This is a genomic window from Billgrantia pellis (assembly GCF_008297955.1).
Classification (GTDB): Bacteria; Pseudomonadota; Gammaproteobacteria; order Pseudomonadales; family Halomonadaceae; genus Halomonas; species Halomonas pellis.
The window spans coordinates 169,391-224,473 of the sequence record NZ_VTPY01000007.1 but is presented as its reverse complement, the minus strand read 5'-3'; the positions used below and the strand labels follow the sequence as shown (position 1 = coordinate 224,473).

Genomic DNA, 55,083 nt, shown 5'->3' with positions numbered 1-55,083 from the left:
CTGGCGGAAGTCGCCAAGGCGATCTACGCCGAGCTCGGCCTCGAGCTCGGGGCGGTCGAAATCGGCGGCGGAACCGACGCCGCCTACGCCTACCAGCCCGATACCGAGCGCCCCGCCGTGCTCGAGTCGCTGGGCCTGGTGGGCGGCCGCTACCATAGCAGCGACGAATTCGTCGAACTCCATAGCGTGGTGCCACGGCTCTACCTGGCCACACGCCTGATCATGGAACTTTCCAAAGAAACGCCCTGACGGGCAGCGTCGCCAGGGCCCACCTCACGGTGGGCTTTTTCTTGCCGTGCCGATGCCGGCTACGCTTTCCCTAGGACATCGAAAACGCCATACAGGAGGACATATGCACAAGCATGTAGAATGGGACGACCCTGGCGCCGACAGCGTGATGCGCCATTATGAGCGCTCCCCCCAGGGCGACTCGGAGCCCGGCCCCGGCGACATCCTCTCGGCTCGCTATCGGGGCAAGGTGGTACGCATCAAGGTCGAGGCCTACGTGAATGGCACCAGCATCGGTCAGGTGGTGGCGATGATCTCCGATGGCGGCAAGCGGCTCGACGCGCTCGGCAAGCTCTCGATCGGCGACACCGTACGACTGCCGGACGCCATGCGCGCCTTCGAAACCCGTCGCGACGAGGATGAAAAGGCCCCGGGCAAGGACTGACTTCCACGTTCCCGAGCCCCGGTCATCCGCCGTCCCCAACGCAGCCTTAACGCTGGGCCACTAGCTACGCAGCGGGTTCTGTCGCAGAGTGTACCCGCCGCCAGACCGGCCTTACCGGCCAGCGACAGGCGGCGGACATCCGGTGGCCCACAAGGCCAAGCGCACTCCTTCGGAACCACCATGAGCACGCATAACGTCTGGACTCACAAGGGCACCTTCCTGCTCGCCGCCATCGGCTCGGCGGTGGGGCTCGGCAACCTATGGCGCTTTCCCTATCTGACCGGTGAGAACGGCGGCGGCGCTTTCATCCTGGTCTATGCCCTGACCATCTTCGCCGTGGGCATCCCGATCCTTATCGCCGAGACCATGCTCGGTCGCGCCAGCCGGCGCAGCCCGATCATGGGCATGCGCTTTCTGACCCGCACCCATGGCACCTACCGTGCCTGGGAATCGATCGGCTGGCTGGGCGCCGCCTCGGCTTTCCTGATTCTGAGTTTCTATTCGGTGATCGCCGGCTGGGCCATTCACTACACCTGGCAGATGCTCACCGGCACGCTGGTCGGTGCCGACGCCGAAGCCATCGGTGCCGGCTTCGACGCCCTGCTGGCCTCGCCGGGCCTGCTCACTTTTTATCACTCGCTGTTCATCATCGCTTCGGGGCTGATCGTCGGCATGGGCATTCACAAGGGTATCGAGAACGGCCTTCGCATCTTGATGCCGGCGCTGTTCGCGATCCTGCTGGTGGTGCTGTTCTACGGCATCGCCAACGGCGATTTCGCCGCCGCCGCCGGTTTCCTGTTCACCTTCAATCTGGGTGACCTGAGCCTCGAGGGATGGCTGCAGGCCATGGGACAGTCGTTCTTCACCCTGAGCCTCGGCATGGGCGCGATCATGGCCTACGGTGCCTACATGCCCAGCGACGCCTCGCTGAGCCGCACCGCCTTCGCCGTCGCCGTCATCGATACCGCCGTGGCCACAGTCGCGGGACTGGCGATCTTCTCGCTGGTGTTCGGCGCCGGGCTCGATGCCGCCGCAGGGCCGGGCCTGATGTTCGTCACCCTGCCGTTGGCCTTCGCCGAGATGCCCTTCGGCGGCCTGGTGGGCGGGGTGTTCTTCATTCTGGTGCTGGGCGCGGCGATCAGTTCCTCGATTTCGTTGATCGAGCCGGTGGCCGCCTTTCTGGTAGAACGCTTCGATCTGACGCGCCCCCAGGCCGTCTTCGCCATGGTGCTCGCCAGCTGGGCACTGGGCCTGCTCACCGTGGTCAGTTTCAATACCTGGGCCGAAGGCAGTCTCTTCCACACGCTGTTCGGCCGCAGCGCCTTCGACTTCATCGAACTGCTGACCAATATCTTCATGCCGCTGGGTGGCCTGCTGATCGCCCTGTTCGCCGGCTGGGCCCTGACCTATTCCGAGGTCATGAAGGAAATGCGTACCAGCGAGACCTGGTTCCAGGTATGGCGATTCCTGGTACGCTTCGTAGCACCGGCCGCGGTGGCCTTCGTCTTCCTGCGCAGCATTCCGCAGGTAGAGGGCTATCTGTTACCGACGGTCGGCGCGCTGATCATCGTCGGTGCCTTCGCCGTCGGCCGTACCTACCCGGGCAAGGGCCGTCAGGAGCGATAAGCGCATCGATTCGCCGTCGCCTACGGGGTGGCGGCGTGTTAACAAGACCATGTCCCGCCCACGCCGTCCATCGGCGGGACCAATAACAACACTCCGGAGCGACGAGAGTTTCGGAAACTGGGCAGGAACGCATATGGCATCCATCATCGACGTCCGGCACGTCAACAAGGCTTTCGGCGGGCTGAAGGTCATCAACGACTGCTCCATCCAGGTGGAGAAAGGCTCGATCACCGGACTCATCGGCCCCAACGGGGCAGGCAAATCCACCCTCTTCAATATCATCGCCGGTGCTCTGCCGCTCGACAGCGGCCAGATCCTGCTCGACGGCGAGAACATTACCAACCGACCCGCCAACGAGTTGTTCCACAAGGGCCTGCTGCGCACTTTCCAGATCGCCCATGAGTTCTCCCACATGACCGCGCTGGAGAACCTGATGATGGTGCCGCCGCATCAGGCGGGGGAGAGCCTGTTCGACGCCTGGCTCAGGCCGGGCAGCGTGGCGCGACAGGAGGCCGAGGTGCGCCGCCGGGCGCTCGAGGTGATCGATTTCATCGGCCTGTACCACGTGCGCAACGAGCTGGCCGGCCATCTTTCGGGCGGCCAGAAGAAGCTGCTGGAGCTGGGCCGCACCATGATGACCGATGCCCGTGTGGTCCTGCTCGACGAGATCGCCGCCGGGGTCAACCGCACCCTGCTCGGCGACCTGGTCAGCAACATCGAACGGCTCAATCGCGAGCTCGGTTACACCTTCCTGGTCATCGAGCACGACATGGACATGATCGCGCGGCTGTGCGATCCGGTCATCGTGCTGGCCCAGGGTAGCGTGATGGTCGAGGGCACCATCGAGGAGATCCGGAACGATCCCCAGGTGATCGAGGCCTACTTCGGCTCCAACGCCGCCTGAGGGCACCGTCCCCACCCAAGCCCGCCCGCCCAAGCGGGAGACAAGAAGAACCGTCACGACAGCGCAGAGAATCCAAGATGCCACTACTCGAAGCACGCGACGTGTATGGCGGCTACGGCGGCATGAACATCCTCAACGGGGTGAACATGACGATCGAGGCCGACGAGGTCGGCGTGATCGTCGGCCCCAACGGCGCCGGCAAGTCGACCATGCTCAAGGCCGTCTTCGGCCTGCTCACCGTCAGCCAGGGCGAGATCCTGCTGCGCGGCGAGCCGATCCACAACCTGCCGCCCAACAAGCTGGTGCAGAAGGGCATGGGCTTCGTTCCCCAGGAGAAGAACGTCTTCCCCAGTCTCACCGTGAAAGAGAACCTCGAGATGGGTGCCTTCCTCAAGCCGGGCAACGTCAAGCGCATGCTGAAGAAGGTCTACGAGTTCTTTCCGCCGCTCTACGACAAGCGCCACCAGCCGGCCGGCGAACTCTCCGGCGGCCAGCGTCAGATGGTCGCCATGGGCCGCGCGCTGATGGCCGAACCCGAGATTCTGTTGCTCGACGAGCCCACCGCCGGCCTCTCGCCGCTCTACATGAACGAGATATTCGAGCGGGTGAAGGAGATCAACGCCGCCGGCGTCGGCATCCTGATGGTGGAACAGAACGCTAAACAGGCACTGGCCATCGCCGACAAGGGTTTCGTCCTGGCCGCCGGCCAGAACCGCTTCACCGATACCGGTGCCGCCCTGCTCGCCGACCCCGAAGTCGCCAAGAGTTTCCTGGGCGGCTGAGCCCGGAGTCAGGATCTGGAGAGAACGTCGTGAACGAACTGGTCTTCTTCATCAATAACGTGCTGATCGCCGGCAGTGTGTCCGGCTCGATCTACGCCATCGGTGCCGTCGGCGTGACGCTGGTGTTCAGCATCATGCGTTTCGCGCACTTCGCCCACGCCGACATGATGACCTTCGGCGCCTTCATGGTACTGCTGCTGACGCTGGCCTTTCCCGGCGTGGGCGGTGTCGTGGGGCTGCCGACCCCGGTGGTCATGCTGCCGCTGGCCATCGCGCTCACCGCATTGCTCGCGGTGGGTATCGACCGGGCGTTCTACAAGCCGCTGCGTGCGCATGGCGTCAAGCCGATCGTGCTGGTGATCGGCTCGCTGGGCGTGACCCTAATGTTGCAGGGGTTGATCCGCCTGTTTGCCGGCACCGGCGCACAGAATCTTTATCTCGCCGGCGAGCGCAAGGAAATCTACCGCATCGCTCTGCCCATCGAGGGCGTCCGGGCGCCGATCGTGATTACCGAGCCGCAGATCATCCTCTTCGTGCTTACCGTCACCGCCGTGGTCGGTTTGCACCTGTTCCTCAACCGCTCGCGGCTGGGCAAGGCGATGCGCGCCATGTCCGACAACCCCGACCTGGCGCGTGCCTCGGGGATCAATACCAATACCATCGTGGCCGTCACTTGGGTGATCGCCGGGGGGCTGGCCGCCATCGCCGGCACGCTGTTGTCGCTCGACGTAACCTTCAAGCCCGACCTCAGTTTTTTCCTGCTGCTGCCGATCTTCGCCGCGGCCATCGTCGGCGGCGTAGGGCATCCCTACGGCGCCATCGCCGGCGGCTTCGTGGTGGGCTTCGCCGAGACCCTGGCGGTATTCAACTGGTCGGTGCTGCTGCGCCCCTTCCGCGACAGCCTGCCCGAGTGGCTGGCGCAGGCCGGCAACCTCGCCTTCGTCGGCACCGAGTACAAGATCGTGGTGCCCTTCTTCATCCTGGTCGCCATCCTGGTGTGGCGTCCCACCGGCATCTTCAAGGGTAAGGTGATCTGATGAGCACACAACAAGAACACGCTTCGCATCGCCCCGATGCGGTGGCCGCTCCCTCGCGCTTTCCACTGCGCGAGGTCGTTCTGTTCGGCGCCCTCCTGGTGGCGGTGCTCGGCGTCTATGCGATCATGGGCATCGCCTACAGCACGCGCATGCTCGTGGAGGCGGCCTGCTACGCCATCCTCGCGCTGGGCCTGACCATTCAATGGGGCTATGCCGGCCAGTTCAACGCCGGGGTGATGGGTTTCGTGGCGCTAGGCGGGTTCTGCGCCATGTTCTTCAGCGTGCCGGTCAACGACGCCTTCTGGGGCACCGAGCTGCCCGGTGAACTGGGCCGCGTGCTGCTCTACCTCGCCGCGGCGGTGATGCTGGTGTTCGGTGCCACCCGGCTCGATCGTCTCGGCGTGCCCAGGAAGCTGCGCACCCTGATCGCCATCGTGCTCGCCGTGGTACTCTACCTGGTGGTGATCAGCATGCTGCGTGAAGTGACCGGCGAGATCGAATCGCGCGCCGGCTTCATCGGAGGCCTGGGGCTGCCGGCCTGGACCGGCTGGATCGTCGGCGGCGCGCTGGCCGGCGGTGTTGGCTACCTCATCGGCCATATCTGCCTGGGCTTGCGCAGCGACTACCTGGCCATCGCCACCCTGGGCATTGCCGAGATCATCAAGGCATTCCTCAAGAACTCCGACTGGCTGACCCGCGGCACTGCCACCGTCTCGCCGCTGCCCTGGCCCACCCCCGGGCCCAGCACCCTCGGCTTCACGTTGTCCCGGGCGCTCTATCTCTCGCTGACAGCCGCGATGATCGCGGTGATCTTCTTCCTGCTGCACCGCGCCTATCATGCCCCCTGGGGGCGCATGATTCGCGCCATTCGCGACAACGAGGTCGCCGCCTCGGCCATGGGCAAAGACATCAACCGACGCCGGCTGGAGATTTTCGTGCTGGGCTGCATCCTGATGGGCATCGGCGGCGGCGCGCTGACGTCGTTCAACAGCCTGTTCGACCCCCAGGGTTATCTGCCCCTCAACCACACCTTCCTGGTGTTGGTGATGGTCATCCTCGGCGGCCCCGGCAATAACCTGGGCACGATCTTCGGCGCCGTGGCGGTTTATATCATCTGGATCATGTCCGAACCGCTGGCGCTCGCGCTGATGAACCTGGCGGTGTGGGTCGGCGAGGGTGCCTTCGGCTGGGAGGCGCCGAGCAACCTGGACAGCCGCGCGCTTCAGGCCCGGGTGTTCGTGATTGGCCTGCTGATCACCCTGGTACTGCGCTTCGCCCCGCAGGGGCTGTTGCCGGAAAAGGTCAAGCATCACGGATAGCCAATACGGTTTCCCAGACACGAAACAGCCCCGGCGAATTTCCCCGCCGGGGCTGTTTTTCCTGCTAGGTGCGGTAGTGCCGGCTTAGAGGTCGACCTGCCCCTTGCCGACGAACTCGCTGCCTTCCACCGTCATCTCGACCACGATGCCGGGCACGTCGCCATTCTCATCGAATTCATGGCGACCGGAGGCGCCTTCGTAGTTGATCTCCTCACCGGCCGCGATCAGCTCGAGCGCCTTCTCCCACTCGCCCGGCAGGATCTGTTCGCCCGGGGCGGAGGCCACGCTGCGCAGTGCCTCGGAGAGCCCCTCGCGCTCGGCGCTGCCGTTCTGCTCGATGGCCAGCGCCAGCAGGAAAGCGGCATCGTAGGCTTGGGCGGCGAATACCGCACTGGGATCGAAGCCGGCTTCCTCGGCAGCCTGGTTGAAGGTCTCGGTGCCCGGCAGTTCGGGGCTGCCCGGGCGCGTGGCGATCATGCCCTGCAGCGCATCCTCGCCCACCGCCTCGACCAGCGACGAACCGACCATGCCGTCGGCGCCGGCGTATTGGTTGAACATGCCGCTCTCGTAGGCCTGGCGCAGAATGGTCTGGCCCGAACCGTCGGCATAGGCCAGCACTACCAGGGTGTCGGCGCCACTCGCCGAGAGCGAGCCCAGCTCGGAACGGTAGTCGGCGCGGCCGTCCTCATGTGCCAGGTTCTCCGACACGGTGCCACCGCCGGACGCGAAGGCCGCGGTGAAGGCATCGGCCAGGCCGCGGCCGTAGTCGTTGTTGACGTAGGTAACCGCCACCATGTCGAAGCCCTTGTCGAGCATCAGCTTGGCCAGGATCTCGCCCTGGTAGGCATCCGACGGTACGGTGCGGAACACCAGATCGTTGTCGTCCAGCTCAGTGACGGCCGGCGCCGTGGAGGCCGGCGAGACCATGACCACATCGCCGGGGATGGCCGCGTTGTTGGCCGCCGCCAGGGTCGCCCCGGTGCACAGCGCTCCAACGATGGCGGTCACCTCTTCGGTGTTGACCATGCGATCCGCCGCGTTGGACGCCGCCGAGGCATCACTGCAGGTGGTATCGGCGTTGGGCATCTCCAAGGTCTGGCCGCCGAGAATCCCGCCCTGCTCGTTGATTTGCCTGACGGCCAGCTGCGCACCTTCATAGATCGGCGGCGTCAGACTCTCGATCGGTCCGGTGAAGCCGCCAAGGAAACCGATCTTGACCTGTGCCTGCGCAGCACCGACGAATGCCAGACTGGACGCTGCCACGGCCATCGCCAACATGCGTTTTTTCATTTTGTTCTGCTCACTCTGGTTGCTAATGAATAAGGGCACCTCCCTAAATCTGGAAGGGTCGCGAACAAAACACAAGCCTCCACTACCAACGTTGCGCTATACCGGTTCACCCCGCCGTGGCGGCAAGGCACTCACCCGCCTGCCTATACTGAGAGGCCTGCACCCCATGTCCCCGACGACAAGGAGCCGAACCATGCATTCCGCCTCCCTTCCCGTGTTGCTGTTGGCCAGCCTGAGCCTGGCCACGGCCGCTCATGCCTACGAGCCCGCCGGCGAAGCCATCGTTTACGAAGTCGGCGATGAGCCGTTCGAAGGGTATTTCACCGGTGCCGACGGCGACGCCCGCGGCACGATACTGATCGTTCACGACTGGGACGGCCTGGACGACTATGAACGCCAGCGCGCCGACATGCTCGCCGAGCAGGGCTATGACGCGTTCGCCATCGACCTGTTCGGCCAGAACCAGCGCCCCGAGACGGTGGAGGAACGCCAGGAAGCCACCAGCGCCCTGTACAGTGATCGCGAGCGCATGCGTGAGTTGACCCTGGCGGGCCTGGCCCAGGCCCGCGAACAGGAGGCTGCCGAAGAGGTGGTCATCATGGGCTACTGCTTTGGCGGTGCCGTAGCCTTGGAGATCGCCCGCTCCGGCGAGGCCGAGAACGTCGCCGGCTATGTCAGCTTTCACGGCAGCCTGGCCACGCCGGAAGGACAGGAGTGGCCCGAAGAAGTCCCGCCGTTGCTGATCGCCCATGGCGCCGCCGACGAGTCGGTGACCCTGGAGGACGTCGCCACGCTGGTCGAGGAACTCGAAGCCATCGAGGCGACCTACGAGGTCGAGATCTACTCCGGTGCTCCGCACGCCTTCACGGTCTTCGATGGGGAGCGTTATCAGGAGCGCGCCGACAAGAAATCCTGGGCCGCGTTCATGACCTACCTCGGGGAGGTGCTGTGAGTGCCGCTGCCGCCCCGCTCAGTGTGACCGAGCTGGCCGGTGGCCCCGGCGAGGTCGGCGAAGCCCACGGACGCATCCACCGGCTCCCGATCCAGCGAAGCCTCGAGGTCTACGGTCGTCTGTTTCGCGATTTCGTCGGCCTCGGCTGGGCCGAGGCACGCGACGAAGCCGGCCGCTTCGAAGCGATGATCGAACGCGGCTTTCCGGTCATGCTCGACGAGATGGCCGGCATCGCCCGCGGCGCCGGGGTCGACTTCCTCGATATCCTGACGCTCAACTGCCGCAGCGAGATCGCCCTGACCCGCGCCAGCGGCGGCTGCTCGGCCTTCTCTCTGCGGCGTCACGGCCAGCAGTGGCTGGCCCAGAACTGGGACTGGCGACACGATCAGCTCGGCAATGTGGTGGCGCTGCGCATCCGGGGCGACGACCGCCCCGTACTGATCTCCATCGGCGAGGCCGGCATGGTGGGCAAGGTGGGGCTGAACGCTCACGGCATCGGCGTCTGCCTCAACGCCATTCGCTCGCAGACCTGCGGCGAGGGGCTGCCAATCCACGTCGCCCTGCGCAAGATCCTCGAGAGCCCCGACTTCGACAGCGCCCTCGACGTGGCGACTCGTGATCGTGTCTGCTCGCCGGCGCACTTCCTCGTCGCCAGCGGCAACGGTCAGGCCGTGGGGCTCGAGGTACAGCCCGGCGAACCGGGCCGAATCGCACCGCGGAATGGCATTGTCACTCACACCAACCACCTTTACGCCCAAGGCGCCGCCTGCCCGGTGCAGGACTTCCCCCGCGTCGATTCGCAGCCACGCCTTCAACGGCTCGACACCCTGCTTCACGACACGCCGCCCCCCGAGGCGGACATCGACGACGCGGCGCTGTTCGACATCCTCAGCGATCATCACGGCGCGCCGATGTCGATCTGCCGCCACTACAACCCCGACCAGCCCGCTGATGAGCGCATGGAAACCCTGTTCTCGGTGGTGATGAACCTGAGCGAGCGGCGCCTGACCCTGCGCCACGGCAAACCCTGCGAAAGTGATGACAGCCTGAGCATCACTTTGCGCTGAAGCGCCCCCGCCGCTCTTGGGGTAAATCGGATTCGGGCAGTTCCCCTTTCAGGTAACGCTCGGAAGTGAGCAGGAACGAGCGCCGGAACAGATCGTGAATGGCCTCCTCGCGGCGTAGCTGGAGCAGCGCCCACTCCTCCTCGGAAAGGCACGTATCCTGGCGCGGATAGATCCCGGCCAGGCGTACCGAGCCCGAGGTGGCATCGCAGATCTGCAGTGAAGGGTTGGCCCCGCGGTTGGCGGTGCTGAAGCAGTACGGCATGGCGACCTCCGTTCGCTCAATTAATGATAACAATTATCATTAACTATGGAGAATCTACCCCCCACGTCGACCTCTGTCAAACGCCACGAAGAAAAATCATTCTCGTTTTGTTTTCTTCTTGCCCGCCATCGATGAGAGTGGTAAATGTGCAAACACAAACCATTCTCATTTGATAGGAGACGCGTCATGAAGAAACGACTGCTGCCTGCGCTGTCGGCCGTTGTGGTCGCTGCCACCGCTCAGGCCAGCCCACCTACCGAGCACTTCAAGGGCGAACCCGCCGACACCCTGAGCCAGGCGGTGGCCAACTTCTCGGAACATAACCAGCGATTCGCCGAGCTGCTCGCCCAGGACGAACTGAGCCTCGAGGACCTCGGCACCATCCACGAACTCACCTACACCCTCGAAAACGCGCTGGAGAAGATCAACAAAGAAGCGGACGCAATGGCGGTCGACCTGGAAGAGGTACATCTGGGCTCCGAGACCGGCGACTTCGAACGCGTGCAGAGCCACGGCGCCAACTACCTGGAAGCGGCCCAGACGCTGGTACCCTGAAACGCCAAGTCCCGGCCGGCGACGGTCGGACCGGGACTGTCTTCGCCTAGCCCGCCAGCGCCTCTTCCACCACGGCCCGCGCCTCGTCGCTCATCGGCAGCGTCAGCGCCAGTTCCCGTGCCCGCGGCGACATCTTGCCCCAGGTCTTCTGCACGATGCGCACCAGGTGATCGCGCTCCACCTGTCGGGAGAAGTCGGCGAAATAGTTCACGAGGAACACCAGGCAGGCGCAATCCTCCACCGCCTGGGCGCCAGCATCACGGCCCAGCCCCTGCTTGCGTATCATCCGCGCCGCCTGCTCGGCCTGCTCCGCCGGATAGCCGGCCGCTTCCATCAGCGTGGCCGTGGTCTCCCCGGCCCGCTTGCCCTGGTCGCGGCGCCAGGTGAGATAACCCACGCGCCCCTCGGGATATTCGCTGCGCGGCACCTGCCAGCGCTGCAGGTGCTGGGCACGCACCGCGATCCGCGTCAGCTCGTCGGGTGCCTCCACCACGCGTGTCAGCCAGGCACTCATGCGGCCCGCATGCCACAGCTCCAGCGGCAGAGATTCACCCTCGACCTCCACCCGCCTCGGGTCCTCGGCGTGCAGGGCGTCAAGCTCGGACATGACACGCTGATACGGAGATTGATCTGACATGGGGGTTTCCTTCCAAAGCCTTGTCCATTCAGCATACCGCACCCGGCAAGCTGGCCGGTAACTCGGCCGGCGGCGCCAACCCAACAGTTGCCGCCTTGTAACCCACTGAATCTCAACCTAACTTAGAAATTACCTATCGAAGGCCATGGAGATGCCCGATGAAACGCGCTGCTCTGATCCCATTTCTCGCCCTGCTGGCGCTTGGCGTTCATGCCAGCGAGCAGGAACGCGATGTCGATGCCGCCGACGACAAAGTCGAAGCGGAGCTCAAGGAGGAACTCGAGCAATCCCAGGGTCAGTCCGTCGAGACCCTTCAAGACGCCGTGGACGCCCTGGAGCTGCGCAACGACCTGCTCGACGTGCTGCTTACCAAGGAAGAGCTAACAGAAGGGGATATCGCCATCGTCCAACAGCTCACCGAGACCATCGAGAATGCCCTGGCAAAGATCGATGAGGCGCTCGACGCCATGAGCGATCAAGTGCAGGAAGTGAAGGCTGGCGCCGAGAGCACCGATGTCGAACGCATCCGGGAGAACGGAAAGGCCTATCTGGAAAAGTACCGCACGCTACGGGAGTGACCTCCCTGCCGGATTTGCGCCCCTTGCGATGCCATGCCCCGCCTCGGCATGATGGCAGACGATCATCAGCCCAAGGATTCTCATGTCGACCGTCCTGCAGCGCCTCGCGGAAGTTGAATCGCCCAGCATCGGCCTGGGTTGTATGAACCTGTCTCACGGGTACGGGATTCACGTTCCCGAACCCGAGGCACTGCGTGCCCTCGATGCCGCGTTCGACATGGGCTATCGCCACTTCGATACCGCGACCCTCTACGGCGCCACGGCCAACGAGCGCTTGGTCGGCAAGGCCTTGGCGGGCAAGCGCCACGGGATCCTGCTGGCCAGCAAGTGCGGCCTGGCCATGGACCCCGACCTCGGCAAGCGCGTCATCGACGGGCGCCCCGAGACGATCCGCCGGCAGTGCGAGGAGAGCCTTGAGCGCCTGCGCACCGACCACCTGGATCTCTACTACCTGCACCGCCTGGATCGCAACGTGCCCATCGAGGAGAGCGTCGGCGCGCTGGGCCGGCTGGTGGAGGAAGGCAAGATACGCGCCGTTGGGCTCTCGGAAGTATCCGCCACCACTCTGCACCGCGCCCGGACCGAATACCCCATCGCCGCGGTGCAGTCCGAATACTCGCTGTGGACCCGCAACCCCGAGATCGCACTGATCGAAGCCTGCCGCGAGGCGGATACGGCGCTGGTGGCCTTCAGCCCGCTGGGCCGGGGCTTCTTGACCGGCTCTCTCAAGGACCCGGCCACCCTCGAAGAAGGCGACATGCGACGCAGCATGCCGCGCTTCAACGCCGAGAACTACCCCAAGAACCTGCGCCTGTTGGCCGATGTCACGGCCATCGCGAATGAGCTGGGAATCTCCCCTGCCCAGCTAGCCCTGGCCTGGCTCAAGGCCCAGGGAGACGACATCATCCCCATCCCCGGGACCCGCTCCGTCGAGCACATGCGCGAGAACCTCTCGGCCGAGCCGCTCCGCCTGGAGATCTCCACCGTCACCCAACTCAACGCCGTGATGACACCGGATCAAGTGGCCGGCGCCCGCTACAGCGAGGCGCAGCAGGCGGATGTGGATACGGAGGAGTTTGAGTAACTCAAACCACCTCTGCCACTTCCTCAAACGCCAACCTCGCCCCCCTTGGGCGCTGGCTCGCCGGGTCGCCCACGCCCAGGTTGACCAGGAAGTTGCTCTTGTATCGGCCGTCGGGGAAAAACTCTTCGTCGACCATGGCATTGTCGAAACCGCTCATGGGGCCGGCGTCGAGCCCCAGCATACGAGCGGCAAGGATCAGGTAAGCGCCCTGCAGGGTGCCGTTGCGCCAGGCGGTGTCACCGGCTTTTTCGGGGTTGGCGGCGAAGCGCTCGCGGGCGTTGGGCGAGCTGGGAAATACCTTGGGCATGTACTCGAAGAAACGGGTGTCGATGGCCACGATCACGGTGACCGGCGCGTCGTGAGACTTGTCGCGGTTGCCTTCGGAGAGTGCCGGCATCAGGCGCGACTTGCCCTCGTCGCTTACCACGAAGACGTAACGCGCCGGCTGGCAGTTCATCGAGGTCGGCCCCCACTTCAGCAGGTCGTAAAGCCGACGCAGGGTGGCCTCGTCAATGGGCTCGGGGCGAAAGCCGTAATGCGTGCGTGCCTCGCGAAAAACCGTATCGAGCGCGATATCGTCAAGCGGCTGGCGTGGCATGAGGCTCTCCAGATCACATATTCTTAGACTCTACGCCTTTGCTCATGGCACGTCACGGCCGGCCGGCTCACTCAAATCGCCATGCTGCCGGGGGACGTGAGCTTAGGCTCAGGAAAGCGAACGCCGCCCCACCATGCGTACCAGCACGTCCTGTTTGCCCAGGCGACGGTGCATGAACACCATGGCAACATGGCCGGCCACCAGCGCCAGCAGTGTCCAGCCCAGCAGGCCGTGCAAGAGGCTGCCGAGGGAGGTCATCCACTGGATTTCCCCTTCGAAACCCGCCATCAGCGGTAGGCCGAAAGGTGAAAAGGCGCGCCCGGAGCCGTACTGGCGCAATAGCGCGACGGCGGGCACCGCGATCATCAGCGCGTACAGCGCCAGATGCCCCAAGGTGGCGGCCAGATTCAGCGAGCGTGGGCGGCGATGGCGCTCGCGCAAGGCCCAGGCGAGGCGCACGATGACAAGCCACATCAACAGGGTGCCGGTGAGCTTGTGCGTGGGCCAGAAGAATTCGTCCAGCGCGCTGTCGGGCAACAGGGCGTGTGCCCCTGCGGACACGAATTGCCAAGCGAACAGGGCTGCCATGCCCCAGTGCAGGTAGCGGGCGACTCGCCCGTAATGCGTTGTCGATCCGTTCATGCGGGTCCCTTCGTTCAATTGGCCTGCCGCCATCCTAGCCATTCAATGCGAATGGAATATGAAAATAGAGGCATCCCGCCGGACGGGCGGCCCTAACCGATAGCCACCGGATGATACCTGCGCTGAAGTAGCACGACGGCATACAGCGGCTCCTCGCGGCCGGGTGTCGTCATGTGGGACGCCGTCTCGGTGAATGCTACTGTTAAGGCCATCCCCAAGGCTTGACAAGGATCCCCTCATGCCCCGTTGCCGCTTCCTGCCGTTCGTGTGCGCCGCCCTGATGGCTGTCGTCTCCCCGCTGGCCTCGGCGCAATCGGCCGAACGGGAGTGGCAGGCCTATGAAGAGGCCCTCGCCCGCGGCGAGCGCCAGGCCAACGTGTGGCAATACGGCTGGGCCGGGGTATACGCCACCACATTGGCGGTGAATGCCTATCAGGCCAGCGAGGCGAGCGATCGCGACGACCGCTATGATGCCCGGGTCGGAGTCGTGAAGTCGGCCCTGGCCCTAGGTGGCACGCTGATGGATCGTCAACCCCATCCTGCAGCCTATCGCGAGCTGCGCCAGAGCGATGGCAACCTCGAGAGCGCCCGGCGGTTAATGCAGGCCGTGGTGGCGGAGGAGCGTCGACGCCGCAGCCTTGAGTCACGCCTGGGGTCGCTGGCGGTTAACCTGGCCTCGGGCCTGTTGATCGGTGTGGGCGATGGTCGCGAGCGTGACGGTGCCATCAACTTCGCCACCGGCATGCTGGTCAGCGAGCTGCAGCTACAGACTCAGCCGCGCCAGGCTACGGCGGCGATCAATCGCTTCCAGCCGGCGCGGGTGTCGTTCGGCGATATCCACCTCGAAGGCGAGTATGCACTGCTGGTGACACCCCACCAATTGGGGGTGGCGCTGCGTTATTGAGCCAGGCGGCTCTCTCGGCAGGCCACGAACCGCAATGAACAAGCGAATGTTGGCGAGGCTAATATGTTATGTTATAACGTATTCATTCGCTTTTCTTGGTAGATTCCCATGCTGGATGCCATGCTCTGGTGGTTCACCGCGCCGCTGGAATACACGTTCATGCGCCGTGCCGTGGTGGCTTGCCTGGCGCTGTCGCTCACCGCGCCCGTGCTTGGCGTGCTATTGACGTTGCGTGGCATGAGTCTGATGGGCGAGGCCCTGTCGCATGCCATTCTTCCCGGCGTGGCGGTTGCCTTCATGCTCGCCGGGTTCTCCCTGCCGGCGATGATGCTCGGTGGCGTGGCGGCCGGCTTCGTGACGGTGGCTGTCGCCGGCGGCGTGACCCAGTTCAGCGGGTTGAAAGAGGATGCCGCCATGGCCAGCCTGTTCCTGGTGGCCATGGCCGGCGGGGTACTGATCGTCACGCGCTCGGGCAATGCGCTGGACCTGGGACATGTGCTGTTCGGTACGGTGCTCGGTGTCGACAACGCCACACTGCTGCTGGTGGCGCTGGCCGGCAGCCTGATCCTGGCCGGGCTGGCCATCGCCTTCCGGGCATTGGTCATGGAGGCGCTCGATCCGCTTTTCCTGTCACTGCAGGGGCGTCACGCCGGCTGGACCCACGCCCTGTTCATGATGCTGGTAGTGCTGAATCTGGTGGTCGGCTTCCAGACGCTAGGGACATTGATGGCCGCCGGACTGATGCTGCTGCCGGCCGCGGCGGCCCGTTACTGGAGCCAGCGGCTCGAGGGCATGCTGGCGATCGCCGTCGGCCTGTCGCTCGTGACCAGTGTCATGGGGCTACTGGTGTCCTATCATGCGGAGTTGCCCACCGGCCCCTCGATCGTATTGCTCGCGGGGTTGGGATATGGCGTTTCGATCGTCATGGGTCCCTGCCGGGGACTGCTGGTTCGCTACCGCCGGCCACTACGACAGGAGGCGATGCGGGAAAGGGGGTGACAATGCTCCTTGTCCGCCAAAACGGAGTACCTGCCTGCCCCTCCCCAACGGCCGGCTTATTTGTTATGTTATATCCTATTTTATTTCGCGAGGGCCATCGCATGGCACACCGCTCACATTCGCACCGGCATCGCCCCGAGGGGCCATGTCATTTTTCTCTGATGTCGCTTTCCGCCCGGCGGCGCCTGCTGCTGGCTGCCGTGCCGCTGGCCGTGCTCTGGCTGGCCGTTTCCTGGGCGGCGGGATGGTGGGGCTGATGGAAGCACAGCACGCTTCACGCCTACGGCTGCACGACCTGCAGCTGGCCCAGGCCAACCGCACCGTGCTCGAGCACGTTGAAGGTCGTTTTCGCGACGGCGCCATCACCGCGCTGGTGGGAGCCAACGGCGCCGGCAAGAGCACGTTGATTCAGGGCATCATGGGCATGCTTCGTCCGGTACGCGGCCGCGTGGAGTGCAGCGTACCCAAGGAGCGTCGCGCCTGGCTACCGCAGCAGCTCGCACTCGATCTCACCTTTCCGATGAGCGTCGAGGAGCTGGTAATGACCGGCTGCTGGCCGAGTCACGGTGCGCTCACCGGCTACTGTGCCCGCCACTACCGCCGCGGTCGCGAGGTCATGGCACGGTTGGGCATCTCGCACTTGGCCCACCGTCCGCTGGGTGAACTCTCCGGCGGTCAGCGCCAGCGCGCGCTGATCGGGCGTACGCTGATGCAAGAGGCCGAGCTGCTGCTGCTCGACGAGCCTTTCGCCAACGTCGATGTCGAGACGGTCGACGTGCTGATGACGGTGCTGCGCGATATGGCCGCCACTGGCGTCACCATCATTGTCGTGCTGCACGACATGGAGCAGCTCTCCCGCCTGGCCGATGAAGTCGTGGTACTCAACAGCGGCCATGCCGAGTGGACCTCGGTCGAGTCGATCGCACGGGGGCAGGCGTCCGTGGCCGGCACGGCGCGGCTCTCTCTGGGTATCCCGGGGGTGCGTGCATGCTAGCGCTGTTGCATGAATGGTTGATCGGCCCCTTCGATTACGGCTTCATGCGCCGCGCCGCGGTAGGTGGGCTGGCCCTGTCACTGGCGGCGCCGCCCATGGGCGTGTTCCTGATGCTGCGTGGCATGAGCCTGATCGGCGACGCCATGGCCCATGCCATTCTGCCCGGTGTGGCGCTGGGTTTCCTGCTGGCCGGTTTCTCGCTGCCGATCATGAGCCTGGGCGGCGTGCTCTCAGGTCTGCTGGTAGCGGTGCTGGCAGGCAGCGTGTCGCAGATGACCGGCCATCGCGAGGATTCCGCCATGGCCAGCTTTTTCCTGATCTCGCTGGCGGCCGGGGTGATGCTCGTTTCGCTGGGCGGCAGCAGCGTCGATCTGACCCATGTGCTGTTCGGCTCGATTCTGGCGGTGAACACCACGGCGCTGCTGTTGATCGCCGCAATCAGCAGCGTGATCGTGATCACCTTGGCGGTGATCTTCCGCGCCCTGGTCGTGGAGTGCCTGGACCCGCTATTCCTACGCGGCCAGGGCATGCAGGGCGGTCTGGTGCACGGCGTTTTCCTCGGACTGGTGGTGCTCAACCTGACCGCCGGCTTCCAGACACTGGGCACGCTGATGGCGGTGGGCTTGATGATGCTGCCCGCCACCACCGCGCGCTTCTGGAGCAAGCGGCTGGAGGGGCTGATCAGCATTGCCATCGTTCTGGCGATGGTCGCCAGCACCGGCGGGCTGCTGCTGTCCTACCACCTCAGTATCCCTTCGGGCCCTGCGATCATCCTGCTGGCGGGCATCGGCTATATCGCCTCGGCCCTGTTCGGCCGCTACCACAGCTTGCTGACACGGCTACGCCGCCAGGCCGAACCGCTGGGCGCGCCCGAACCCCACTGACATTTTCCCGGAACCCACTGAAGGAGCCCCCGACATGCTTGCCTCTCGTTCCACTGCCCTGGCCATCGGCGCCTCGGCTATGCTGGCCCTGCCCACCGCGTTTGCCACCGAGCGCCTCCAGGTCGTCGCCAGCTTCAGTATTCTGGCCGACATGGCCATGAACGTGGGCGGCGAGCATGTCGAGGTGACCGCACTGGTCGGCCCCGATAGCGACACTCATGTCTTCTCGCCAAGCCCGCGCGACGCTCGGGCACTGGCCGAGGCCGACCTGGTCGTCTTCAACGGCCTGCGCTTCGAAGGTTGGATGGAGCGGCTGCTCGACTCCAGCGATTACGCCGGCCCGCTGGTCACCGCCAGCGATGGCATCGATACGCTGGCCTACCATGGGCATGAGCACGACCATGCCCATGGTTATGACAACGTGCATCGCCACGACCACGACCACGACCACGACCACGACCACGACCACGACCACGACCACGACCACGACCACGACCACGACCACGACCACGACCACGACCACGACCACGACGAGCAGGATAATGACGATCACGGTCATGGCGAGGCTTCTGCGCACTACGGCCACGATCACGGCGACGACGACCCGCACGGCTGGCAGGACCTGGCCATGGGCAAGGTGTACGTGGCCAACATCCGCGACGGCTTGATCGAGGCCGACCCGGACAACGAGGCCGACTACCGCGAGAACGCCGAACGCTACATCAACGAGCTGGAGGCCACCGATGCCGAGTTACGTGAGCTGATCGGTGAGATCCCCGCCTCCACCAGCGTGATCACCGGCCACGACTCCTTCGGGTACTTCGCCAGCGCCTACGGCTTGCGCTTCCTTTCGCCGGTGGGGCTTTCCTCCGAGGCCGAACCCAGCGCCGCCGACATGGCACGCCTGATCGACGTGATCCGCGAGCAGAACGTCAAGGCGCTGTTCCACGAGAACATGACCAGCCCGGCCGTCATCAACCAGCTGGCCGAGGAGACCGACCTGCCCATCGCCGGCACGCTCTACGCCGATGCGCTCGCCAGCGAAGGCGAAGCCAGCACCTACCTCGGCATGATGCGCCACAACGCCCAGGTACTACACGGCGCCTTGGCCGAGCCGGATCGTCAGGATCATGGCGACGACCACGATCATGACCACAGCCATTAAACGCTATCCACGTTGATGTAGGGGGCGCCAGGCGCCCCCTTTTTCATTACGACATCCGCCGATTGCTTCATGCTCAATGCTGTCAGTGCCGAACCCGCGCTTGGCACGTTCTGTCGGGCGCACGTCAGTTTCCTGTCAACCTTTACCCTCCCCCATACACCACTTAGCCTTCGTTTTAATTATTTTTTTAGCCTTTATTCACGCTAAGAAAAAAGCCCGCCAACATTCAACGAAAGTCTTGAGGAACCCAAACTTTGCCAGAATGGCACGAAATGCAAAAACTCTGGCGTGATGCGTAAACACGCCTCTCCGCTTTGCTCCTACCATGATCGGGCATGTCGCGTACCGGGATGCGTCATACACGGCGATTCACACCGTATTCACAGCGCTTCACAGGCTTGGCCACAGGGTTATCCACAGCCTGAGCCGTACGCAAGCCATCACAACAACAAACAAAGGCCGCATCATGACCATCGCACGCCGTTTCACCTTGGGGGCGCTATCCGCTTCCATTTTGCTCACCGGCCAAGCCGCGCAGGCCGAGATCACCGACAACGAGATCCGCATCGGCTATCTGGCCGACATGTCCGGTCCCTATCGCGATCCCATCGGACCGAATGGCCTGGAGGCGATCCGAATGGCCATCGAGGAGGTCGGCGGCAGCGTGGCCGGCGCCAGCATCGACGTCTTCAGTGCCGACGACCGCAACAGCCCCGACGTGGGCTCGAGCGTGGTGCGCGAGTGGATCGACCAGCGCAACGTCGACATGGTCACCGGGCTGGTGGCGTCTTCGGTCACGCTGGCCGCCGTGCGACTGCTGGAAGAGGAGAACCGCCTGGGGCTGGTCAACGGCGCCGTCTCTTCGGGTGTCACCAACGAGAGCTGCTCGCCCAATCACATCCACTGGGTCTACGATACCTGGGCCATGTCCAACGGTACCGCCAAGGCGATCACCCAGGAAGGCCATAAGGACTGGTATCTGCTCAGCGCCGACTACGCCTTCGGCCACGCCCTGGAAGGCGACGTGGAGCGGGTGGTCACCGAGAATGGCGGCACCGTGGTCGGCAAGGCGCGCCATCCCTTCCCCAGCAGTGATTTCTCGTCGTTCCTGCTGCAGGCCCAGGCCTCCGGCGCCGACGTGATCGCGCTCAACAACGCCGGCGCCGACACCATCAACGCCATCACCACCGCCGGCGAATTCGGCATCACCCAGGCGGGCCAGGTGCTGGCCGGCATGGTGCTGTTCAGCACCGATATACGCAGCATCGGCCTGGATGCCGCCCAGGGCCTGCAGTTCACCAAGTCCTGGTATTACGACCTCAACGACGAGACCCGCGCCTGGGCCGAGCGCTTCCGTGAGCGCACCGGCAGCATGCCGACCATGGTCCACGCCGGGCTCTACTCCAGCACGCTGCACTATCTGCAGGCCGTCGACGCCGTCGGTACCGACGAAGCCCAAGCCGTACGTCAGCAAATGGCGGCCACGCCGATCAACGACATCTTCGCCACGGGCGGCTACATCCGCGAAGACGGCCGCATGGTCCATGACATGTACCTGGTCGAGGTGAAGACACCGGAAGAATCGCAGAATGAGGACGACCTGTTCCGCGTGGTGCGCACCATTCCCGCCGAGGAGGCGTTCCGCCCGCTGTCGGAGAGCCAGTGTCACCTGGTCGACAACACCTGAGCGTTTCGTTCACGACCCATAAACAAGCACAAGAGGATCGTCATGAGCCATACAGTCGAGAATGCTCACAGCAGGATCCAGCAGAACACCATCGGCGCCGCGCTCAGCCGCAGCGCACGCAAGCATGGCAACAAGCTGGCGCTGGCCTTCGAGGGCCGGCGCTGGAACTACGCCGAGCTGAATCGGGCGGTGAACCGAGTCGCCAATCGCCTGCTCGCAGCGGGCCTGGAACCGGGCGACCGCCTGGCCGCCTACGGCAAGAACTCCGACGCCTACGCGATCGCCTGGTTGGCCGCCACCCGGGCCGGCCTGGTGCACGTGCCGGTCAACTTCGCCCTGAGCGCCGACGAGCTGCGCTATATCCTTGAGCAGTCCGGCGCGGCTGGGCTGCTCAGCGATACGAGCCTGGCCGAGAACGTGACGAAGGCGAGCGGAGGGCTCGGCCTCACCCTCGCCGGCACCCTGCATGCGGAAACGCAGGCGGGCTTCGACGTGCTGCAGGTGGCGCTCGACGAAGACAACGGCGACGTCAGCGAGCCCGAGGTAGAAATTGATGCTACCAGCTTGGCCCAGTTGCTCTACACCTCGGGCACCACGGCAGCGCCCAAGGCGGCGATGATGACCCACCAGGCGCTGCTCGCCGAGTACATGGCCTGCATGGTGGAGCTCGACATCAAGGGCGACGAACCGATGCTGGCCGCGCTGCCGCTCTATCATTCGGCGCAGATGCACGTGTTCCTGATGCCGGCGCTGCTGCTCGGTGCCCCGGTGCACCTTCGCATGGCCCCGCTGCCCGACGATTGTCTGGCACAGATCGCCGGCGAGGGCATTGCCTCGTTCTTCGCCCCGCCCACGGTGTGGATTAGCCTGCTGCGCCACTCCGACTTCGATACCTTCGATCTTTCCACGCTGAAGAAGGCCTACTACGGCGCCTCGATCATGCCGGTGCCGGTGCTCGAGGAACTGCAGCGGCGACTTCCCGGCGTGGGGCTCTATAACTGCTACGGCCAGAGCGAGATCGCCCCGCTGGCCACGGTGCTGCGCCCCCAGGAGCATGCCGAGCGCCCGGCGTCGGCGGGCCGCCCCATTCTCACGGTGGAGACGCGCATCGTCGATTTGGAGATGAACGACGTGCCGCCCGGTGAGCACGGCGAAATCGTGCATCGCTCGCCGCAGCTGCTCACCGGCTACTGGGACAAGCCCGACATGACCGACGAGGCCTTCGCCGGCGGCTGGTTCCACTCCGGCGACGTGGGGTACTTCGACAAGGCGGGCTATCTCTACGTGGTCGACCGCATCAAGGACGTGATCAACACCGGCGGCGTGGTGGTGGCCAGCCGCGAGGTGGAAGAGGGACTGTTCAAGCACCCGGCCGTCTCCGAGGTCGCCGTGGTGGGCCTGCCCGATGCGAAGTGGATCGAGGCGATCACCGCCGTGGTGGTCGCCAAGGAGGGCATGGAGGTGAGCGAAGAGGAGCTGATCGCCCACGCCAAGGCCCATATGGCGCCCTACAAGGTGCCCAAGCGGATCCTGTTCGCCGAGGCCCTGCCCAAGAGCACCGCCGGTAAGATTCTCAAGCGCCACCTGCGCAAGGACCTGAGCTGACCCATGACTGAAACGCAAGACGACCTGACGCCGCTGTTCCACGACACCATCCGCCGCTTTCTCGAGCAGGAAGTGGCGCCCCACTACGAGGCGTGGGAGGCCGCCGGCGAGATGCCGCGTTCGCTGTGGCACAAGCTCGGCGAGGCCGGCCTGCTCGGCATCGACCTGCCCGAGGAGATGGGTGGCAGTGGCGCCGACTTCGCCATCGTCCAGCTGGCGCTGGAGGAGATATCGCGTCAGGGCTTCGGCGGGCTGGCCAGCGCCTACAACATTCACGCCAACATCGTCATGCCCTACCTGCTGCACATCGCCACGCCGACGCAGCGCGAGTGCTGGCTGCCGGCCATGGCCCGCGGCGAGGCGATCGGCGCCATCGCCATGACCGAGCCCGGCGCGGGCAGCGACCTGGCGGCGATGAAGACCCGCGCCAGCCGCACCGGCAACGGCTGGCGACTCGACGGCAGCAAGCTGTTCATCACCAACGGCCAGGTGGCCGACCTGGTCATCGTCTGTGCCAAGACCGACCCCGGCGCCGGGGCCCGCGGCGTATCGCTCTTCCTGGTCGACACCGCGCTTGCCGGCTTCTCCCGCGGCCAGCCGATCAAGAAAATCGGCCAGCACGCCAGCGACACCGCCGAGCTGTTCTTCGACGACCTGCGGCTGCCCGAAGATGCCCTGCTCGGCGAGGAAGGCTCGGGTTTTCCCTACTTGATGCAGGAGCTGCCCCGCGAGCGCCTCGGCGTGGCGGCCCAGGCGCTGGGCGCCATGGAAGGGGCGCTGGGGCTGACCCTCGACTACGTGCGCGAACGCCGCGCCTTTGGCCGCGCCGTGGGCGACTTCCAGAACACCCGCTTTACCCTGGCCGAGGTGCGTGCCCAGATCGACATGGGCCGCGCCTACTTCGAGCAGTGCGTGGCCAAGCATCGCCGCGGCGAGATGAGCACCACCGACGCCGCCATTCTCAAGCTGCAGCTCAGCGAGATGCAGTGCCGCACCATCGACGCCTGCCTGCAGCTGTTCGGCGGCTACGGTTATACCCGGGAATACCCGATTTCGCGCTTCTACCTGGATGCCCGCGTTCAGACCCTCTACGCCGGCACCTCGGAAATCATGAAGGAAGTGATCGCCCGCTCGCTGCTCGGCAAGAGCGACGCGGCCTGATGGCTTGCTCAGGCAATCGAAGAACGAAGAACACAGGAGAGTTTCATGCGGCTCGATTCCGTCGTCATTCTCGGCAGCGCCCGCACCGCCATCGGCAGCTTCGGCGGCAGCCTGGCCGGGCTTGCTCCCCATGAGCTGGGCACCGCTACCGCCCGCGAGGCGCTGGTCCGCGCCGGCGTCGAGGCCGGAGAGGTCGATCACGCCGTCTACGGCCATATCATCACCACCGGGTCACAGGACGCCTACCTGGCCCGGCATATCGCCCTGGAGGCCGGCGTACCCGAAGGCGCGGCGGCGTTCAACGTCAATCGCCTGTGCGGCTCCGGGGTGCAGGCGATCCTCTCCGCCGCCCAGCAGATCGTGCTCGGCGACAGCCGCCTGGCGCTGGCCGGCGGCGCCGAGTCGATGAGCCGCGGCGCCTACCTGTTGCCGCCCCAGGCGCGCAACGGCCTGCGCATGGGCCACGCCAGCGTCACCGACCTGACCCTCGGCGTGCTCAGCGACCCCTTCGGCAGCGGCCACATGGGGGTCACCGCCGAGAACATCGCCAAGCGCTGCGAGCTCGGCCGCGAGGCGATCGACCGCTTCGCCCTGGAGAGCCACCAGAAGGCCGCCCGCGCCATCGCCGAGGGCCGTTTCGAGGGTCAGATCGTGCCGGTCACGGTGCGCGAGGGCAAGAACGAGCGCCAGTTCGCACGCGACGAGCACGTGCGCGACGGCATCACACTGGAGGACCTCGCCCGCCTCAAGCCCGCCTTCACCAAGGAGGGCGTGGTCACCGCCGGCAACGCCTCGGGCATCAACGACGGCGCCGCCAGCCTGGTACTGGCCCACGCCGACGAGGCCGACCGCCGCGGCCTGGCCCCCCGCGCCCGGCTGATCGCCGCCAGCACCGCCGGGGTCGAGCCCAGCCTGATGGGCCTGGGGCCGATTCCCGCCGTACGCCGCTGCCTCGACGAAGCGGGGCTTTCCATCGCCGATATCGATGTGATCGAGTCCAACGAAGCCTTCGCCGCCCAGGCCATGGCGGTGGCCCAGGAGCTCGACTTCCCTGCCGAGCGCCTCAATCCCAACGGCGGCGCCGTGGCGTTGGGGCATCCCGTCGGCGCCACCGGCGCGATCCTCACGATCAAGGCGCTGGCCGAGCTGGAACGCACCGGCGGCCGCTACGGGCTGATCACCCTGTGCATCGGGGGGGGACAAGGCATCGCCCTGTTGATCGAGCGCTGCTGATCAGGCCATCGGCTGTGGCGCCCGCCGATAGGCGGCGGGCGAATTGCCCGTCCAGGCCTTGAAGGCGCGGCTGAAGCAGGCCAGGTCCTGAAAGCCCAGCGCGTCGGCAATGGCCGGCAGCGGCCGCTCGGAGCGGGTCAGCGCCTGGATGGCGAAGTCGCGCCGGAACTCGTCCTTCACCGCCTGGTAGTGAGTGCCCTCATCGGCGAGTCGCCGCGCCAGGGTTCGCGCCGACATGTGCAGCGCCGAAGCCACGTCGCGCACCGAGCTCGAAGAGGCCAGGTGACGCGAGAGGTGTTCGCGAACCCGGTGCGAGACCAGGCGATCGGCGAAGGAGACGTAGAACCAGTCGGCCGGCGCCCGGCGCAGGAAGGCGCCCAGGTGCTGCTTGGTCTGGCGGATTGGCTGTTCGAGCAGGGCGGCGTCGAAGTACATGGCGGTCTGCGGCTGTCCGAAGCTCACCCTGCCGGGATAGAAGTAACGGTAGTCGGAACTGTGGGCCGGCTGGTCGTAGGCGCACTCCATCTTCAGCGGTGGGATCTTGCGCGCGATCATCCACGAGGCGATGCCGTGGAACAATTTGAGCATTAGCTCGTGTATCAGGATACGGCTGCCTGCGGGCGGCCGATGCTCCACCAGCGCCACCCTCGCCAGGCCATCCTCGACGCCATGCTCATAACCGAAGTCGTCCAGCACGATACGAAAGAACAGCGTGTAGCGGTGCAGCGCCACCTTCAGCGTGGGTGCCTCCAGCACGCTCAGGCACAGCAGCTTGAGCGTGCCGCCACGCAGCGGACGGGCGAAGAAGCCCGGTGTCTCGTCGTCACGGTCGTTGACCAGTAACCGGTAAAGCGTGGCGAATTGTTCCACGGTGACTCGCCCATGGGGGGCGGCAAGCAGGAACGGCGGGATCCCGGCGCGCACAAGATACGCCTCGCGAGCCGCTTCGCTCTTGGGCACGCCGCGGAACAGCTCATTGACGAAATGCATGGATACCGTGACGGACACGCCCCTCTCCCTTGGTTCGCCTGGCAGAACCGATCATGCCGACATGGTAAGTTACCTGCAGCCTTGGCCAGTTACTCTGCGACCATGGCATCATCGCCGCAACATCGACGGGAGCCGCCATGCTCGAATTCAACCAGGTGCACAAGGCCTATGCCACGCCCCAAGGGCCGCTCGTTGTGCTCGAAGGGATCGACCTGCGCCTGGGTGGCGGCGAGAGCCTGGCACTGATGGGCGAATCCGGTAGCGGCAAGTCGACCCTGTTGCACCTGGCGGCGGGGCTCGACCTGCCGGATGCCGGTGAAGTAAACGTTGCCGGACACGCAATTTCCGCCCTGAACGAACCGTCACGCGCCCGGCTGCGCCGCGATACCCTGGGGCTGGTCTTTCAGCAGTTCCACTTGGTGCCGAGCCTGAACGTATTCGATAACCTGCGGCTGCAGGCGCGACTGGCCGGGCGCGAGCGTCCCGAGTGGTCGACGCACCTCGCCGAACGGCTGGGCCTGGCCGGGCTGGAGCGCCGCTACCCCGAACAGCTTTCCGGCGGCCAACAGCAGCGTCTGGCCATCGGCCGTGCGTTGGCGCCCCGCCCCGCCCTGCTGCTTGCCGACGAACCCACCGGCAACCTCGACGAGGCCAGCGCCGGTGACGTGCTGGAGCTGCTGCTCGAGCTGGTGCGCGAGGCCGGCAGCGCCTTGCTGATGGTGACCCACAGCCCGCAGGTGGCGACGCCGTTGGACCGCTGCCTGCGGCTGACCCATGGCCGGCTCGAGCCTCTCGAGGAATACGATCAGGAGGCGAGCCGCCGCTGATGCTGACCGCCCTGGTGACATTGCTTTCGCACTACAAGCGCCACCCCGGCCAGCTCGCCATGCTGCTGCTGGGGCTGTGGGTGGCCGGTGCACTGTGGAGCGGCGTACAGGCGATCAATGCCTCGGCCCGCGACAGCTACGCCCGCGCCGAGGCGCTGTTCAGCACCGGGCTAGACCGCCTGGAACGCCGCGACGGCGAGCCATTGACCCGCGAGGATTATCTGCGCCTGCGTCGCGCCGGGCTGCCCGTCTCGCCGCTGCTCGAAGGCACGCTGGAAGCGTCCGACGGCACCGAGCTGCGCGTGATCGGTGTCGACCCCTTCACCCTGCCCGGCGACAGCGCCTTTGCCGCCGCCTCGAGCCAGGGCGAGCTGACCGATTTTCTCACCCCGCCGTGGCAGACCCGCATTGCCCCGGATACCTTGCCTGCGCTGGGCGTGAACGCCCGCGAGGCCCCCGGCGCCGAGCCGCGCCTGGCCACAGGCCGGCTGCCGCCGCTGGTGCTCTCCCCCATGCTGCCCCCGGGCACCCTGGTGATGGACATCGCCGCCGCCGCGGTGCTGCTCGATAGCGGCGAGCGGCTGTCGCGGCTGGTCACCGCACCCAAAGCGCTCGAGCATCCTCCCGAGGGGCTGGTGCTGACCCGCGCGACCACGCTGGTCTCGCCCGGCCAGCTTACCGAGAGCTTTCACCTCAACCTCACCGCCATGGCGCTGCTGGCGCTGGTCGTGGGGCTCTTCATTGTGCAGGCGGCTCTGGGCCTGGCGCTGGAGCAGCGCCTGGGCATGCTGCGCACGTTGCGCGCGCTGGGCGTGTCGGGCCGCGGCCTGGTCGGGCTGCTCGCGCTGGAACTTGTGCTGCTGGGTGTCATCGGCGCCCTGGCCGGCATCGCCAGCGGCGTGTGGCTGGCCCGCGTGCTGCTGCCCGACGTGGCGGCCACCCTGGGCAGCCTCTACGGCGCCGATGTGGCGGTCATGCTCAACCTCCCCTGGCATTACTGGCTTGGCGGGCTCGGCGTCACCCTGGGTGGGCTGCTGCTGGCGGGCAGCGGCGTGCTGTGGCGAGCCGCCAGGCTGAGCGTGCTGGGCCTGGGCCAGGCCCAGGCCTGGCGCGCCGGTTTCCTACGCCAGCTGCGCGGCATGGCGCTGACGGGGGGCGCCGTCGCGGCGGGTGGCCTGGGGCTGTGGGTCTGGCTCACACACCAACCTACCGGCGAAGGGCTACTGGCCGGCTTCGGCCTGATCGCCGCGCTGCTGTTGACCAGCGCACTACTGCTACCGCCGCTGCTGGCCCTGGCGCTGGCCGGGCTCGGCCGGCTAATGCGGCGCCGGCCGTTGGCGCAGTGGGCGCTGGCCGACCTGAAGCTGCAGCTGCCGCGCCTGGCGCTGGCCATGATGGCGCTACTGATCGCGCTCTCCGCCAACCTGGGCGTGAGCAGCATGGTCGGCGGCTTCCGCCTCACCTTCCTCGAATGGCTCGACCAGCGCCTGGTGGCGGACTACTACCTGCGCCCGGCTCCCGAGCAGTTCGATGCGGTGCAGGCGTGGCTGGCCGAGCGCCCCGAGGTCGCCGAACTGCTGCCGACCCGCCATGCCGAGGCCACCCTGCTAGAGGTCGAAGGAACCGGCGGGGCACGCACGCCGCACCTGCCGGTCGGCCTCTACGGCATCACCCCCGGCGAATCGCTGATCCCGAGCTGGCCGCTGCTCGCGACCCAGGCCGGCCGCGACGCCGCCTGGCAGTCGTTCGCCGCGGGCGAGGCGTTCGTCAACGAGCAGTTGGCCATCGACCAGGGCCTCGCCCCGAGCGATCGTCTGACGCTGTCGGCTCCGGGCGGGCAAGAGACACTCGTGGTAGCGGCCGTCTACCCCGACTACGGCAACACCCGCGGCGAGGTGCTGCTGGCCACGCCGAAGTTGGCCGAACGCTTCGCCGCCACACCCAGCTCGATCGGCATCGTACTCACCGTGGGTGCCGACGAGGTCGGGTTGCGCGACGCGCTGCGCCAGCGTTTCGAACTAGGCAGCGACGCGCTGGTGGATCAGCGCGAGGTGAAGCGGGTCTCCGTCGAGATCTTCGAACGCACCTTCACCATCACCCGGGCGCTGAGCGTGCTGACCCTGGCCGTGGCCGCCTTGGCCCTGCTCGCGAGTCTCTTGGCTCAGGCTCGGGAGCGCCGGCGCCAGCTCGCCCCGCTGTGGGCGCTGGGCGTGCCACGTGCTCGATTGGTCGCCATTCAGCTGGCCCAGCTCGGCGGCATGGCGCTGGCCGTCGGCGCGCTCGCCGTACCGCTGGGAAGCGTGCTGGCACTGGGCCTGGTGGCGGTGATCAATGTCGCCGCCTTCGGCTGGCGCCTGCCGCTGCATGTCTTCCCCGGCGACATCGCCCTGACCCTGGCAACCGCCGGCGCGGTGGCGCTGCTCGCCGCGGCGCTGCCCGCGGCCCGCCTGTGGCGCACGCCGCCCCGTGCCCTGCTGGCGGAGGAAGCGCCATGAAGCCCATCGCTATCCTGACCACCCTGCTGACGACCGCCTGGCTTGCAGGCTGCGCCGACGAGTCCCCGACTAGCGAGGCGGCCGGTTTCGCCGGGCTGGGCGAGGCAGCCGGCGACTTCGCCCAGGCCCGGCCTGGCACGTCCCTGCGCTTCCCGCAAGACCACGCCGCCCACCCGGACTACCGCATCGAATGGTGGTACCTCACCGCCAACCTGGAGGACGAGCGCAGCGAGCCGCTGGGACTGCAGTGGACGTTGTTCCGTCAGGCGATGACACCCCCGGACGAACGCCCCGAGCCCACCCCCTGGGCTGCCGATCAGCTATGGATGGCCCACATGGCGGTATCGCAGGGCGACACCCACCGGGTGGCGGAGCGCTTCGCCCGCAGCCATAGCGCCAGTGAAGAGGGCCAGGCGGGAACGGTTGCCGAACCGTTTCGCGCTTGGATCGATCACTGGCAGTTGGCCAGCCATGTAGAAACGTCAGGCGAAGCAAGCAAGACCGACACCTTCGCCGAGCTTTCCCTATCGGCGCACCAGGACGACGAGCACGGTGGCTTCGGTTATGACCTGACGCTGACAGCCGAGGGGCCGCTGGTACTGCACGGCGAGGCCGGCTTCAGCCAGAAGGCCGCCGACGGCCAAGGCTCGTTCTACTACAGCCAGCCGTTCTGGCGCATTGAAGGCGAGGTGACGCTGGATGGCGAGACGCGCATGGTGAGCGGGCGCGGCTGGCTCGATCGCGAATGGAGCAGCCAACTGCTCGACGAACGCCAGCAGGGCTGGGACTGGTTCTCGCTGCACCTGGAGAGTGGCCACAAGCTGATGGCCTTCCAACTGCGCGGCGGCGGCGAGGACGGTGGCGACTACCGCTCGGGCACCTGGGTCACCCCCGAGGGCGAGCCCACCGCACTGGCGCCGGACGCAATCGGCATGACACTGCTCGACACCCGACGCGTGTCGGGGCGTGAAATACCCACCCGCTGGCGCCTGGAGGTTCCCGGCGCCGGATTCGATTTGATCGTCGAGGCGCCCCATGCCGAGCGCTGGATGGATACCAGCGTGCCCTACTGGGAGGGTGAAGTGGTCGCACGCGATGCCGATAGCGGTGAAGATAAGGGCATCGGCTATCTGGAAATGACGGGTTACTGACGCGGCGCGAGGAGGGACCATTGGACCTGCTGGACGCCATGACCGCCTACGTGCGTGTCGCCGAACTCGGCAGCTATACCCGTGCGGCGGAGACGCTGGACCTGTCGCGCACGCGAATTTCGCGGCTGATCATGGAACTCGAGAGCCACCTGGGCGTGCGCTTGCTGCAGCGTACCACCCGGCGGCTGCATCTCACCGAGGCCGGCGAAAGCTACCTCGCCCGCGCCCAGGGCATCCTGCAGGCCCTGGAAGAGGCCGAAGCCGAGCTGGGCGCCGGCAGCACCGAGGTGTGCGGCCGGCTGCGGGTCAACGGCCCGATGTCCTTCGGCATGCGCTTTCTCTCACCGCTGATCACGCGCTTCATGGTCGAGCATCCTGCCCTGGAGGTACGCCTCGACCTCAACGACCGCCGCGTGGATCTGCTGGAAGAGGGCTACGACCTGGCCATCCGCATCGGCAGCTTGCCCGACTCCACTCTGGTGGCACGGCGGCTGGCGCGCTGCCGTATGATAGCGTGCGCCTCGCCCGAGTACCTGGCCCGCTACGGCGAGCCGCGCAGCCTGGCGGAGCTGACCGAGCACCGCTGCCTGCGCTATCGCACCACCGGCGGCAGCGAATGGCAGTTCGGCGGGCAGCGCCTCGCGGTTCACGGGCCGCTGGAGAGCAACAATGGCGACGTGCTGACTCATGCCGCCGAGGCCGGGCTGGGCATTGCCCATCAGCCGAGCTTTCTGATCACCGAGAGCGTCCGGCAGGGGCGCCTGGTACCGCTGCTGCAGGACGAGGGGCCGGTCACCCTGGGGATCTACGGCGTCTACCCGGCGCGACGCCACTTGCCAGCCAAGGTCGAGCGGCTGCTCGACTATCTCGCCGAGGCCTGGGGCGATCCTCCCGAATGGGAGCGGGAGATGGGATTGTTGCCTTTCACGCAATGATGTTGTTCGCCTGGCGATGATTATCCCGTGCAAAGTGCGGCGTAGAGTGAAGGCATTCCCTGACACATCACGGAGCCCTTCCCATGCAAACGCAAGCCACTCAAGCCAGCCCCGCGCTGGTCAGCGCCTCACAGACCCAGTCCCTCCAGGCCCATGCCACCGCCCTGCTGCGCGTGTCGCTCGGCATCATGGCCTTGGCCCACGGCCTGCTCAAGGTGTTCGTCTTCACCGTGCCCGGCACCGTGGGCTTCTTCGAGTCGCTCGGCCTGCCTGCCTTCATCGCCTACCTGACCATTCTGGCCGAAGTCGGCGGCGGCCTGGCGCTGGTGCTCGGCATCTATACTCGCTGGGTGAGCCTGGCCCTGGTGCCCATCCTGCTCGGCGCCGCCTGGGCGCATGCCGGCAACGGCTGGGTCTTCTCCAATCCGGGCGGCGGATGGGAGTATCCGGTGTTCTGGACCGTCACGCTGTTGGTCCAGGCCGGCCTCGGCAGCGGCAGCTTCGTCGTCAGCCGCCGCTTCGCCTGACCTCTCTGCCTGAACTGGCCCACTGCCTGGCGCCGCCCGCGGCGCCAGCCTTCGAGGAGCTATGCCAAGGAGCTTTGCCATGTTGCCCAGCCTGTTCATTTCCCACGGCTCGCCCATGCTGGCCCTCACCCCGGGGCCGGCTCACGATTTCCTGCGCCAGCTTGGCCGGACGCTCTCGCCCAAGGCCATCGTCGTGGTCTCGGCCCACTGGGCCAGCGAGCGCCTGCGGGTGAGCGCCAGCGCCCGTCCCGAGACCATCCACGACTTCGGCGGCTTTCCCCGCGCGCTTTTCGAATGCCAGTACCCGGCGCCGGGCGAGCCTGAGCTGGCATTGCGCCTGGCGCGCCAGCTCAACGCCGTGCCGGTGGAGCGTGGCCTGGACCACGGCGCCTGGGTGCCGCTGTCGCTGATGTTTCCTGCCGCCGACGTGCCGGTGGTGTCGCTGTCGCTGCCGGTGACCTGGTCGAACCAGGCGCTGGTGGAGCTAGGGGAGAAGCTGGCAGTGTTGCGCGCGGAAGGCGTGCTGGTGATCGGCTCGGGCAGCCTGACCCATAACCTCGCCGAGATGCAGGCAGCCGGTACGCCAATGCCGACCTGGGTCGGCGAGTTCACTGACTGGATACACGGGAAGCTGACGACAGGCGAGCGCGACGCCCTGCTTGAGTGGGAAACCGCACCGAAAGCGCGCCGCAACCACCCCACGCCGGAGCATTTCCAGCCGTTGCTGGTAGCGCTTGGCGCGGGCGGCGAGGCACGTCGCCTGCACCACAGCGTGGAGCATGGCGTGCTGGCGATGGACGTCTACGCCTTTACCTGATGCGGCGCGTGTGGCTCAGCTCCCCAACGCACCGAGGCGGTCGGCCTGGACTACCTCGATCCAGTAACCGTCCACGTCCTTGACGAACACGACGTCTTTCATCCTGCCCTGATCCGAGCGCTTGACGAAGGTCACCCGACTGGCGTCGAACCACGCCTCGGCGGCTTCCAGGTCGGGCACCGAGAAACAGATATGGCCAAAGCCCTGGGGCTCGGCATTTCCGTCGTGATAGGCAAACTCGTCCTGGGCCTCGGTGCCCCAGTTATGGGTCAGTTCCAGCAGGCCCGTTTGACGAAAGGTCCACACGGTGCGCTCCTGAGCGTCCTCCGGCACTGGCTCGCCTTCCTCCAGCTTGGCCAGGAAGTAAAGTGAAAAGCCCAGCTCCTCGAAATCCAGCCGGCGAAGCACACGCATGCCGAACACACCGGTATAGAAGGCCAGCGACTTTTCCGGATCCTTGACCCGCAGCATGGTGTGGTTGAGGCGGAAGCCCATGGAATCCGCAGTGGGCGTCTTCACGCCCGGGTGCTGTTCACCCCTGAAGCTCATGCGACTCTCCTTGATCGTCCTATCGGGTAGGAAGATGATGCGTCCCGCCCCGTTTTTTTTCCAGCCGGAGACGGCTGCCACTCCGTCACGCTGTGCGCTAAAGTAGGGGGACGCAGCAATCGATGAGCGATCCCCATGCCGCCCCAACCCTGGCCTCGTTCCACTACCCCGTCCTGCCCATGGCGCCAAGGCCGCGTCGCGGCGTGGCTGCTGTTGCTGGTCCTCTTGGCCGGCTGCGCCAATCGCGACCTGGCCACTCATGATCCGCGGCCCGGTTCGGATGCCCTCTCTATCGAACGCGCCCTGATCCTGGCCACCGCCAAGGAAGCACTGGGTACGCCCTATCGTCTCGGCGGCAATACACCGAAGGGGCTCGACTGCTCGGGCCTGGTGGAGATGGCCTACCGCTCGGCGGGTATCCAGGTGCCGCGCACCGCCGACGAGCAGTATCGCACCTTGCCAGCCGTCGACCGCGCCCAGCCCGGCGACCTGCTGTTCTTCGGCGACCGGCGCAAGGCCACCCATGTCGGCATTTACCGCGGCAATGGCCAGATGATCCATGCCCCCGGGCGGGGGCGGAAAGTGGTCAGCGTGCCATTGGACATCGCCTACTGGCAGGAGAGGTTTCTGGGCGCTGCCGGCCCCGCCCCCTGACGACGCCAAGCCGGGGAGGTACCATTATGGCACTGCCAACCCACCGGTGATGCCATGCGCCTAGACCTTTCCCTTTATCTGGTAACCGATCCCCGGCTCTGTGCCCGCCTTGGATTGGTGGAAACCGTGATGGCCGCCGTGCGTGGCGGCGTCACCATCGTGCAACTGCGTGACAAGCACGCCTCCGACGGCGAAATGATCGACCAGGCAAGACGCCTCAAGGCGGCGCTGGCCGGCAGCGGCGTGCCACTGATCGTCAACGATCGCCTGGCCGTGGCCGCGGAGAGCGGCGCCGACGGCCTGCATCTTGGCCAGGACGATGGCGACGTGGCCGTTGCCCGCAGTGCGCTGGGTGAGCGAGCCATCCTCGGGCTCTCGATACAGAACCACGAGCAGCTCTCTCGCCTCGATCCGACTCCGCTCGACTACCTCGGCCTGGGCCCGGTGTTCGCCACTTCGACCAAGCGGAACCACGCCACGCCGCTAGGCTTCGAAGGCCTCGCGTCGCTGGCGGCGGCCAGCCCACTACCGGCTGTGGCCATCGGCGGTCTCAAGGCCGAGCATGCGACCCGCGTACGCGACGCCGGCGCCCAAGGGCCGGCGGTAATTTCGGCTATCTGCGGACAACCCGACCCGGAAGCGGCCGCACGGGCGTTCTTTGCGAAGTAAGAAAAACGCAGGCGAAGCGAGGGATCAGGAGCGCCGACGCTCCTTGTCGCGAATGAAGCGCTCCATGATGTCCAGGGTCTCCTGGCTGACGTGATGCTCCATGCCCTCGGCATCGATACGCGCCGTGTGGTCGCTCACGCCCAGTGCGCGCAGGAAGCGCAGCACGGTAGTGTGGCGCTGCTGCGACATCCGCGCCATGGCCTCGCCCTTCTCGGTCAGGAATAGCGAACGGTAGGGCTTGCTGGCCACCAGGCCGAGGCTCTTGAGCCGCGTGACCGTCTTCGACACGGTGGCTTGGCTGACTCCCATGCGCAGCGCGACATCCGTCGAGCGTGCCTCCCCCTGATGTTTCAGCAGGTCAGCGATCAGCTCCACGTAATCTTCCAGCAGTTCGGTCTCATGGGCATTGCGCACGGCAGCGTACTGCTGCGCATGCTGCTCGCTCGGCGGCAAGGCATCCGCCTTGCAAAGGCTGACGGCAGGCGAGTCGTACGGGGTATCGGTCATCGGGCCAATATAGGGCAACTGCCAGGATGGCAGCAACCGTACGCCCGCCGGGTTTCGCTTCACTCAACAAGTTAACCTCGGCTAAGATATTTGCTGCACGCTTAGAAACTCCCTACATTGATATGACACGACACGGCTCATTCATATCGGCCCAGGAAGGGCCATGGAGCCATCGTCAACGGCGACGTGATCCCAGGAGGCAACCGTGAGTGAACTCGCCCCGGCGATCCAGGCAAGGAACCTGTACGCGGCCTATCATCGGCAGGTCGTGCTCTGCGATGTTTCGCTATCGCTACCCCAAGGTCAATGGACGGCCATCGTCGGGCCCAACGGCGCCGGTAAATCTAGCCTGCTCAACATCGTGATCGGCAACCTCGCCCCGCTGCGCGGTGAGATCAGGGTGCTGGGCGAGAGCGCCGAGTCGCAGCGGCGGGCGGGAAGCATCGCCTACATGGCCCAGCGCGAGAACATGGAGTGGGACTTCCCCATCTCGGTGAGGGAAACGGTGATGACCGGCCGCTACGGCCTGATGCGTCACGATCCGCTCTGGCAGCGGCTGCTGCCGATGCGCTGGTCGCACCCGAGCCATCGGGAGGCGGTCGAGGCCGCTCTCGATGCGGTGGACATGGCCGATTACGCCTCGCGCCCCATCGGTGAACTTTCCGGCGGTCAGAAAAAGCGGGTTCTGCTGGCTCGGGCGTTAGCACAGCAGGCCGATATCCTGCTGCTCGACGAACCCTTGGCGGGGGTCGATCCGCCCAGCGAGGCGCTGATCCTGTCCACGCTGGAACGCGAACGCCGCGCCGGCCGTACCGTCATCATGGTGACCCACGACCTGCCCAGCGCTCGGCGTCAGGCCGATCACGTGCTGTTGATCAATCGCACGGTGGTGGGGATGGGCAGGCCCGATGACATGCTCAGCGACGCCATGTTGGCTCGCCTGGCGACGAGCAGCGCACCTGAGCCCCTCGCGGGAGGCGTCCGTGTCGCTGCTTGAGGGCGTGAGCCTCGAGATTGTCGATGCTCTGGCCTCGCTGCTGATGGTGGCGGTCGGCCTGCTGCCCGAGAGCATTGCGGCTCCCTTCGAATATCAATTCATGCAGCGCGCCTTGATCACCTCCGTGCTGGTGGGCGCGATCTGCGGGCTGCTCTCGTGCTACGTGGTGCTCAAACGCTGGTCGCTGCTCGGCGACGCCATTTCCCATGCCGTGCTGCCCGGCGTGGCCATGGCCTATCTACTGGGCTGGCCCTTCTTCGTCGGCGCCTTCATCACTGGCGCACTGACCTCGTTGGGCATCGGTGCCCTCGAGCGACACACCCGTCTCAAGGCGGATGCGGCCATGGGCCTGATGTTCACCGCCGCCTTCGCCATCGGGATCGTCATCATCAGCAAGCTCGCCTCCAGCACGCATCTCATGCATATCCTGTTCGGCAATGTGCTGGGAGTGAAACCGACCGCCGTGGCGTTGACGCTGCTGGCCAGTCTTCTGGTACTGGGCGCGATCTGGCTGGCCTACCGTCCGCTGCTGCTCTATGCCTTCGACCCGTTGCAGGCCCAGGCGCTAGGCTTTCGCACCGGCATGATTCACTACGGCTTGATTCTGCTATTGACGCTGACCATTGTCGTCAGCCTGGAAACCGTCGGTATCATCCTGGTGGTGGCGATGCTGATCATTCCCGGCGCCACGGCTCATCTGCTCACCGATCGCTTCCCGGCCATGCTGGCCATCTCGGTGACGTTAGGCGTGTCGTCCGCCGTCGTCGGGTTGCAACTCTCGGCGACCTTCGACATCGCCTCGGGAGCCGCCATCGTGCTGGTCGCGACGGCCCTGTTCTGCCTTGTCCTGCTGGCGGCACCCAAACACGGTTTGATCGCAGGCTACTGGCGCCGTTGGCGCCTGGGCCACGCCCAGACCTGACCGCGCCCCCAGGCCGAATGACGCTACGAAGTGGGACGACGCTTCAGGGTGGTCCGGCGATCGTGGTAGGCGATCGCCAGGCCGCTGCCGACGATCAGCGCACTGCCGACAAAAACCCATACATCGGGTATCTCGCCCCAGAACCACCAGCCCAGCAACACCGCCCACAGTATGGCGGTGTAGTCGAAGGGGGCGGCAATCGCCGCCGGGGCATGCCGAAAGGCCATCGTGATGAAGGCAGTGGCCCCCACCCCCATGACGCCGGCAGCGAGAAACCCCGGCCAGTGCCAGGGCTGCGGTGTCTGCCACACCCAGGGCAGCGCCAGCGCGGTAAGTACCAACGGCACCAGCGTCATGTAGAAAACCATCGCCCAGAGGTGCTCGGTCGCGCCGTAGCGCCGCGCGGTAATCATCATCAATGCGTAGAAGACCGCCGCACCGAGGAGCACCAGCGAACCCAACTGGAAGGCATCACCGCCCGGACGCACCACGATCAGCACCCCGAGGAAGCCGAGCAGCGAGGCCGCCATGACCGGCGGATCGATCTTTTCGCCCAGCAGCGGCACCGACAGCAGCGTAACGAACAGCGGCGCGACGAAGGCGATCGCCGTAGCCTCGGCCAGCGGCAGTAAGGTTAGCCCGAGCACGAAGCAGAACATGGTGCCGGTATAGATCAGGCCGCGTACCAGATGCACGAAAGGCCGTCGTGTGCGCAGCTTGCGCAGGCCGCCGCCATAGTGCGCCAGCAACGCGATCAGCGGCAGCGACACCAGCGTGCGGAAAAAAATGATCTGTAGCGGTGAGTGCACCTCGCCCAACCATTTGGCAATCGCATCGCCAATGGCCAGGCAGAGCACGCCGGCGCACATGAACAGAATGCCCTTCAATGACGGCGACATGACACCCTCCTGGCTGCCAAAAAACCACCCCGCCGCCCTGAGACGGGCGGCGGGGCTTATCGATTAACAACCTAACGGCTGACGCAGTCGACGGCAAGTGACGTGACCAAATGGCGCACAGGGCCAACGGCTGGCCGGTGCCGGATACCTTCTGGCGCGTAGTCATGCAAGAAACGTCGTGTTCGCCGTTGGCCTGATCCGTCGGGAAAATCTTCGGTACGAAACGTCAACGCCCCGCATCGCGGGGCGTTGACGTTCCTCTGAATCCGTCCGCTTCAGTTGTGAGCGACCACCATGCAATCCATGCCCCGCTCGCGCAAGCTGCGGCAAGCGGAGTGGGCCACGCTCTCCTGCAGATCGACCAGCCGGGCGCGGAAGACACGCTGGTCGCCCTCCGCTTCGGCGACGGAAACGCGTACATCGCTCAGCTCGCTGGCCAGTTGGTCGGCCGCCTGGGATGCCAGGTGACGCGCCTGATCGGCATTATTGAAGGCGCCCACCTGTACGGCCCAACCACCGGCAGCGGGCCGAGCGGAATCGGCACGGTCGATGAGGACGCGAATCGGATCGTCGGCGGACCCCATCTCGATGCCCATCTCGGACTGGAAGGAGAGTCGCTGCTCTACTTCGGTGGTTTCCCTTCGGGGGCTCGTGTTCGCCGAGGCCAGCTGCGAGGCCGAAGCCGGCGGGCTCTCCGGCAGGTCCATACGATCGCCCAGCACATCGGCCCGGGCGATCCAGTCGCCCCGCTGCAGCATCGAGAGCCGAGCGAAGCCGCGATCGAGCAGGTCGGCCATGTGGGTATCGCGTGAAGCGGCGGTGAATCCGCCCATCACCACGGAGACGATGCGGCGATTGTTACGTATCGCCGAGGTCGCCACGTTGAAGCCCGAAGCGCGAATGAAACCCGTCTTGAGTCCATCGGCGCCGGGATAATTGCGCACCAGCCGATTGTGACTGGTATGCGTCGTTCCGCGATAGGTGAAGCTCTGGGTCGAGAAATAGTGATAGTACTGCGGGAAATCCTGCATCAGGCGAATCGACAGGGTCGCCATGTCACGCGCCGTGGTGACCTGGGCGTTGTCGGGCAGTCCCGATGCGTTGCGAAATACGGTGTCCTGCAGGCCCAGCTCGCGGGCGCGCTGGGTCATCATGCGCCCGAAGTTGCCCTCCGTGCCGCCCAAGGCCTCGGCCACCACCACGGCCACGTCATTGGCAGAGCGCACCACCAAGGCCTTGATCGCCTCCTCGGCCCTGATTGTACTGCCAGGAGAGAGCCACAGCTTGGAGGCCGGCATGGAAGCCGCATGCGACGACACCGTGAGCGGCTGATCCAGACGCATATTACCGCTTTCGATCGACTCGAACAGCAAGTAAAGCGTCATCATCTTCGTCAACGAAGCGGGATAGCGCGTGGCATCGGCATTTTCCGCATGCAGCACGTCACCGCTCTCGACATCGATGACGATGGACGCATAGCGGGGGTTGGCCTGTGCCGCCCCGATTGCCAATAACTGAAAACAGAACAATAAAAAAACGGCCACACCGAGGTTGTGTCGGTTGGAGGAGCGCATGACGTACACCTCTGGTTCCCTTGTGATTCCCTGTGGCCCGATTCTGGAGCGGACCTCGCCCCAGTATGGCGACTAAACGGAACGCTTTACAGGCGGAATAGCGGGTTTTTTTGTCGATATACTCTATGCTTCCATTAACCGACCGTTAATTAAACAAAACGTAATAATAACTTACAATTACTAACCAGCGCTCAGCCGGGCAACTCCCAAGCCCGACGACCGCCCGTCAGCTCGACCGACGCGGAAGAGTGTGCTGCTCGTCGTTTCCCTAGGCGTTTCAAGCATGGCCAGCAGCCGCTGGGGCTCGGAGTTCTCCTGCATATCCAAGCAAACCGCCTCTCTCGTGCGTCTCCCTGTCTCGCATGAGCCAAAACGGCTTAGGCAAGAAATTGCCTACTTGGGCAATGACTTGCCCAGTTCAGGCAACTTGTTGCCTAATTTTAATTAGGAATCAATCGTGATTCGCAGTATGCCTTTGTATTGTTTTAATTTTTTCTCATCAGGCACGCATTCTGCGTTTAACGTTTTGTCCATCGAGACATTTCTCTTACTTCGTCAAGGAGCAGACTCATGCCGACACCTTGCTACATCAGCATCGAAGGCCAGACCCAGGGCAACATTACCGCCGGTGCCTTCACCCCGGATTCCGTGGGCAACATCTACGTGGAAGGCCACGAAGACGAGATGCTGGTCCAGGAATTCAAGCACGTCGTGACCGTGCCCACCGACCCGCAGTCCGGCCAGCCCTCCGGTCAGCGCGCCCACAAGCCGTTTGTCTTTACCGTCGCGCTAAACAAGGCCGTCCCGCTGATGTACAACGCACTGGCTTCCGGCGAAATGCTGCCCAACGTCGAACTGAAGTGGTACCGCACTTCGGTCGAAGGCAAGCAGGAGCACTTCTTCACCACCACCCTGACCGACGCCACCATCGTCGACATCAACCTGCGCATGCCGCACGCCCAGGACATGACCAAGGCCGAGTTCACTCAGCTAATGGATGTCTCCTTGGCCTACCGCAAGATCGACTGGGAACACACCGTCGCCGGCACCTCCGGTTCCGACGACTGGCGCGCCCCGATCGAGTCCTGATCGGCTCGCCCTTGCCCTGCCCGCTCGTCGGGGGGGCTTGCACGGCGCGACACCAGCGCTTGCATCGAACGCTGGTGCCGTGTCGTATACGATATCGCTGACAGGCGATGCCAGTTTTTCCTCTCCTGTGCCGTTTCGCTCGTGCTCACCGGCTCAATGCGTTCTATCGCGCTGAGGGCAACGAAGCCTGGGCTGTCAGCCCTCGCCCTCACGCTTCTTCACTCTGCCCGCCCGCCTTACGTTGGCCAGCAGCAGGCTGCCGGTGGCGGGATCGGGGATCAGCGTGCACTCGATGTCGTAGAGCTGGCGCACCAGGTCGGTGGTGACCACTTCGCCGGGCGGTCCGGCAGCGATCAATTGCCCGTTGCGCAGCGCCAGCAGATGGTCAGCGTAGCGACAGGCACTGGCGAGGTCGTGCAGCACCATCACCACGGTGCGTCCGGCGGCGGCGAGCCGGCCTACCAGTTCGAAGACTTCGATCTGGTGGCCGAGGTCGAGCGCCGAGGTGGGTTCGTCGAGCAGCAGCAGCGGCGTCTCCTGGGCAATGGTCATGGCGATCCAGGCGCGCTGGCGCTGGCCGCCCGAGAGAGTGTCCAGGGGGCGGTCCGCCAGTTCGCTCACGTCTGCCGCGACAAGCGCCTTGCCCACGATCCGTTGATCCTCCGCCGACCACTGGCGCAGCCAGCCTTGGTGCGGTTGCCGGCCGAAGCGTACCAGCTCTGCCACGGTCAGCCCTTCCGGGGCGGTGGCTTCCTGGGGCAGTAAGGCCAGGCGCCGGGCCAGTTCCCGCGCCGGCAGCTGCTGGATGTCTCTGCCATCGAGCAGTACGGCCCCCTGCTTGGGCGCGTGTAGCCGTGAGAGGCCGGCCAGCAGGGTGGACTTGCCGCAGCCGTTGGGTCCGACGATGGCGGTGACCTTTCCCGCCGGCAGAGAGAGCGCCAAGCGATCGATGATCGTCGCGCGGCCATGGCACAGGGTCAGGTCACGGGTGGCGAGTTCATGTTGCGTCATGCCAGATTCCTCGAAGCCGGTCGCAGCAGTATCCACAGCAGCCAGGGGCCACCCACCACGGCGGTGACGATGCCCACCGGGATCTCGATGGGAGCGAGCAGCACCCTTCCCGCCAGATCGGCCAGCACCATTACCAGCGCGCCCGCCAGGGCCGAGGCAACGACCGGCACGCCCCGCGGCGAGGAAAGCGAACGGGCGATCTCGGGGCCGATCAGGCCGATCAGCCCCACTGGGCCGGCCACGGCAACGGCAAGCCCGGTCAGCCACACCGAGACCACCAGCACCTGCCAGCGTCGTTGTGAGACACGCAGACCAAGACCGGACGCCACGGCATCCGAGAAGCGCATCAGGCTGAGCGCGCGGGTGAGCCAGAGGGCGGCGCCCAAGCCGAGCGGTAAGCCAACGGCGAGGAGTGTGACGGCCCCCGCCGGACGGGCGTTGAGCGAGCCGACCGTCCAGGGGTAGGCGGCATTGGCGGTATCGATGTGCACTTTGGCCATCAGCAGTTGGGTGATGGCGCCAAACACGGCGCCGACGCCAATACCGGCAACGATGAAGCGATAACCCCGGGTGCCGCCACCGGCCGCCAGGCCAAAGGTCAAGGCGGCGGCGGTGGACGCACCCACCAAGGCCATGGCGGGGGGCGCCAGAGAGACGCCCAGTCCGATCACCGAGGCCACGGCAAAGGCGGTAGCGCCATTGTCGATACCGATAATGCCCGGTGTGGCCAGACGGTTGCGGGCAAGGGTCTGCATCAGGCAGCCCGCCACGCCGAAAGCGGCGCCCGTCAGACAGGCGGCGGCCAGGCGCGGCAGGCGCAGTTCCTGTACCAGAAATACGGCCATTATGTCGCCACGCCCCACCAGCGCCGGTAGCACCGCCTGTGGCGCCAGCGGGTTGCTACCCATGGCCAAGTAGGCGAGTGAAGCCATCAACAGCGCCATCAGCAGGACCAAGGCGGCCCCGAAAGCGCGCCGATCGATCAACAGGCTGCAGGGCACCCTGCCGTCCGCCGCCTGCCACGCCAGACGCCAATGCCCCGAAGGGGCGACGACATCGTTTGCGGCCCCCTCGCATCGCTCTTCAGCGGGCCATTGTCGCGTCTGGTTTTGGGCTGACACATCACAGCGCATGGCGGCTTTCTCCCTTCCCATGATCCTCCCTCAAAGGGTCGGCATTCGCCGCGCTCTTACCACGGCAATCAGCACCGGTGCACCACACAGGGCCGTGAGCACACCCAGCGGCATCTCCGAGGGAGCAACCACTATGCGCGAGACGATGTCGGCCGTAATCACCATCAGCGGCCCCAACGGCAGACAGAACCACAAGGTGCGGCGAACATCGGGGCCAGCCAGCGCTCGGGCGGTGAACGGCACAACCAGGCCAATGAAAGCGATGGGACCTGCCGTGGCGGTGGCGGCCCCCACCAGCAGCGCCACGGCCACGATCACCAGCAGTCGAATCAGCCCAGGACGATGCCCGAGACCGCTGGCGATACGTTCACCCAACGCCATTGCCGCCAGGGGGCGGGCCATGGCGAGTACCAGACCGCCAGCCAGCAACAGACTGGGCAGAATCGCAACGAGATGCTCGAGTCGGCGTCCGGCCAGGCTGCCGACGATCCAGAAGCGGATCTCGTCCGCGGCGCGCTGATCGAACAGCAGCAGCAGCGAGGTGAGCGAAAGCAACAGTCCCGTCAACGCGGCACCGGCCAGTACCAGACGCACCGGATCATTGCCGGTCCCGCTCACCCGGGCCACGCCGAGCACGCAGAGGCAGCCCACCATGGCGCCGAGCTGCGCCACGCCGACCCGCATCGTCGTTGCCGTGGCCCCCAATAGCAGCGCCAGCGCGACGGCGAAGGCCGCACCCGCACTGACACCCAGCAGCCCCGGCTCGGCCAGGGGGTTACGCGTGACCGCCTGCAGCAGAGCGCCGGCCACACCAAGCGAAAGCCCCACCACCAACCCGATCAAGGTACGCGGTAAACGCAGCGAGCCGAGGACGAACCTGGCCTCCGCGTCGCCCTGTCCCATCAATACGGCAAGCGCCCGGGCCGGGCCGACATCGCCGGCGCCCAGCAGCAGGCTGGCCAGGCAGATCATGGCCAGTAACACCATCAGGCCCGCCAGCCTCATGAAGAGATGGCGGGCCGAAAAAACGCCCGAATGAGGAACCGCGTCCATCAAGGCGTCAGCGCTGCGTCTAGCCCATCCAGAATTGCCAGCGCCGCCAGCGGACCGGAGGCGCTCGACCACAGCTGGCCGTCGACCGGCACGACCTGGTCGCGGGCGACCACGTCAAGGCGGGCAAAGGCCGGCGACATCTTGGCAGCTTCGAGCGCATCGCGCCCTTCCTCGTTGAGCGTCGCCAGGAATAGCCAGTCGGCATCGACGCGGGAGAGGTTCTCCAGGCTCAAGGTATCGCTGTGCGGTTTGCCCTCTTGCACCAGGCCGGCATCGTGGATCGCTACGCCGGCAGCGCGCAGCAATCCGGCGGTAAACAGGTCGTCAGACAAGACCATGGGACCTTGTGGCATCCAGCGTACCAGCACGGCGCTGGGTGCCTCATCGGCAACGGTACGCTCGGCAATTTCGGCGGCTCTCGCATCCACCTGCTCGAGCAACGCGTCGATTTCCGCCTCTCGCCCCAAGGCCTGAGCGTACAGGCGCGTTTCGTCCCGCCACAGTTCGGGGCCGAGCCCTTCGGATAGCGGCACCACGGTCGGCGCCATGCGCGAGAGCAGCCGATACTGTGCCTCCGGCAGCTGCGGTGGAGCCAGGATCAGGTCCGGCTCAAGACTAAGCACAGCCTCGAGATTGATCTCGCGCACCACGCCGACAATGGCGGGGCGCTCGTCGTCGAGATGGGCCTCGATGTAGTGAGCCACCCCGTCCCCGCCACGGGTGGTGACGGCGCCCAAGGGAGTGATGCCAACCGCCAAAGCGGTATCGAGGGCGCCTTCATGGAGGGTCACCACGCGCTCGGGGGCGCTTGGCACTTCGATGTCTCCGTAAGCGGTCGTCACGGTAGCTGCCTGGGCCGGCATGACAGCCAGGGCAAGCAGGATCGCAAGGCCAATGGTGACCGGTCGGAGGGGCTTGGAAAGGAGCGGTAACATGGGCTCTCCTGATTCGAGCAGGCGCCACCGATCACAGCAGCGCGAACAGGCTGAATGATAATGAATATCAGAGTTAATGGCTGCCTACATTTCAGTGGCAACGCATCGTTCGATAATTCGCAACATGCACCCATCGCCATGGTCGTAGGGACAACGAGACCTATCCGCGCTTTCCGAGCGCCGCCACGACCTCGTCGACTTGAGCGCGCACGCTCTCGAGCCCGGCGCCGGAGAGATACCAGAGACCGGGGGACAGCAACTCAACGGCGATCTCTCCACCTCCCGCAGCGGTCAGCGACTCCCTGAGCGCACTGACATCCAACGGTGCCTGGCCAATCGCTGCGCTGCGGTCCACCACCAGCAGTACGTCAGGGTTCATACGCGCCATGGTGGCGGGCGTCATGGGGGTGAAGGCGCGACCGCCCCGCTCGAGAGATTCCACGTCTTCCGGCACGGCCGGCGTATCCAACTGAAGCAACTCGAAAACGACCGGCTCGTGGCGCAGGGAGTAGTTACCGTCGTTGTGAGTCACCACGATCACTGATCCTTTCCCGGGCAGCGACCCGCGTGCGCGCTCAATGTAGGCGTGGAGCTCTTCGAGAGCCGCCTCGGCCTGCATGACGGCGTCGTAGCGCTCAGCCAGGTGCCGCACCTTGTCGCTGTAAGTTTCGAAGAAAGCCCCTTCGGTCAAGGAGACATCCATCACCTCAGCGACTTTATTGAGTGCCTGGCCGGCGTCGCCCTGGCGGCCGGTCACCAGGATCAGTTCGGGCTGGGCTGCCGTTACCGCCTCGACATCCGGCTCCTTGAGGTTGCCGACATCGGTACGATCCTCGAGCAGATGCGCCACGTAGTCCGGTGCCGATGGGTGCGGCAAGCCGACGAGATATTCCTCGAGACCGAGAGCTGCCAGCGTATCCGTGCTTCCCCAGTCGAAGCTGACCACGGAGGGCTTGCCCCCGGCCCCGGACGATTCGGCATGAACCGCCAGGGGCAAAGCGACCATCGCCATGGACAGTGCCGGTACCAACCACTTGCTGGGCATCATCGTATCTCCGGAATAATGAGAATCAATCACAACGAAGAAGAGACGCTAGCACGATCCATGAGGTTATTGCCGCAACGGTGCGTTGCAGGAAACAGAACCCTGCGACCGGAAGTTCAGGAGCAGCCTTCAAGAAAGCGCAATGATTTTCATTTGTCCTTTATGCTGGCACAATACTTGGGTCTTCCCTCCAGCGGTTGCCATCATGCACGACTTCGACGAGCTTCTTGCCTTCGACCATGTCATGCGCTCAGGCAGTCTGACTCGCAGTGCCCGCGCCTTGAATCTGGCCAAGTCGACGTTGAGCCGGCGTATCTCCCAGCTCGAGCGTCAACTGGGCCAGACCCTGCTGCGCCGGCAATCCAACCGGCTGCTGCCCACCGAGGCAGGCCAGCTCTTTCATAGCTACTGTCGGCAGATCCTCGAACTCGCCGAACAAGGCCGGCAAGCGTTGGAAGAACTGAGCGAGGAGGTCAGCGGCGAGCTGCTCGTGACGACCCACAATGCGCTGGCGCGCAGTTGGTTGGCCTCGCGACTGTCCACGTTCATGGACATGCACCCAGGCATTCGTCTGACGCTACAAGTCCACGGCGCGCCGCCCATGAAGGCTGACAGCCAGGCGGTCGGCATCTGGCTGGGCGAGGTTCTCGGAAGCGAGCTGCACCAGGAAACCCTGGGCTGGCTTAGCTGTGGACTCTATGCCCACCCTAGCTACCTGGTACGCCATGGCGCCCCACAGCATCCCCGTGAGCTATCCCGGCATGCATGGATCGACCTGCTCGGCGAAACCGAGCAAGGATTGACACTCAGCCACCCAACGCAGGGAGAGTTTCGTTTTCAGCCTCCCGATTCGCGCTTTCGGGTGGACCAGCAGATGTTGCATGGCGACGCTATCTCCCAAGGGCATGGCCTGGGTGTCATGCCTGATTGGCTGGCCAGCGCCCGCGAACGTGCTCATCCTGGCTCGCTGGTACGTTGCCTTCCAGAGTGGAGCGCCTCGCCGCTTCCCGTCACGCTGCTCTATGCCTACGGCCCCCGGCCCCGGCGTCTCAGCGCACTGCTCGGCTTTCTGCGCCAAGCCACACCGGCCGAGTGGGTACGAGATGCGAAGGAAAACCTGGAGGGGAGCGTTCCGAGTTCGCAAGTCATCAGCGGGACACGATATGCAACGCGCAGCTCCTTTCCTCTCGAGCCCAGCACGCTCTATTCATCGGACGAAACCCAAGGGGCATAGGCCGCGGAAGCGATTGTTTCGCACTATCGATTCCATCCAAAAAATCCGCTTACGCTATGACAGCGACATGCGTATTCTTTGAGCATGATTCTCACTTGCGGAACCAACACCATGAAGAAGACCGCTACCTTCGCCGTCGTGCATTTCTGCGTGGCGTTTGGCGTGACCTACCTGCTGACCGGAAGCTGGGTATTGGGCGGCATGATCGCGCTGATCGAGCCCAGCGTGAATACGGTCGCTTATTTCCTGCACGAGAAGGCCTGGGGATACGTCAACCGCCGCCAATCCTCACTGCTGAGCTAGCTCCCTCATCGTCAGTTCTCGTTCTCGAGCGTCAACAGCACCCTGTAGGGGTAGTCGCGCCCCATTGCTCCGTAGGCCGAGGGGCCCGCATGTGGGGTCGTGACTCGCAGATACCAGGTGCCGGCTTCCAGGTCACGCTCGATCCGAAAATTGCTGCCCTCGCCGCTGGTCCAGTCGCGTGCCACGATCTGCCCATCGACGTCGAGCAGCTGGCCCGCAGGCGACACGACGCCCTCATCTCCGGGAAAAGTGAGGCTTTCCAGCACCACGCGAGCGGGTGCTTCCAGCGTGAACGTGAAGTAGCGCTGGCCTGCCGTGAGCACTTGGTAAGACTGTCCGGGGATGAGCACCTGTGCCCTATCGCGCAGGTCGCCCACGGAAGAACAGCCGGTCAGCAGCAGCAGGGCCAATAGCGAAGACACGAAGCGGCTCATGACAAGATCCTTCTCTGAACGCAGGTTATCTTGAGTCTAAACCCACCAGGGGAAATAAGCGGCCCCATGAACCCTTCATGCCGCACGCCAGCAGAACGGTCTGCTCCGCGTTCATCCTGCCAGCCGCTGCACACCCAACCAGATCAAGCGCAATGCCAGCAGCGTCAGTACCCACTTGAAGAGGAAGTCGAAGCGGCTGTCGGTCACGCGCTGCAGCAGCCGCAGCCCCAGCCAGGTGCCCAGGAATCCTGCCGCCACCATTGCCAAGATCAGCCCCAGCCAGTCGCGGAAGACAAAGCCGGCGAAGCCGAAGATAAACGCCTTGGTCAGATGCTGCAGCGTCATGCAAGTGGCGAAGGTGGCCACCCGCGGCAGCCGTTCGCTCATGCCGAGCTTGATGAACGAGGCCACCATGGGGCCACTGGCGCCTACCAGGCTGGACAGCAGGGTGGTGACGGCACCGGCGATCATGGTGCCGGTGCGCCCCACCGCTCGCTGTGGCAAACCAGGCCCCCAACTGGAATAGAGCACGAAGGCGGCGATGCACAGCTCCAGTACTCCCGACGGCAGACGCACCAGCAGCCAGGCCGCGGCCAGGGCCCCGACCACCACGCCCGGTAGAAAAGCCGCAACAATATCCCGGCGTACATGGCGCCAGGTCATCACCGCGCGTCCGCCGTTGGAGCCCAACTGGACCATGCCGTGCACCGGGATCAGCGCCATCGCCGGCATCACTTGGGCCAGCACGATGATCAACAACGTGCCCCCGCCGATGCCGGCCGCAGCGGAGAGCGCCGAGGTCAGCGCCGAGAGCGCCACCAGGCTAAGGTTGAGCCCGCCCGACAGCGGCGAGAGCAGCTCCAGCATCAGCATTGAGACCTCATGGTCGAGCCCATGCCCATGCCAAGGGAGAGGAGCAGCGATGGCATCATGTTATTTCCACACTCAAAACGTTAATGGGGTATCGCCCCGGGAGGGGCCTCCCCTACCTTAACCAAGGCAGCCATAATTACCTCAATAAGCTTTTCAGCACCATATCAATGGGGGACAGTTGCGTTTCCCGCTATGGGAGCCATTCGAGCAGAGGAACCCATGCAGCTACTGACGACCCGGGTCGCCCCGGAGTGGGTCGACTACAACGGCCATATGAACGATGCCGAATACGCCAGAGTCTTCTCGCTGGCGGTGGATACGCTGATGGAACGGATTGGGCTCGATGAAGATGGCCGCGAGAACCTGGGGTACACGCTTTTTACCTTGGAGACGCACCTTTGCTACCGGCGCGAGGCCCACCAAGGTCAGGCGCTGGCCGTCGACGTGCTGCTGCTCGACCGCGACGCCAAGCGACTGCACCTGTTCTTCACCATGCACGACGCCAACGGCGAGCTGCTGGCTACCAGCGAGCAGATGCTGATGGGCATCGATACGCACCAGCACCGGCCCGCCCCGTTCCCGCCCGCCGTGGTCGATGCCATCGAGGCCCTGCCGCGGGCCGAAGCCGACGCTTGGCCACAGGCCGCCGGTCGGCGTATCGGCATTCCGCGGCGTTGAGGGGAGTTACAGCTTGCTTTCCAGCTCCGGCAGGAGCTCGAACAGGTCGCCGACGAGACCGTAGTCGGCCACCTGGAAGATCGGCGCCTCCTCGTCCTTGTTGATCGCCACGATCACCTTGGCGTCCTTCATGCCGGCCAGGTGCTGGATGGCCCCGGAAATGCCCACCGCGATGTAGAGCTCCGGCGCGACGATCTTGCCGGTCTGCCCCACCTGCATGTCGTTGGGCACGAAGCCGGCGTCCACCGCCGCCCGCGAGGCGCCGATGGCCGCGCCCAGCTTGTCGGCGATGCCCTCGAGCAGCGTGAAGTTCTCGCCGCTGCCCATGCCGCGACCGCCGGAGATCACCACCTTGGCGGCGGCGAGCTCGGGACGGTCGCTCTGGGCCAGTTCCTGCTTGAGGAAGGTGGACTGGCTGTTGTCGACGACCGTGTCGACGCTCTCGATGGCGGCATGACCGCTCTCACCTACCGCATCGAAGCCGGTGCCGCGTACGGTGATGACCTTGAGGCTGTCGGCGCTCTTGACCGTGGCGATGGCGTTGCCGGCGTAGATCGGGCGCTTGAAGGTGTCGGCGTCGACCACTTCGACGATCTCGGACACCTGGCTGACGTCCTTCAGCGCGGCGACCCGCGGCAGCACGTCACGGCGATCTCGCAGAAAGGGTTCATGGCCATCTTGACGTTGGTGAGATCGACATCGGAGTGATCCGCCTTGACCCGGATCTTGACGTTGTAGTCGATGACGCGCTTAACCGCGACGAGGATCTTCATTCCATGCTCTCCCAGGTTCTTGGTTGATGTCTTCCAGCATGCTTTGAAACTGACGCTGCACCGCTTCGCCAGGTACACATGTCAGCAAGGTCACCAGCACGATGGCCAGCGCCGACAGGATGAACGCCGGCACGATCTCGTAGACATCGAACAGCCCGCCGCTGAGCTGGGCCCATACGATGACGGTCAACCCGCCCACGACGACGCCCGCCAGGGCGCCCCACTGGTTCATACGCGACCAGAACAGCGAGGCGATGAGCGCCGGCCCGAAGGCGGCGCCGAACCCGGCCCAGGCATAGGACACCAGCCCCAGCACGCTGGAATCCGGGTTCAGGGCCAGCATGACGGCCACGCTGGAGACTCCCAGCACCGCGATACGGCCAACCGTGACGAGCTCGGCCTGAGACGCCTGCTTGCGGAACACGGCCTTGTAGATGTCATCGGCAATGGTCGAGGAGCAGATCAGCAGCTGCGAGTCTGCTGTCGACATGACGGCCGCCAGCACCGCCGTCAGCAGGACACCGGCCACCAGCGGGTTGAACATGATATCGATCATGAACATGAAGATGCGCTCGGGGTCGTCCAGTCCTTCGGGGATGAAGGCGTTGCCGAGGATGCCGATCAGCAATGCGCCGACCAGCCCGACGGCGGTCCAGGTCACCGCGATGATGCGGGCCGTGGGAATGTTCCGGGCGTCATCGATGCCGGCGAAGCGCGCCAGGGCATGCGGCTGGCCGAAATAGCCCAGGCCCCACGCGAGCGAGCTGACGATCGCCGTCCAGGTCAGCAGCTCGCCGGTCGAGGCATCCCGCCAAGCATTCATGATGCCGGCCTTGGCTCCCTCGGCGGCCGTGAAGGCCTCGCTGCCTCCCCCCAGCTCGTGAATGGCCACGGCGGGTACGATAACGAGCGTAAGGAACATCATGATGCCTTGGAGCACATCGGTCCACGATACGGCGAGATAGCCGCCAAAGAAGGTATAGGAGATGACCGCCAGGGCACCGAGCAGTACCGCCAGCAAGTAATCCAGGTCGAAGACCGTATTGAGCAGCTTGCCGCCGGCCACCAGACCCGAGCTGGTATAGAAGAGATAGAAGGTAATGATGAAGACCGCTGCCACCAGCCGCAGGATGAGGCTGCGATCGTGGAAGCGCTTGGCGAGATACTCCGGAATGGTCAGGGAGTTGTTGGCGATGAAACTGTAGACGCGCAGACGCCGGGCGACGATCAGCCAGTTGAGCAGCGTGCCGGCCAACAGGCCAGCCGCCACCCAGAAGGAGGACATGCCCATCAGGAAGGCCGCACCGGGCATGGCGATCAGCAGCCATCCCGACATTTCCGAGGCTCCGGTGGAGATCGCCGTGGCGAAAGGGCCCAGCGTTCGGCCACCAAGCACATAATCGGCAAAGTCCGAGGAGCGACGGTAGGCCACGATACCGATCGCGAACATGACGAGGAAATAAGCCAGGAAAGTGCCGATGACGACACCGTGGTTCGTATTCAACATGGTTCAACCCGTTTATTGACTTTGTTTTCTACCAGAGCCGGCTTGTGCCTTGCGCGGCAAGACTTACACCTTGGGCCAGTGCATTCTCGCTTCTTTCTTACGGCGGAGAGATTGCTGCCCGGTGCGCCGCATCGAGGCCGCGATGAATCGCCTGCACGATTCCCTCATCCATCATCGTCCGCAACCCCTTGGCCGTGGTGCCGTCATAGGCGATCAGCCGCTCCACCATGTCGCCGGGCTCGGTACCCAGCGTCTCCAGCAGCAGGCTGCCGCCCACCAGGGTCTGCATGACGGCCTCACGGGCGATCTCCTCGGAGAGCCCCGCTCCCCGTGCGTGTTCCAGCATCGACTGGGCCAGCAGGGCGGGATAGGCCGGCCCGGCGCCGCTCAGGGCCGTCAGGTAATCGAGATCGCGCTCGGTCGGAAGCTCGCGCGCCGTGCCGCAGCTCGCCAGCAGCGCCTGGACGAGCCGCTTGTCGGCGACGCTGACCTGCGGTGAGGCAAACCAGGGGAAGTAGGCTCGGCGAATCTCCGCCGCGGCGTTCGGCATGGCACGCACTACCCGGCGGCTTCCCAACTGGTTGGCGATCTCCTGCGAAGGAGCCATCGCCAGCAGTGAGATGACCAGCTTATCGTCCAACTCGACTTCGAGGCTGGCGAGATCCTCCGGGCGTACCGAGAGCACGACGACATCCGCCAGGGCGACCAGCTCGCGGTTGTCCTTGACGCAACGCACGCCGGGCCAGTTGCGGTAGGCCTCGCCGCGAGAGGAGCGCGAGGAGATCACGAGTCGTTCGGGAGAGACGACGTTTCGCTCCAGCAAGGCCATGCCGAGCGCACGCCCCATCCACCCCTGACCGCCGATGATCCCGATAACAGCGTCTTGCGACATGGTTTTCACCTCCTCTGATCCCGAGTCGACATCTCCGGGGCAAACCTTCCAGCGCCTCATGACGACCATCCATTCCGGCCTTTCTTTTTCATGTACACATATGTACATTGAATTGACGAGCGTGTACACGCATGGTTAACGTTGTCAAGCACACAACAAGACGGAGACCCGACCATGGCCAACGATCCGCTGCTTCAGCCCTTCCAGCTCAAGCATCTCACCCTGAAGAACCGGCTCATGATGACTTCCCACGAGCCCGCCTACCCCGAGGACGGAATGCCCAAGGCGCTCTACCGGGCCTATCACGTGGAGCGGGCCAAGGCCGGCCTTGGCCTGACCATGACCGCAGGATCCGCGGCGGTGGCCAAGGACAGTCCGCCGGTGTTCAACAACATCCTGGCCTACAAGGATGAAGTGGTGCCCTGGATGCGTGAGCTGACCGACGCCTGCCACGAGCACGGCACGGCGGTGATGATTCAGCTGACCCACCTGGGCCGGCGCACGCGCTGGGACAAGGGCGACTGGCTGCCGGCGGTGTCGGCCTCGCATCGTCGCGAAGCATCCCACCGCGCCTTTCCCAAACAGGTCGAGGACTGGGACATCGAGCGCCTGATCCGCGATTACGCCAACGCCGCCGAGCGCATGCACGCGGCCGGCCTCGACGGCATCGAGCTGCAGGCCTACGGTCACCTGATGGATCAGTTCTGGTCGCCGCTGACCAATACCCTCGAGGCGCCCTACGGGGGCGATCTGGACAACCGGCTGCGCTTCACCTTCGACGTGCTGCGGGCCATTCGTCAGCGGGTCGGCGAGGATTTCATCGTCGGCGTGCGCTACACCGGCGACGAGAGGCTGCCGGGCGGGCTGACGGCCAGCGACGGCATGGCGATCTCGCAGCGCCTGAAGGACAGCGGCCTGGTCGATTTCCTCAACGTGGTGCGCGGACATATCGACACCGACCCGGGGCTCACCGACGTGATCCCCATCCAGGGCATGCCCAGCGCCCCGCACCTCGACTTCGCCGGCGAGATCCGTCGCCAGGTCGATTTCCCCACCTTCCATGGCGCCAAGATCCAGGACGTCGCCACCGCCCGCCATGCCATCGCCTCGGGCAAGGTCGACATGATCGGCATGACCCGCGCCCACATGGCCGATCCGCACATCGTGCGCAAGATCGTCGAAGGACGTGAAGAAGAGATTCGCCCCTGCGTCGGTGCCAACTACTGCCTCGATCGCATCTACCAGGGCGGTGCCGCCTACTGCATCCACAACGCCGCCACCGGTCGCGAAACCACCATGCCCCATACCATCCCCAAGGCAGCGCAGCAGCGCCGGGTGGTGATCATCGGCGCCGGCCCCGCAGGGCTGGAGGCCGCCCGCGTTGCCGGCGAGCGGGGCCATGAAGTGGTGGTGCTGGAAGCTGCCAGCGATGCCGGCGGCCAGGTGCGCCTCACGGCGCAGAGCGAGCGACGCCGCGAGATGATGGGCATCATCGACTGGCGCCTGGCACGCTGCGAGGCGCTCGGCGTCGAAATCCGCTACAACGTCTGGGCCGAGGTCGAGGACGTGCTCGCCGAAAAGCCGGACGTAGTGATCGTGGCTACCGGCGGCTTCCCCATGGAAGACAAGCCCGCAGTCGGGCACGATCTGGTGGTCAACACCTGGGACATCCTGTCGGGTCACGTGGCGCCGGGAAACCGGGTACTGCTGTTCGACGATGCCGGCGATCATGCCGCCATGCAGGCGGCGGAGATCATCGCCGCCACCGGGGCCGAGCTCGAGATCATGACGCCGGACCGCACCTTCTCGGCGGAGATCATGGCCATGAATCTGGTCCCCTACATGCGCTCCCTGCAGCGACCCAACGTCACCTTCACCCCCACCTACCGGCTGAAGTCCGTGGAGCGCAACGGTGGCGAACTGCTCGCCAAGATCACCAGCGACTACGTATCTCCAGGCAAGCAGGACCTGGACCATGAGCGCCGTATCGATCAGGTGGTGGTCAATTACGGCATCGCGCCGATGGCCGAGATGTACTTCGAACTCAAACCGCTCTCGCGCAACGGCGGGGAGGTGAACTACGAGGACCTGATCGTCGGCCGCCCGCAGACCGTCATTCGTCATGAAAAGGGAAAGTTCCAGCTGTTCCGTATCGGCGATGCCGTCGAATCGCGCAATACCCATGCGGCGATCTACGACGCCCTGCGGTTGGTGAAGGATATATAGCACTGTCTGCAAACTGGCTGAGCTTGGTCATATGAGGATGAGAATGTACTCTCCTGTACATTCACTCGCCCCGGAGCAGGGAAAACGTCTCAATGCCATCCGCCGATAAGCCCAACACCAAATGGAAAGGCTCTCGCGATGCCTGGCTCGACGCCGCCTTCGGGCTGCTGCTCGAGTCCGGCGTCGATAGCGTGCGGATTCTGCCGCTGGCCAAGCGGCTCGACGTCTCGCGCACCAGCTTCTACTGGTTCTTCAAGGATCGTGAGGCACTGCTGGACGCGCTGATCGAGCGCTGGCGAGAGAAGAATACCCAGGGCCTGGTGCGGCAGACCGAGGCCTATGCCGAAACCATCGTCGAGGCGATCCTCAACGTTTTCGACTGCTGGCTGGATCCCGAGCTGTTCGACTCCCAACTGGAGTTCGCCATGCGCAGTTGGGCGTTGCAGTCGGAGGAAGTCGCGAGGGAGATCGACAATGCGGACGAGACGCGCATCGAGGCGCTGACGCGCATGTTCGAGCGCTACGGCTATGAGCCGCTGGCAGCCAACGTCCGCGGCCGCACCATCTATCTCACCCAGATCGGCTATATCTCGATGAAGACCCAGGAGGCGCTTGAGGTTCGCATGCGGCGCATTCCGGCTTATGTCGAGATTTTCACCGGGAAAACGCCACAGCCCCGCGAGCTGCAGCGCTTCCAGGCCCGGCACGGTTATGCGGCGGAAGCCATGACACCTTCCGGATAACCC

57 protein-coding genes and 2 pseudogenes (1 of these 59 running past the window's edge) are annotated in these 55,083 nt (G+C 65.3%); 38 read left to right on the top strand and 21 right to left on the bottom strand.

Going from position 1 to position 55,083, the window contains the following annotated elements; translation table 11 throughout:
* The 7 genes from F0A17_RS18255 to F0A17_RS18225 all read left to right on the top strand — a co-directional run.
* On the top strand, positions 1-249 hold the final stretch of the coding sequence (locus tag F0A17_RS18255) for a glutamate carboxypeptidase (protein WP_228716954.1). Its footprint begins 1,023 nt before the window's first position; 249 of the gene's 1,272 nt are visible here — the last part of the coding sequence; its start codon lies beyond the left edge, outside the window; the stop codon is at positions 247-249.
* Positions 250-352: 103 nt separating this feature from the next.
* Complete coding sequence (locus tag F0A17_RS18250; protein WP_149329785.1) at positions 353-673, top strand: hypothetical protein; 321 nt, start codon at positions 353-355, stop codon at positions 671-673.
* Between the two features lie 180 nt (positions 674-853).
* Positions 854-2,299 carry a sodium-dependent transporter gene (locus tag F0A17_RS18245; protein WP_149329784.1) on the top strand — a complete coding sequence of 482 codons (1,446 nt, stop codon included), beginning with the start codon at positions 854-856 and terminating at the stop codon, positions 2,297-2,299.
* Between the two features lie 133 nt (positions 2,300-2,432).
* The gene (locus tag F0A17_RS18240) at positions 2,433-3,203 is read left to right on the top strand and encodes an ABC transporter ATP-binding protein (protein ID WP_149329783.1); all 771 of its coding nucleotides are present in this window, start codon (positions 2,433-2,435) and stop codon (positions 3,201-3,203) included.
* 77 nt (positions 3,204-3,280) lie between these two features.
* Positions 3,281-3,985, top strand: coding sequence for an ABC transporter ATP-binding protein (locus tag F0A17_RS18235; protein WP_149329782.1), 705 nt, complete (start codon positions 3,281-3,283; stop codon positions 3,983-3,985).
* Between the two features lie 29 nt (positions 3,986-4,014).
* A complete protein-coding gene (locus F0A17_RS18230; RefSeq protein ID WP_149329781.1) occupies positions 4,015-5,022 on the top strand; it encodes a branched-chain amino acid ABC transporter permease in 1,008 nt (335 codons plus the stop codon).
* The gene (locus F0A17_RS18225) at positions 5,022-6,341 is read left to right on the top strand and encodes a branched-chain amino acid ABC transporter permease (protein WP_149329780.1); all 1,320 of its coding nucleotides are present in this window, start codon (positions 5,022-5,024) and stop codon (positions 6,339-6,341) included. The genes F0A17_RS18230 and F0A17_RS18225 overlap by 1 nt, the downstream gene beginning before the upstream one ends.
* An 84-nt stretch (positions 6,342-6,425) precedes the next feature.
* On the opposite strand, the gene F0A17_RS18220 is transcribed toward F0A17_RS18225, so the two are convergent.
* On the bottom strand, positions 6,426-7,631 hold the full coding sequence (locus F0A17_RS18220) for an ABC transporter substrate-binding protein (RefSeq protein ID WP_149329779.1): 1,206 nt from the start codon (positions 7,629-7,631) through the stop codon (positions 6,426-6,428).
* Between the two features lie 193 nt (positions 7,632-7,824).
* On the opposite strand from F0A17_RS18220, the gene F0A17_RS18215 reads away from it, so the two are divergent.
* The gene (locus F0A17_RS18215) at positions 7,825-8,583 is read left to right on the top strand and encodes a dienelactone hydrolase family protein (protein WP_149329778.1); all 759 of its coding nucleotides are present in this window, start codon (positions 7,825-7,827) and stop codon (positions 8,581-8,583) included.
* A complete protein-coding gene (locus F0A17_RS18210; RefSeq protein WP_149329777.1) occupies positions 8,580-9,650 on the top strand; it encodes a C45 family autoproteolytic acyltransferase/hydolase in 1,071 nt (356 codons plus the stop codon). The genes F0A17_RS18215 and F0A17_RS18210 overlap by 4 nt, the downstream gene beginning before the upstream one ends.
* Here F0A17_RS18210 and F0A17_RS18205 read toward each other — a convergent pair.
* Positions 9,637-9,912 carry a hypothetical protein gene (locus F0A17_RS18205; RefSeq protein WP_149329776.1) on the bottom strand — a complete coding sequence of 92 codons (276 nt, stop codon included), beginning with the start codon at positions 9,910-9,912 and terminating at the stop codon, positions 9,637-9,639. The genes F0A17_RS18210 and F0A17_RS18205 overlap by 14 nt on opposite strands.
* Before the next feature lie 186 nt (positions 9,913-10,098).
* Between F0A17_RS18205 and F0A17_RS18200 the strand changes: the two genes are divergently transcribed.
* A complete protein-coding gene (locus F0A17_RS18200) occupies positions 10,099-10,467 on the top strand; it encodes a DUF6746 family protein (RefSeq protein WP_149329775.1) in 369 nt (122 codons plus the stop codon).
* A gap of 46 nt (positions 10,468-10,513) precedes the next feature.
* Here the strand turns inward: F0A17_RS18200 and F0A17_RS18195 are convergent, their stop codons facing one another.
* The gene (locus F0A17_RS18195) at positions 10,514-11,104 is read right to left on the bottom strand and encodes a DUF4202 domain-containing protein (RefSeq protein WP_149329774.1); all 591 of its coding nucleotides are present in this window, start codon (positions 11,102-11,104) and stop codon (positions 10,514-10,516) included.
* Positions 11,105-11,262: 158 nt separating this feature from the next.
* Here F0A17_RS18195 and F0A17_RS18190 point away from each other — a divergent pair, with 158 nt between their 5' ends.
* On the top strand, positions 11,263-11,682 hold the full coding sequence (locus tag F0A17_RS18190; RefSeq protein ID WP_149329773.1) for a DUF6746 family protein: 420 nt from the start codon (positions 11,263-11,265) through the stop codon (positions 11,680-11,682).
* An 82-nt stretch (positions 11,683-11,764) separates the two neighbouring features.
* Positions 11,765-12,766: an aldo/keto reductase gene (locus F0A17_RS18185; protein WP_149329772.1), complete on the top strand. Its 1,002-nt coding sequence runs from the start codon at positions 11,765-11,767 to the stop codon at positions 12,764-12,766.
* 1 nt (position 12,767) lies between these two features.
* Here the strand turns inward: F0A17_RS18185 and F0A17_RS18180 are convergent, their stop codons facing one another.
* Together F0A17_RS18180 and F0A17_RS18175 are read right to left on the bottom strand one after the other, a co-directional pair.
* On the bottom strand, positions 12,768-13,364 hold the full coding sequence (locus F0A17_RS18180) for a malonic semialdehyde reductase (RefSeq protein WP_149329771.1): 597 nt from the start codon (positions 13,362-13,364) through the stop codon (positions 12,768-12,770).
* A 108-nt stretch (positions 13,365-13,472) separates the two neighbouring features.
* Entirely contained in the window at positions 13,473-14,006 is a 534-nt protein-coding gene (locus F0A17_RS18175; RefSeq protein WP_149329770.1) for a cytochrome b, read from the bottom strand.
* Positions 14,007-14,244: 238 nt separating this feature from the next.
* Here F0A17_RS18175 and F0A17_RS18170 point away from each other — a divergent pair, with 238 nt between their 5' ends.
* From F0A17_RS18170 to bktB, 10 genes are all read left to right on the top strand, one after another.
* On the top strand, positions 14,245-14,910 hold the full coding sequence (locus tag F0A17_RS18170; protein ID WP_149329769.1) for a hypothetical protein: 666 nt from the start codon (positions 14,245-14,247) through the stop codon (positions 14,908-14,910).
* Positions 14,911-15,018: 108 nt separating this feature from the next.
* Positions 15,019-15,909, top strand: coding sequence for a metal ABC transporter permease (locus F0A17_RS18165; RefSeq protein WP_149329768.1), 891 nt, complete (start codon positions 15,019-15,021; stop codon positions 15,907-15,909).
* Between the two features lie 101 nt (positions 15,910-16,010).
* Complete coding sequence (locus tag F0A17_RS20610) at positions 16,011-16,166, top strand: hypothetical protein (protein WP_187774735.1); 156 nt, start codon at positions 16,011-16,013, stop codon at positions 16,164-16,166.
* Positions 16,166-16,903 carry a metal ABC transporter ATP-binding protein gene (locus F0A17_RS18160; RefSeq protein ID WP_149329767.1) on the top strand — a complete coding sequence of 246 codons (738 nt, stop codon included), beginning with the start codon at positions 16,166-16,168 and terminating at the stop codon, positions 16,901-16,903. The genes F0A17_RS20610 and F0A17_RS18160 overlap by 1 nt, the downstream gene beginning before the upstream one ends.
* The gene (locus tag F0A17_RS18155) at positions 16,897-17,787 is read left to right on the top strand and encodes a metal ABC transporter permease (RefSeq protein WP_149329766.1); all 891 of its coding nucleotides are present in this window, start codon (positions 16,897-16,899) and stop codon (positions 17,785-17,787) included. Before F0A17_RS18160 ends, F0A17_RS18155 begins: the two co-directional genes overlap by 7 nt.
* 34 nt (positions 17,788-17,821) lie before the next feature.
* Positions 17,822-18,952, top strand: coding sequence for a metal ABC transporter solute-binding protein, Zn/Mn family (locus F0A17_RS18150; protein WP_149329765.1), 1,131 nt, complete (start codon positions 17,822-17,824; stop codon positions 18,950-18,952).
* A 466-nt stretch (positions 18,953-19,418) separates the two neighbouring features.
* Positions 19,419-20,639: an ABC transporter substrate-binding protein gene (locus tag F0A17_RS18145; protein WP_149329764.1), complete on the top strand. Its 1,221-nt coding sequence runs from the start codon at positions 19,419-19,421 to the stop codon at positions 20,637-20,639.
* A 42-nt stretch (positions 20,640-20,681) separates the two neighbouring features.
* On the top strand, positions 20,682-22,244 hold the full coding sequence (locus F0A17_RS18140; protein WP_149329763.1) for a fatty acyl-CoA synthetase: 1,563 nt from the start codon (positions 20,682-20,684) through the stop codon (positions 22,242-22,244).
* Positions 22,245-22,247: 3 nt separating this feature from the next.
* Positions 22,248-23,405, top strand: coding sequence for an acyl-CoA dehydrogenase family protein (locus tag F0A17_RS18135; RefSeq protein WP_149329762.1), 1,158 nt, complete (start codon positions 22,248-22,250; stop codon positions 23,403-23,405).
* A 45-nt stretch (positions 23,406-23,450) separates the two neighbouring features.
* Positions 23,451-24,638, top strand: coding sequence for a beta-ketothiolase BktB (gene bktB, locus F0A17_RS18130; RefSeq protein WP_149329761.1), 1,188 nt, complete (start codon positions 23,451-23,453; stop codon positions 24,636-24,638).
* Here bktB and F0A17_RS18125 read toward each other — a convergent pair whose 3' ends face one another.
* Positions 24,639-25,646, bottom strand: a complete 1,008-nt coding sequence (locus tag F0A17_RS18125) for an AraC family transcriptional regulator (protein WP_149329760.1) — start codon at positions 25,644-25,646, stop codon at positions 24,639-24,641. It lies immediately after the preceding gene.
* Positions 25,647-25,765: 119 nt separating this feature from the next.
* On the opposite strand from F0A17_RS18125, the gene F0A17_RS18120 reads away from it, so the two are divergent.
* From F0A17_RS18120 to F0A17_RS18095, 6 genes are all read left to right on the top strand, one after another.
* A complete protein-coding gene (locus tag F0A17_RS18120; protein WP_149329759.1) occupies positions 25,766-26,455 on the top strand; it encodes an ABC transporter ATP-binding protein in 690 nt (229 codons plus the stop codon).
* On the top strand, positions 26,455-28,950 hold the full coding sequence (locus F0A17_RS18115) for an ABC transporter permease (protein WP_149329758.1): 2,496 nt from the start codon (positions 26,455-26,457) through the stop codon (positions 28,948-28,950). Before F0A17_RS18120 ends, F0A17_RS18115 begins: the two co-directional genes overlap by 1 nt.
* Entirely contained in the window at positions 28,947-30,101 is a 1,155-nt protein-coding gene (locus F0A17_RS18110; RefSeq protein WP_149329757.1) for a lipocalin-like domain-containing protein, read from the top strand. The genes F0A17_RS18115 and F0A17_RS18110 overlap by 4 nt, the downstream gene beginning before the upstream one ends.
* A gap of 20 nt (positions 30,102-30,121) precedes the next feature.
* On the top strand, positions 30,122-31,036 hold the full coding sequence (locus F0A17_RS18105; protein WP_149329756.1) for a LysR family transcriptional regulator: 915 nt from the start codon (positions 30,122-30,124) through the stop codon (positions 31,034-31,036).
* An 83-nt stretch (positions 31,037-31,119) separates the two neighbouring features.
* On the top strand, positions 31,120-31,563 hold the full coding sequence (locus F0A17_RS18100; protein WP_149329755.1) for a DoxX family protein: 444 nt from the start codon (positions 31,120-31,122) through the stop codon (positions 31,561-31,563).
* A 79-nt stretch (positions 31,564-31,642) separates the two neighbouring features.
* Positions 31,643-32,380: a DODA-type extradiol aromatic ring-opening family dioxygenase gene (locus F0A17_RS18095; RefSeq protein ID WP_149329754.1), complete on the top strand. Its 738-nt coding sequence runs from the start codon at positions 31,643-31,645 to the stop codon at positions 32,378-32,380.
* 15 nt (positions 32,381-32,395) lie between these two features.
* Here the strand turns inward: F0A17_RS18095 and gloA are convergent, their stop codons facing one another.
* Complete coding sequence (gene gloA / locus F0A17_RS18090; RefSeq protein ID WP_149329753.1) at positions 32,396-32,929, bottom strand: lactoylglutathione lyase; 534 nt, start codon at positions 32,927-32,929, stop codon at positions 32,396-32,398.
* A 135-nt stretch (positions 32,930-33,064) separates the two neighbouring features.
* On the opposite strand from gloA, the gene F0A17_RS18085 reads away from it, so the two are divergent.
* Together F0A17_RS18085 and thiE are read left to right on the top strand one after the other, a co-directional pair.
* The gene (locus F0A17_RS18085; RefSeq protein WP_149329752.1) at positions 33,065-33,583 is read left to right on the top strand and encodes a C40 family peptidase; all 519 of its coding nucleotides are present in this window, start codon (positions 33,065-33,067) and stop codon (positions 33,581-33,583) included.
* Positions 33,584-33,637: 54 nt separating this feature from the next.
* On the top strand, positions 33,638-34,252 hold the full coding sequence (gene thiE, locus F0A17_RS18080; RefSeq protein ID WP_149329751.1) for a thiamine phosphate synthase: 615 nt from the start codon (positions 33,638-33,640) through the stop codon (positions 34,250-34,252).
* 24 nt (positions 34,253-34,276) lie between these two features.
* Here the strand turns inward: thiE and mntR are convergent, their stop codons facing one another.
* A complete protein-coding gene (gene mntR / locus F0A17_RS18075; RefSeq protein ID WP_149329877.1) occupies positions 34,277-34,759 on the bottom strand; it encodes a manganese-binding transcriptional regulator MntR in 483 nt (160 codons plus the stop codon).
* Between the two features lie 205 nt (positions 34,760-34,964).
* Here mntR and F0A17_RS18070 point away from each other — a divergent pair, with 205 nt between their 5' ends.
* Together F0A17_RS18070 and F0A17_RS18065 are read left to right on the top strand one after the other, a co-directional pair.
* Complete coding sequence (locus F0A17_RS18070) at positions 34,965-35,756, top strand: metal ABC transporter ATP-binding protein (RefSeq protein WP_149329750.1); 792 nt, start codon at positions 34,965-34,967, stop codon at positions 35,754-35,756.
* Between the two features lie 43 nt (positions 35,757-35,799).
* Entirely contained in the window at positions 35,800-36,678 is an 879-nt protein-coding gene (locus tag F0A17_RS18065) for a metal ABC transporter permease (protein WP_228716962.1), read from the top strand.
* Between the two features lie 23 nt (positions 36,679-36,701).
* Here the strand turns inward: F0A17_RS18065 and F0A17_RS18060 are convergent, their stop codons facing one another.
* Positions 36,702-37,577, bottom strand: a complete 876-nt coding sequence (locus tag F0A17_RS18060) for a DMT family transporter (protein ID WP_149329748.1) — start codon at positions 37,575-37,577, stop codon at positions 36,702-36,704.
* Positions 37,578-37,852: 275 nt separating this feature from the next.
* Entirely contained in the window at positions 37,853-39,151 is a 1,299-nt protein-coding gene (locus F0A17_RS18055; protein ID WP_187774734.1) for a D-alanyl-D-alanine carboxypeptidase, read from the bottom strand.
* Between the two features lie 570 nt (positions 39,152-39,721).
* Here F0A17_RS18055 and F0A17_RS18050 point away from each other — a divergent pair.
* Positions 39,722-40,240 (top strand): Hcp family type VI secretion system effector, encoded by a 519-nt coding sequence (locus F0A17_RS18050; protein WP_149329746.1) that lies wholly within the window; start codon positions 39,722-39,724, stop codon positions 40,238-40,240.
* Positions 40,241-40,435: 195 nt separating this feature from the next.
* Here F0A17_RS18050 and F0A17_RS18045 read toward each other — a convergent pair whose 3' ends face one another.
* From F0A17_RS18045 to F0A17_RS18025, 5 genes are all read right to left on the bottom strand, one after another.
* Positions 40,436-41,251 carry an ABC transporter ATP-binding protein gene (locus tag F0A17_RS18045; RefSeq protein WP_149329745.1) on the bottom strand — a complete coding sequence of 272 codons (816 nt, stop codon included), beginning with the start codon at positions 41,249-41,251 and terminating at the stop codon, positions 40,436-40,438.
* Positions 41,248-42,405, bottom strand: a complete 1,158-nt coding sequence (locus F0A17_RS18040; protein WP_228716953.1) for a FecCD family ABC transporter permease — start codon at positions 42,403-42,405, stop codon at positions 41,248-41,250. The genes F0A17_RS18045 and F0A17_RS18040 overlap by 4 nt, the downstream gene beginning before the upstream one ends.
* Positions 42,406-42,414: 9 nt before the next feature.
* The gene (locus tag F0A17_RS18035) at positions 42,415-43,371 is read right to left on the bottom strand and encodes a FecCD family ABC transporter permease (protein WP_149329744.1); all 957 of its coding nucleotides are present in this window, start codon (positions 43,369-43,371) and stop codon (positions 42,415-42,417) included.
* Between the two features lie 65 nt (positions 43,372-43,436).
* Positions 43,437-44,372 (bottom strand): ABC transporter substrate-binding protein, encoded by a 936-nt coding sequence (locus tag F0A17_RS18030; RefSeq protein ID WP_149329743.1) that lies wholly within the window; start codon positions 44,370-44,372, stop codon positions 43,437-43,439.
* A gap of 160 nt (positions 44,373-44,532) precedes the next feature.
* Positions 44,533-45,420, bottom strand: coding sequence for an ABC transporter substrate-binding protein (locus F0A17_RS18025; RefSeq protein WP_149329742.1), 888 nt, complete (start codon positions 45,418-45,420; stop codon positions 44,533-44,535).
* Positions 45,421-45,622: 202 nt separating this feature from the next.
* Between F0A17_RS18025 and F0A17_RS18020 the strand changes: the two genes are divergently transcribed.
* Together F0A17_RS18020 and F0A17_RS18015 are read left to right on the top strand one after the other, a co-directional pair.
* Positions 45,623-46,651 carry a LysR family transcriptional regulator gene (locus F0A17_RS18020; RefSeq protein WP_149329741.1) on the top strand — a complete coding sequence of 343 codons (1,029 nt, stop codon included), beginning with the start codon at positions 45,623-45,625 and terminating at the stop codon, positions 46,649-46,651.
* Between the two features lie 111 nt (positions 46,652-46,762).
* Positions 46,763-46,954 (top strand): DUF2061 domain-containing protein, encoded by a 192-nt coding sequence (locus F0A17_RS18015; RefSeq protein WP_149329740.1) that lies wholly within the window; start codon positions 46,763-46,765, stop codon positions 46,952-46,954.
* 11 nt (positions 46,955-46,965) lie between these two features.
* Here the strand turns inward: F0A17_RS18015 and F0A17_RS18010 are convergent, their stop codons facing one another.
* Positions 46,966-47,388 carry a hypothetical protein gene (locus tag F0A17_RS18010; RefSeq protein ID WP_149329739.1) on the bottom strand — a complete coding sequence of 141 codons (423 nt, stop codon included), beginning with the start codon at positions 47,386-47,388 and terminating at the stop codon, positions 46,966-46,968.
* Positions 47,389-47,499: 111 nt separating this feature from the next.
* Positions 47,500-48,261: a sulfite exporter TauE/SafE family protein gene (locus F0A17_RS18005; RefSeq protein WP_149329738.1), complete on the bottom strand. Its 762-nt coding sequence runs from the start codon at positions 48,259-48,261 to the stop codon at positions 47,500-47,502.
* Positions 48,262-48,480: 219 nt separating this feature from the next.
* On the opposite strand from F0A17_RS18005, the gene F0A17_RS18000 reads away from it, so the two are divergent.
* Positions 48,481-48,939, top strand: coding sequence for a thioesterase family protein (locus F0A17_RS18000; protein ID WP_149329737.1), 459 nt, complete (start codon positions 48,481-48,483; stop codon positions 48,937-48,939).
* Between the two features lie 6 nt (positions 48,940-48,945).
* Here F0A17_RS18000 and F0A17_RS17995 read toward each other — a convergent pair.
* From F0A17_RS17995 to F0A17_RS17980, 4 genes and pseudogenes are all read right to left on the bottom strand, one after another.
* Positions 48,946-49,587 (bottom strand): annotated as a pseudogene (locus F0A17_RS17995) (FAD-binding protein); the annotation flags it as partial.
* A pseudogene (locus F0A17_RS17990) lies at positions 49,584-49,712 on the bottom strand (electron transfer flavoprotein subunit beta/FixA family protein); the annotation flags it as partial. The pseudogenes F0A17_RS17995 and F0A17_RS17990, both read right to left, overlap by 4 nt.
* Positions 49,690-51,219: a sodium/proline symporter PutP gene (gene putP / locus F0A17_RS17985; protein WP_149329736.1), complete on the bottom strand. Its 1,530-nt coding sequence runs from the start codon at positions 51,217-51,219 to the stop codon at positions 49,690-49,692. The pseudogene F0A17_RS17990 and the gene putP, both read right to left, overlap by 23 nt.
* A gap of 97 nt (positions 51,220-51,316) precedes the next feature.
* Positions 51,317-52,111 (bottom strand): pyrroline-5-carboxylate reductase family protein, encoded by a 795-nt coding sequence (locus F0A17_RS17980; RefSeq protein WP_187774733.1) that lies wholly within the window; start codon positions 52,109-52,111, stop codon positions 51,317-51,319.
* 174 nt (positions 52,112-52,285) lie between these two features.
* Between F0A17_RS17980 and F0A17_RS17975 the strand changes: the two genes are divergently transcribed.
* Both F0A17_RS17975 and F0A17_RS17970 read left to right on the top strand, forming a co-directional pair.
* Positions 52,286-54,337 carry an NADH:flavin oxidoreductase gene (locus tag F0A17_RS17975; RefSeq protein ID WP_149329734.1) on the top strand — a complete coding sequence of 684 codons (2,052 nt, stop codon included), beginning with the start codon at positions 52,286-52,288 and terminating at the stop codon, positions 54,335-54,337.
* A 92-nt stretch (positions 54,338-54,429) separates the two neighbouring features.
* On the top strand, positions 54,430-55,080 hold the full coding sequence (locus F0A17_RS17970) for a TetR/AcrR family transcriptional regulator (protein ID WP_149329733.1): 651 nt from the start codon (positions 54,430-54,432) through the stop codon (positions 55,078-55,080).
* Positions 55,081-55,083: the final 3 nt, after the last annotated feature.

Excerpts from the sequence above, each read along its gene's own strand:
- F0A17_RS18250 (WP_149329785.1), top strand. The coding sequence starts at position 353 with ATGCACAAGCATGTAGAATGGGACGACCCTGGCGCCGACAGCGTGATG.
- F0A17_RS18245 (WP_149329784.1), top strand. The coding sequence starts at position 854 with ATGAGCACGCATAACGTCTGGACTCACAAGGGCACCTTCCTGCTCGCC.
- F0A17_RS18240 (WP_149329783.1), top strand. The coding sequence starts at position 2,433 with ATGGCATCCATCATCGACGTCCGGCACGTCAACAAGGCTTTCGGCGGG.
- F0A17_RS18235 (WP_149329782.1), top strand. The coding sequence starts at position 3,281 with ATGCCACTACTCGAAGCACGCGACGTGTATGGCGGCTACGGCGGCATG.
- F0A17_RS18225 (WP_149329780.1), top strand. The coding sequence starts at position 5,022 with ATGAGCACACAACAAGAACACGCTTCGCATCGCCCCGATGCGGTGGCC.
- F0A17_RS18220 (WP_149329779.1), bottom strand. The coding sequence starts at position 7,631 with ATGAAAAAACGCATGTTGGCGATGGCCGTGGCAGCGTCCAGTCTGGCA.
- F0A17_RS18215 (WP_149329778.1), top strand. The coding sequence starts at position 7,825 with ATGCATTCCGCCTCCCTTCCCGTGTTGCTGTTGGCCAGCCTGAGCCTG.
- F0A17_RS18205 (WP_149329776.1), bottom strand. The coding sequence starts at position 9,912 with ATGCCGTACTGCTTCAGCACCGCCAACCGCGGGGCCAACCCTTCACTG.
- F0A17_RS18200 (WP_149329775.1), top strand. The coding sequence starts at position 10,099 with ATGAAGAAACGACTGCTGCCTGCGCTGTCGGCCGTTGTGGTCGCTGCC.
- F0A17_RS18195 (WP_149329774.1), bottom strand. The coding sequence starts at position 11,104 with ATGTCAGATCAATCTCCGTATCAGCGTGTCATGTCCGAGCTTGACGCC.
- F0A17_RS18190 (WP_149329773.1), top strand. The coding sequence starts at position 11,263 with ATGAAACGCGCTGCTCTGATCCCATTTCTCGCCCTGCTGGCGCTTGGC.
- F0A17_RS18185 (WP_149329772.1), top strand. The coding sequence starts at position 11,765 with ATGTCGACCGTCCTGCAGCGCCTCGCGGAAGTTGAATCGCCCAGCATC.
- F0A17_RS18180 (WP_149329771.1), bottom strand. The coding sequence starts at position 13,364 with ATGCCACGCCAGCCGCTTGACGATATCGCGCTCGATACGGTTTTTCGC.
- F0A17_RS18175 (WP_149329770.1), bottom strand. The coding sequence starts at position 14,006 with ATGAACGGATCGACAACGCATTACGGGCGAGTCGCCCGCTACCTGCAC.
- F0A17_RS18170 (WP_149329769.1), top strand. The coding sequence starts at position 14,245 with ATGCCCCGTTGCCGCTTCCTGCCGTTCGTGTGCGCCGCCCTGATGGCT.
- F0A17_RS18165 (WP_149329768.1), top strand. The coding sequence starts at position 15,019 with ATGCTGGATGCCATGCTCTGGTGGTTCACCGCGCCGCTGGAATACACG.
- F0A17_RS20610 (WP_187774735.1), top strand. The coding sequence starts at position 16,011 with ATGGCACACCGCTCACATTCGCACCGGCATCGCCCCGAGGGGCCATGT.
- F0A17_RS18160 (WP_149329767.1), top strand. The coding sequence starts at position 16,166 with ATGGAAGCACAGCACGCTTCACGCCTACGGCTGCACGACCTGCAGCTG.
- F0A17_RS18155 (WP_149329766.1), top strand. The coding sequence starts at position 16,897 with ATGCTAGCGCTGTTGCATGAATGGTTGATCGGCCCCTTCGATTACGGC.
- F0A17_RS18150 (WP_149329765.1), top strand. The coding sequence starts at position 17,822 with ATGCTTGCCTCTCGTTCCACTGCCCTGGCCATCGGCGCCTCGGCTATG.
- F0A17_RS18145 (WP_149329764.1), top strand. The coding sequence starts at position 19,419 with ATGACCATCGCACGCCGTTTCACCTTGGGGGCGCTATCCGCTTCCATT.
- F0A17_RS18140 (WP_149329763.1), top strand. The coding sequence starts at position 20,682 with ATGAGCCATACAGTCGAGAATGCTCACAGCAGGATCCAGCAGAACACC.
- F0A17_RS18135 (WP_149329762.1), top strand. The coding sequence starts at position 22,248 with ATGACTGAAACGCAAGACGACCTGACGCCGCTGTTCCACGACACCATC.
- bktB (WP_149329761.1), top strand. The coding sequence starts at position 23,451 with ATGCGGCTCGATTCCGTCGTCATTCTCGGCAGCGCCCGCACCGCCATC.
- F0A17_RS18120 (WP_149329759.1), top strand. The coding sequence starts at position 25,766 with ATGCTCGAATTCAACCAGGTGCACAAGGCCTATGCCACGCCCCAAGGG.
- F0A17_RS18115 (WP_149329758.1), top strand. The coding sequence starts at position 26,455 with ATGCTGACCGCCCTGGTGACATTGCTTTCGCACTACAAGCGCCACCCC.
- F0A17_RS18110 (WP_149329757.1), top strand. The coding sequence starts at position 28,947 with ATGAAGCCCATCGCTATCCTGACCACCCTGCTGACGACCGCCTGGCTT.
- F0A17_RS18100 (WP_149329755.1), top strand. The coding sequence starts at position 31,120 with ATGCAAACGCAAGCCACTCAAGCCAGCCCCGCGCTGGTCAGCGCCTCA.
- F0A17_RS18095 (WP_149329754.1), top strand. The coding sequence starts at position 31,643 with ATGTTGCCCAGCCTGTTCATTTCCCACGGCTCGCCCATGCTGGCCCTC.
- gloA (WP_149329753.1), bottom strand. The coding sequence starts at position 32,929 with ATGAGCTTCAGGGGTGAACAGCACCCGGGCGTGAAGACGCCCACTGCG.
- F0A17_RS18085 (WP_149329752.1), top strand. The coding sequence starts at position 33,065 with ATGCCGCCCCAACCCTGGCCTCGTTCCACTACCCCGTCCTGCCCATGG.
- thiE (WP_149329751.1), top strand. The coding sequence starts at position 33,638 with ATGCGCCTAGACCTTTCCCTTTATCTGGTAACCGATCCCCGGCTCTGT.
- mntR (WP_149329877.1), bottom strand. The coding sequence starts at position 34,759 with ATGACCGATACCCCGTACGACTCGCCTGCCGTCAGCCTTTGCAAGGCG.
- F0A17_RS18065 (WP_228716962.1), top strand. The coding sequence starts at position 35,800 with ATGGTGGCGGTCGGCCTGCTGCCCGAGAGCATTGCGGCTCCCTTCGAA.
- F0A17_RS18060 (WP_149329748.1), bottom strand. The coding sequence starts at position 37,577 with ATGTCGCCGTCATTGAAGGGCATTCTGTTCATGTGCGCCGGCGTGCTC.
- F0A17_RS18055 (WP_187774734.1), bottom strand. The coding sequence starts at position 39,151 with ATGCGCTCCTCCAACCGACACAACCTCGGTGTGGCCGTTTTTTTATTG.
- F0A17_RS18050 (WP_149329746.1), top strand. The coding sequence starts at position 39,722 with ATGCCGACACCTTGCTACATCAGCATCGAAGGCCAGACCCAGGGCAAC.
- F0A17_RS18045 (WP_149329745.1), bottom strand. The coding sequence starts at position 41,251 with ATGACGCAACATGAACTCGCCACCCGTGACCTGACCCTGTGCCATGGC.
- F0A17_RS18040 (WP_228716953.1), bottom strand. The coding sequence starts at position 42,405 with ATGGGAAGGGAGAAAGCCGCCATGCGCTGTGATGTGTCAGCCCAAAAC.
- F0A17_RS18035 (WP_149329744.1), bottom strand. The coding sequence starts at position 43,371 with ATGGTGTTACTGGCCATGATCTGCCTGGCCAGCCTGCTGCTGGGCGCC.
- F0A17_RS18030 (WP_149329743.1), bottom strand. The coding sequence starts at position 44,372 with ATGTTACCGCTCCTTTCCAAGCCCCTCCGACCGGTCACCATTGGCCTT.
- F0A17_RS18025 (WP_149329742.1), bottom strand. The coding sequence starts at position 45,420 with ATGATGCCCAGCAAGTGGTTGGTACCGGCACTGTCCATGGCGATGGTC.
- F0A17_RS18020 (WP_149329741.1), top strand. The coding sequence starts at position 45,623 with ATGCACGACTTCGACGAGCTTCTTGCCTTCGACCATGTCATGCGCTCA.
- F0A17_RS18015 (WP_149329740.1), top strand. The coding sequence starts at position 46,763 with ATGAAGAAGACCGCTACCTTCGCCGTCGTGCATTTCTGCGTGGCGTTT.
- F0A17_RS18010 (WP_149329739.1), bottom strand. The coding sequence starts at position 47,388 with ATGAGCCGCTTCGTGTCTTCGCTATTGGCCCTGCTGCTGCTGACCGGC.
- F0A17_RS18005 (WP_149329738.1), bottom strand. The coding sequence starts at position 48,261 with ATGCTGATGCTGGAGCTGCTCTCGCCGCTGTCGGGCGGGCTCAACCTT.
- F0A17_RS18000 (WP_149329737.1), top strand. The coding sequence starts at position 48,481 with ATGCAGCTACTGACGACCCGGGTCGCCCCGGAGTGGGTCGACTACAAC.
- putP (WP_149329736.1), bottom strand. The coding sequence starts at position 51,219 with ATGTTGAATACGAACCACGGTGTCGTCATCGGCACTTTCCTGGCTTAT.
- F0A17_RS17980 (WP_187774733.1), bottom strand. The coding sequence starts at position 52,111 with ATGTCGCAAGACGCTGTTATCGGGATCATCGGCGGTCAGGGGTGGATG.
- F0A17_RS17975 (WP_149329734.1), top strand. The coding sequence starts at position 52,286 with ATGGCCAACGATCCGCTGCTTCAGCCCTTCCAGCTCAAGCATCTCACC.
- F0A17_RS17970 (WP_149329733.1), top strand. The coding sequence starts at position 54,430 with ATGCCATCCGCCGATAAGCCCAACACCAAATGGAAAGGCTCTCGCGAT.